Annotated in this window: 35 protein-coding genes and 1 pseudogene; 19 read left to right on the top strand and 17 right to left on the bottom strand. The window is 52.1% G+C overall.

Going from position 1 to position 40,930, the window contains the following annotated elements; translation table 11 throughout:
- Positions 1–242 precede the first annotated feature (242 nt).
- The 6 genes from AADEFJLK_RS00825 to AADEFJLK_RS00805 all read left to right on the top strand — a co-directional run bounded on the left by AADEFJLK_RS00825 (position 243) and on the right by AADEFJLK_RS00805 (position 5,767).
- Positions 243–659, top strand: coding sequence for a M67 family metallopeptidase (locus AADEFJLK_RS00825; protein ID WP_103972971.1), 417 nt, complete (start codon positions 243–245; stop codon positions 657–659).
- Between the two features lie 73 nt (positions 660–732).
- Positions 733–3,261, top strand: coding sequence for a DNA mismatch repair protein MutS (mutS, locus tag AADEFJLK_RS00820; protein WP_103972970.1), 2,529 nt, complete (start codon positions 733–735; stop codon positions 3,259–3,261).
- A 248-nt stretch (positions 3,262–3,509) separates the two neighbouring features.
- On the top strand, positions 3,510–4,277 hold the full coding sequence (locus tag AADEFJLK_RS00815; RefSeq protein WP_103972969.1) for an HNH endonuclease: 768 nt from the start codon (positions 3,510–3,512) through the stop codon (positions 4,275–4,277).
- A gap of 8 nt (positions 4,278–4,285) precedes the next feature.
- Entirely contained in the window at positions 4,286–4,597 is a 312-nt protein-coding gene (locus AADEFJLK_RS00810; protein ID WP_146054478.1) for a hypothetical protein, read from the top strand.
- 167 nt (positions 4,598–4,764) lie between these two features.
- Positions 4,765–4,896 carry a hypothetical protein gene (locus AADEFJLK_RS25800; RefSeq protein WP_282957347.1) on the top strand — a complete coding sequence of 44 codons (132 nt, stop codon included), beginning with the start codon at positions 4,765–4,767 and terminating at the stop codon, positions 4,894–4,896.
- Between the two features lie 256 nt (positions 4,897–5,152).
- Positions 5,153–5,767 carry a DedA family protein gene (locus AADEFJLK_RS00805; protein ID WP_103972967.1) on the top strand — a complete coding sequence of 205 codons (615 nt, stop codon included), beginning with the start codon at positions 5,153–5,155 and terminating at the stop codon, positions 5,765–5,767.
- A 259-nt stretch (positions 5,768–6,026) separates the two neighbouring features.
- Here the strand turns inward: AADEFJLK_RS00805 and AADEFJLK_RS00800 are convergent, their stop codons facing one another.
- From AADEFJLK_RS00800 to rpsB, 9 genes are all read right to left on the bottom strand, one after another.
- On the bottom strand, positions 6,027–6,749 hold the full coding sequence (locus tag AADEFJLK_RS00800; protein ID WP_103972966.1) for a disulfide isomerase DsbC N-terminal domain-containing protein: 723 nt from the start codon (positions 6,747–6,749) through the stop codon (positions 6,027–6,029).
- Positions 6,750–6,891: 142 nt separating this feature from the next.
- Positions 6,892–8,262, bottom strand: a complete 1,371-nt coding sequence (gene rseP / locus AADEFJLK_RS00795) for an RIP metalloprotease RseP (RefSeq protein ID WP_103972965.1) — start codon at positions 8,260–8,262, stop codon at positions 6,892–6,894.
- A complete protein-coding gene (gene ispC, locus AADEFJLK_RS00790) occupies positions 8,262–9,446 on the bottom strand; it encodes a 1-deoxy-D-xylulose-5-phosphate reductoisomerase (protein ID WP_088620762.1) in 1,185 nt (394 codons plus the stop codon). Before ispC ends, rseP begins: the two co-directional genes overlap by 1 nt.
- Entirely contained in the window at positions 9,443–10,315 is an 873-nt protein-coding gene (locus tag AADEFJLK_RS00785) for a phosphatidate cytidylyltransferase (protein ID WP_103972964.1), read from the bottom strand. Before AADEFJLK_RS00785 ends, ispC begins: the two co-directional genes overlap by 4 nt.
- A gap of 19 nt (positions 10,316–10,334) precedes the next feature.
- Positions 10,335–11,093, bottom strand: coding sequence for a polyprenyl diphosphate synthase (gene uppS, locus AADEFJLK_RS00780; protein ID WP_088620760.1), 759 nt, complete (start codon positions 11,091–11,093; stop codon positions 10,335–10,337).
- Positions 11,094–11,109: 16 nt separating this feature from the next.
- On the bottom strand, positions 11,110–11,667 hold the full coding sequence (gene frr / locus AADEFJLK_RS00775; RefSeq protein WP_088620759.1) for a ribosome recycling factor: 558 nt from the start codon (positions 11,665–11,667) through the stop codon (positions 11,110–11,112).
- A gap of 10 nt (positions 11,668–11,677) precedes the next feature.
- Entirely contained in the window at positions 11,678–12,391 is a 714-nt protein-coding gene (gene pyrH, locus AADEFJLK_RS00770) for a UMP kinase (RefSeq protein WP_088620758.1), read from the bottom strand.
- Positions 12,392–12,470: 79 nt separating this feature from the next.
- Positions 12,471–13,358 (bottom strand): translation elongation factor Ts, encoded by an 888-nt coding sequence (gene tsf, locus AADEFJLK_RS00765; RefSeq protein ID WP_198328318.1) that lies wholly within the window; start codon positions 13,356–13,358, stop codon positions 12,471–12,473.
- 124 nt (positions 13,359–13,482) lie between these two features.
- A complete protein-coding gene (rpsB, locus tag AADEFJLK_RS00760; protein WP_088620757.1) occupies positions 13,483–14,226 on the bottom strand; it encodes a 30S ribosomal protein S2 in 744 nt (247 codons plus the stop codon).
- Between the two features lie 263 nt (positions 14,227–14,489).
- Between rpsB and map the strand changes: the two genes are divergently transcribed.
- From map to AADEFJLK_RS00740, 4 genes are all read left to right on the top strand, one after another.
- Positions 14,490–15,254 carry a type I methionyl aminopeptidase gene (map, locus tag AADEFJLK_RS00755; RefSeq protein WP_088620756.1) on the top strand — a complete coding sequence of 255 codons (765 nt, stop codon included), beginning with the start codon at positions 14,490–14,492 and terminating at the stop codon, positions 15,252–15,254.
- Positions 15,251–17,896: a [protein-PII] uridylyltransferase gene (gene glnD / locus AADEFJLK_RS00750; protein WP_103972963.1), complete on the top strand. Its 2,646-nt coding sequence runs from the start codon at positions 15,251–15,253 to the stop codon at positions 17,894–17,896. Before map ends, glnD begins: the two co-directional genes overlap by 4 nt.
- Before the next feature lie 221 nt (positions 17,897–18,117).
- Positions 18,118–19,326, top strand: a complete 1,209-nt coding sequence (locus tag AADEFJLK_RS00745; protein WP_103972962.1) for a transposase — start codon at positions 18,118–18,120, stop codon at positions 19,324–19,326.
- A 308-nt stretch (positions 19,327–19,634) separates the two neighbouring features.
- Positions 19,635–20,639, top strand: coding sequence for a cytochrome-c peroxidase (locus AADEFJLK_RS00740; RefSeq protein WP_088620967.1), 1,005 nt, complete (start codon positions 19,635–19,637; stop codon positions 20,637–20,639).
- A 293-nt stretch (positions 20,640–20,932) separates the two neighbouring features.
- Here the strand turns inward: AADEFJLK_RS00740 and AADEFJLK_RS00735 are convergent, their stop codons facing one another.
- From AADEFJLK_RS00735 to AADEFJLK_RS00725, 3 genes are all read right to left on the bottom strand, one after another.
- On the bottom strand, positions 20,933–21,424 hold the full coding sequence (locus AADEFJLK_RS00735) for a hypothetical protein (protein ID WP_146054477.1): 492 nt from the start codon (positions 21,422–21,424) through the stop codon (positions 20,933–20,935).
- Between the two features lie 375 nt (positions 21,425–21,799).
- The gene (locus AADEFJLK_RS00730) at positions 21,800–22,363 is read right to left on the bottom strand and encodes an REP-associated tyrosine transposase (protein WP_088620970.1); all 564 of its coding nucleotides are present in this window, start codon (positions 22,361–22,363) and stop codon (positions 21,800–21,802) included.
- Between the two features lie 176 nt (positions 22,364–22,539).
- Positions 22,540–22,926: a DUF6979 family protein gene (locus AADEFJLK_RS00725; RefSeq protein WP_146054476.1), complete on the bottom strand. Its 387-nt coding sequence runs from the start codon at positions 22,924–22,926 to the stop codon at positions 22,540–22,542.
- A gap of 489 nt (positions 22,927–23,415) precedes the next feature.
- On the opposite strand from AADEFJLK_RS00725, the gene AADEFJLK_RS00715 reads away from it, so the two are divergent.
- Positions 23,416–24,819 carry a S1 family peptidase gene (locus AADEFJLK_RS00715; RefSeq protein ID WP_170064995.1) on the top strand — a complete coding sequence of 468 codons (1,404 nt, stop codon included), beginning with the start codon at positions 23,416–23,418 and terminating at the stop codon, positions 24,817–24,819.
- Positions 24,820–25,112: 293 nt separating this feature from the next.
- Here AADEFJLK_RS00715 and AADEFJLK_RS00710 read toward each other — a convergent pair whose 3' ends face one another.
- Positions 25,113–27,008 (bottom strand): bifunctional metallophosphatase/5'-nucleotidase, encoded by a 1,896-nt coding sequence (locus AADEFJLK_RS00710; protein ID WP_103973582.1) that lies wholly within the window; start codon positions 27,006–27,008, stop codon positions 25,113–25,115.
- Between the two features lie 597 nt (positions 27,009–27,605).
- On the opposite strand from AADEFJLK_RS00710, the gene AADEFJLK_RS00705 reads away from it, so the two are divergent.
- From AADEFJLK_RS00705 to AADEFJLK_RS26020, 3 genes and pseudogenes are all read left to right on the top strand, one after another.
- Entirely contained in the window at positions 27,606–28,391 is a 786-nt protein-coding gene (locus AADEFJLK_RS00705) for a restriction endonuclease (protein WP_103972958.1), read from the top strand.
- A gap of 293 nt (positions 28,392–28,684) precedes the next feature.
- Complete coding sequence (locus AADEFJLK_RS00700) at positions 28,685–31,696, top strand: caspase family protein (RefSeq protein WP_103972957.1); 3,012 nt, start codon at positions 28,685–28,687, stop codon at positions 31,694–31,696.
- A 183-nt stretch (positions 31,697–31,879) separates the two neighbouring features.
- Positions 31,880–32,011, top strand: a pseudogene (locus AADEFJLK_RS26020) (UPF0175 family protein); the annotation flags it as partial.
- Between the two features lie 133 nt (positions 32,012–32,144).
- Here AADEFJLK_RS26020 and AADEFJLK_RS00690 read toward each other — a convergent pair.
- From AADEFJLK_RS00690 to rpmB, 4 genes are all read right to left on the bottom strand, one after another.
- Complete coding sequence (locus AADEFJLK_RS00690; RefSeq protein ID WP_103972956.1) at positions 32,145–33,080, bottom strand: alpha-E domain-containing protein; 936 nt, start codon at positions 33,078–33,080, stop codon at positions 32,145–32,147.
- Positions 33,080–34,531, bottom strand: a complete 1,452-nt coding sequence (locus AADEFJLK_RS00685; protein ID WP_088620461.1) for a circularly permuted type 2 ATP-grasp protein — start codon at positions 34,529–34,531, stop codon at positions 33,080–33,082. Before AADEFJLK_RS00685 ends, AADEFJLK_RS00690 begins: the two co-directional genes overlap by 1 nt.
- A 396-nt stretch (positions 34,532–34,927) precedes the next feature.
- Positions 34,928–35,083: a 50S ribosomal protein L33 gene (gene rpmG, locus AADEFJLK_RS00675; RefSeq protein WP_019866713.1), complete on the bottom strand. Its 156-nt coding sequence runs from the start codon at positions 35,081–35,083 to the stop codon at positions 34,928–34,930.
- Between the two features lie 11 nt (positions 35,084–35,094).
- On the bottom strand, positions 35,095–35,331 hold the full coding sequence (rpmB, locus tag AADEFJLK_RS00670; protein WP_088620460.1) for a 50S ribosomal protein L28: 237 nt from the start codon (positions 35,329–35,331) through the stop codon (positions 35,095–35,097).
- A 117-nt stretch (positions 35,332–35,448) separates the two neighbouring features.
- Between rpmB and gshB the strand changes: the two genes are divergently transcribed.
- From gshB to AADEFJLK_RS00645, 5 genes are all read left to right on the top strand, one after another.
- A complete protein-coding gene (gene gshB, locus AADEFJLK_RS00665; protein WP_088620459.1) occupies positions 35,449–36,402 on the top strand; it encodes a glutathione synthase in 954 nt (317 codons plus the stop codon).
- A complete protein-coding gene (locus AADEFJLK_RS00660) occupies positions 36,395–37,273 on the top strand; it encodes an energy transducer TonB (protein WP_103972954.1) in 879 nt (292 codons plus the stop codon). Before gshB ends, AADEFJLK_RS00660 begins: the two co-directional genes overlap by 8 nt.
- Positions 37,274–37,719: 446 nt before the next feature.
- Positions 37,720–38,283 carry a YqgE/AlgH family protein gene (locus AADEFJLK_RS00655; protein ID WP_088620457.1) on the top strand — a complete coding sequence of 188 codons (564 nt, stop codon included), beginning with the start codon at positions 37,720–37,722 and terminating at the stop codon, positions 38,281–38,283.
- Positions 38,276–38,743, top strand: coding sequence for a Holliday junction resolvase RuvX (ruvX, locus tag AADEFJLK_RS00650; protein WP_103972953.1), 468 nt, complete (start codon positions 38,276–38,278; stop codon positions 38,741–38,743). The genes AADEFJLK_RS00655 and ruvX overlap by 8 nt, the downstream gene beginning before the upstream one ends.
- A gap of 206 nt (positions 38,744–38,949) precedes the next feature.
- Positions 38,950–40,302 (top strand): hypothetical protein, encoded by a 1,353-nt coding sequence (locus AADEFJLK_RS00645; RefSeq protein WP_103972952.1) that lies wholly within the window; start codon positions 38,950–38,952, stop codon positions 40,300–40,302.
- The last annotated feature ends 628 nt before the right edge of the window (positions 40,303–40,930 follow it).

The raw sequence follows: 40,930 nt of genomic DNA, 5'->3' as shown, positions 1-40,930 counted from the left end.
TTTTATTTCGTTTAATGAAAAAAGCCTTATTTAGATTCTCCCCACCCCATCCCTCCCCATCAGGGGAGGGGGACGGATTCCATTGCAACTTGTTGTTTTTACTTAATTAAAATACTAATCCAATATCTAGTGGCTAAGTTGCTTATTCTAATATTAAAAACTTGATGATCGAGTTACAGTCGATGTGTTGCGGTTGAAATGTTAAACTTTACCCCTTCTACTTTTCAGCCCTCCGTACACCCATGACCGAAGCCATCCAAATACCGCGCAAAATCGCCAACCAACTGCTGCATAACGCCCAACTTGCCCCAGAGCAAGAAGTCTGCGGCTTAGTGGGCGCTATCTCAGGCGTACCGACCCGGTGCTACCCCATCACCAACATTGCCGAGTTGCCTGAGCAACGGTTTTTACTCGACCCGGCGCAACAAATCGCCGCGTTCAGCACCATGCGCGGGCACGGCGAGAGCCTGTTCGCCATTTACCACTCCCACCCCCACGCCCCCGCCCTGCCCTCGGCGACGGATTTGGAACTGGCCGCCTACCCCGATGCCCTATATTTAATCATCTCCCTAGACACCAAAGGCATTTTGGAAATGCGCGGGTTTTATCTGCACGGACACAGCAGCCGCGAAGTGTCACTCGTACTGAGCGAAGCCTAAGCCCTACCAGCCCAACCCCATCCACCTTTGCCGTTATTTGTTAATGACTTCCAGCCCGACACCGCACACCCCCATGATGCAGCAATATTTCCGCATCAAGGCCGATTACCCCGACACCCTGCTGTTTTACCGCATGGGCGATTTTTACGAGCTGTTTTTTAACGATGCCAAAAAAGCCGCGCAATTGCTCAACATCACCCTGACCAGCCGGGGCAGTTCGGCGGGCGAACCTATCGCCATGGCGGGCATACCCTACCACGCGGCGGAAAACTACCTCGCCCGCCTGCTAAAACACGGCCTCTCGGTGGCGATTTGCGAACAAATCGGCGACCCCGCCACCAGTAAAGGCCCGGTCGAGCGCAAAGTGGTGCGCATCATCACCCCCGGCACCGTCACCGACGAAGCCTTGCTGGAAGACCGTAAGGACAACCTCTTAGTGGCGGTGTTCCAAAACCAACAAACCTACGGCATCGCCAGCCTGGACTTAAGCAACGGGCGGTTTATCCTGCAAGAACTGCACGGCGAAGACCAACTGCTGAGCGAAATCGCCCGACTAAACCCCGCCGAGCTGTTATTCGGCGAAGACTGGTCAGCCCCCGCCGCACTTAAACAGCGCAGCGGCTTATGCAAACGCCCGCCTTGGCATTTTGACACGGCCAGCGCCCGGCAATTGGTGCTTAGGCAATTTAACACCCTAGACCTGAAAGGCTACGGTTGCGACAACCTGCACACCGCCATTGCCGCCGCCGGGGCGTTATTGCAATACGTTAAGGACACCCAACAAAGCGCCTTACCGCATATCCAAGGCATCCGTGTCGAACAGACCGACGACTGCATCCTGCTCGATGCCGCCAGCCGCCGTAATTTGGAACTGGACAGCCACCCGACCGGACAACTGCAATACACCTTGTTCGGGGTGCTGGACAAAACCGCCACCGCCATGGGTGGCCGCTGCCTGCGCCGTTGGCTCAACCGCCCCTTGCGTGACCATGAGGTGCTGAAAAACCGCTATGCCTGTGTCGGCAGCCTACTCAACCACCAACATTACCAAACCGTACAAACCTTACTCAGACAAGTCGGCGATATTGAGCGCGTCAGCTCGCGGGTGGCCTTAAAATCGGCACGGCCCCGCGATTTGCTGGTACTGCGCAATACCTTAGCGGTGTTGCCCAACTTGCAACAGTGCCTAGCCGACAGCGATAACCCGCAAATCGCCCAGTTACGCGGCCACATCGGCGAACAACCCGCCTTATTGCACTTACTGCAAACCGCCCTGATCGACAACCCGCCCGTACTGATCCGCGACGGCGGCGTCTTGGCGGCGGGCTTTAACGCCGAATTGGACGAATTACGCGACCTGAGCCAAAACGCCGACCAATTTTTATTGGACATGGAAACGCGGGAGAAAGCCGCCACTGGCATCGCCAACCTCAAAGTCAACTACAACCGCGTCCAAGGCTATTACATCGAAATCGCCAACGCCCACAGCGCGAAAATCCCCGCCCATTACACCCGCAAACAAACCTTAAAAGGCGTGGAGCGTTATATCACCGAAGAACTGAAAGCCTTTGAAAATAAAGTCCTGAGTGCGCGTGACAAAGCCCTGGCCTGTGAAAAAGCCCTCTACGACGGCCTGCTGAGCACCATCGCCGAAGACCTCGTGCCGCTGCAACACTGCGCCGCCGCCTTAGCGGAACTGGACGTGCTGACCAACTTTGCCGAACGCGCCGACAGCCTCAACCTCGCCGAACCCGTACTGAGCGACAAGCCCGGCATCCGCATTACGGGCGGGCGGCATTTAGTGGTTGAGCAAGTCTCCGACATTCCCTTCATCGCCAATGATTTGGTTTTCTCCCCACAACGGCGGATGCTGGTCATCACCGGCCCCAATATGGGCGGTAAATCGACTTACATGCGCCAAGCCGCCTTAATCGTCCTCATCGCCCATATCGGCTGCTACGTCCCCGCCAAAGCCTTACACTGCGGCCCTGTGGACAAAATCTTTACCCGCATCGGTGCGTCCGACGACCTCTCCGGCGGCCGCTCGACCTTTATGGTGGAAATGTCAGAAACCGCCAACATCCTCCACAACGCCACCGCCAAAAGCTTGGTGCTGATGGATGAGATAGGCCGCGGCACCAGCACCTTCGACGGCCTGTCCTTAGCCTGGGCGTGCGCCGACTATCTGGCGAAAGAATGCAAAGCCTTCACCCTGTTCGCCACACATTATTTTGAACTCACCACCTTAGCGGAAGAGCAGAAAATCATCCACAACGTCCACCTGGATGCGATGGAGCATGACGACAGGATTATCTTTTTACACGCCGTCAAAGAAGGCGCAGCCAGCCAAAGCTACGGCCTACAAGTCGCCGCCCTAGCAGGCGTACCCCGACAAGTGATCGAAAAAGCCAAACACAAACTACAACACCTAGAAAACATGGCCTACCAAGAACAGCAAAAAGAAACCGGCACCAACCAACTGGACTTGTTCTCCGCCCCCGAATGCCACCCCGCAGTCACCCTGCTAGAAGAAGTCAAACCCGACGAACTCAGCCCCCGGCAGGCTTTAGATTGGCTGTATAAATTGAAAAGTTTGGTTTAAAAAGACGATTAATTAAATATTAATCAATAAGTTGAATGAAAATAGCCAGTAGGTCGGGCAAGCGGTTCTGCCCGACAACAGCCATTAGGCTTGTCGTACCTTTTGGCGCGAAATAAAGCCGTTAATAGGGATAAATTGAATCTGGTAGTTTTGAGAAATGTCAGGTAAAACCGTTTGCCCCATACTAATCAATGACCGTTCTTAAGTTATACGTTTATTATGTCGCATAATCAGCTTCGGACTCTATAATGGCAACTAAAAATAGCTGGACATACAATCAACTGCTAATCGCTTTCAATTTATATTGTCAAATGCCCTTTGGGAAAATGCACAAAAAAAATCCTGAAATTATTAAATATGCGGAAATTATTGATAGAACTCCGTCAGCATTAGCAATGAAATTAGTGAATATTGCTAGTATTGATCCTGCAATAATATCAACCGGACGTAGTGGACTAAAAGGAGCATCAACATTAGATAGAGCGATGTGGGAAGAAATGCAACTTGACAGGGATGCTTTTGCCAATAAAATGCAACAAGCTATAAATACTTTTGAAATACCGGAATTGTCTTTAGACATAGACGAACTATATGATGCCGCTGATTATACCGGAAGCAACAAAACCATCCAATCGACAAGCCGAGTTGGTCAAACTTTTTTCCGACGTTCAGTGCTGAGTGCTTACAATAACCGTTGCTGCATAACAGGACTTGCCAATACAAAACTATTGGTAGCCAGTCATATAGTGCCGTGGCGAATAGATGAAACAAATCGATTAAATCCTAGTAACGGGCTTTGTTTATCAATGCTACATGACAAAGCATTTGATATGGGCATTTTGACAATTGCTGAAAACATGACTATCAGCGTTTCAAAAAAATATACCAGCCATGACGATCTTTTTTTTAATTCTGCAATATTGGCTTACGAGGGTAAGCCAATTTTTTTACCCCAAAAGTTTAGCCCTCTTGCCGATTTTTTACGCTACCATCGGGAATGTATTTTCAAAAAGTAGAAGCCGTTATGAATGTCAAATTTGAATATCTTTATCGGGATGCAGGAAACTTTAAAAACTGGGGCGAGGTTATCTTTTCCAACCAATATAACCTAAAACCCGACAGACTTAATTTAATAGCGGAGAATCTCTTTATAGAAAGGCGTTACTTTCTTGCTAACAAAATAGACATACCAGACTTACATTTTAAGGAATATAATCCACAGCTTGACCATGATTGGCATGAATTTCATAATTTCTCTTTAACAGATGAAACACCCAATGATTTAAAGCATCGTAACATTGGAGAATTTATAGATTTACTTAAAAACAACACATAAGAATACTTTTTTACAGATATTTTTCTGACAATTAAGGAACGGGGAGCCAATTGCCAGCAAGACTAGCTGCTTACGCGTCATTAGGCCTAACCGCCAAACAACCCTTGCCAATAAACCGCTACCACCCTAAAATCGGCGCAGTTTAGGACACACAAAAAGGCCATCCCATGCCAACCTTCACCAACCACAACGATAACGGCAACACCGTCATCTGCCCAGCACCTGTTGACCGTGCAATGGCTGAAGACCATTGCACTCCGTTCGGTGCGGCCTCTCCAGTGGAGTGCAAAGGTCTTTAGCCTTTGCCGAGGGCTTTAAGCTCTCGCCTAACCCAACAAATCAGGTTGGCTTGCCTCTGTAGTACTTACTATCCATCCGCCTCAAAAACAAATAAACCCACTTCCCCGCCCTGTTAAATTGACAATCCCGCCGCTATCAGCGATTATCTTCGGGCTAAGCATTGCCATATAACAATCGCCCGGCTACAGGCGCTAAAGACAGCCGTCTACCTGCCTGTGCCGGCAAATAATTATTGATAATAAGAGGGGTTAAACCGTGGAGGAGCTATTAAATTTCGCACAGAGTTTTGGGGGCATGATGCCTTATGTGCTGGTGTTCGTGGTCTTGCTGGCCTGTGGTCTGGGGTTGCCGATTCCTGAAGACATCACCTTATTCGTAGCCGGAATGCTGGCCTATTACGGCAAGGTGAATGTTGTGGCGATGGTGATCGTCAGTATGGCGGGGGTGTTGATCGGCGACAGCAGCATTTTTCTCTTGGGTGCGAAATACGGGTCGGAAATCACCAAAAAACCTTTTTTCAGTAAGATTCTGACCCCCGAACGCTTGGATAATGTAAAGGAAAAGCTGCACCAGCACGGCAATAAGGTCATTTTTGTCTCACGCTTTATGCCCGGCCTGCGGGCACCGACTTTTTTCTGCGCCGGGTCGCTGCATTTGCCTTATAAAGTGTTTCTTTTATACGACGGTTTGGCGGCGTTAATCAGTGTGCCGCTGATTGTTTGGGTAGTCTACCATTTTGGCCATTTAGCCGACCAAGTTTACAACGCCATCCGCGATGTCGAACACCTGATCGTCTTTGCCGTAGTCGCCGCTATTGCCTTTATCGCCGGAAAATGGTATCTGCACCATAAAAAAGCCAGCCAACCATAAGGCCACACTAAAACGGCTAACATCCTTGACAAGCGATGTTAGCCGTTACGCTATACTGGAACGGCCAAGTTTTCGGCTTTTACAATTCACCGTAGGGTACGCTGTGCGTACCTTTTGCACTGATTTTATGATGGTTTTTTAAAGGTACGCATTTATGCCCCTGAGGGTACAGCGTACCCTACCAAAAAGCCGAAAACTTGACCATTTGAAGTGTATACCCTGAGCCTCGAAGCTTGCCCTGAGCGTAGCCGAAAGGGAGTTAGCGGGGCTTTTTCTCAATTTCCAAGGCTTGCACCAATTCTTTCGCAGGCAAGTAACCGGGGTAGACATTGCCTTTTTCGGTGATAATCATCGGGGTGCCTTTTACGTCAAAATCAGCGGCCAGCTGCATGTGTTCATCAACCGGATTTTCACAGGATTTGTTATCGATAGACTGGTCTTTCTTGGCGGCGGTTAACGCGGCGTTACGGTCTTTAGCGCACCAAACCGACACGGCTTTATTGTAAGACTCGGAGCCTTTGCCGGCACGGGGGAAGAACACATAGCGGATGGTAATGCCTTGCGCCATGTAAGAATCAATTTCCGAATGCAGCTTGCGGCAATAAGCGCAATCAATATCCGTAAAAATAGTGACGGTATATTTAGGGATTTTCGCCTTAAAGATAATCATCTTCGCTTCGCCAAGCTTATCTAAAGCGGCCAGACGGACAGCGCCTAATTTCTGTTCGGTCAAATCGGCGCGTGATTCGACATCAATCAAACGGCCTTGAAAAATATACTTGCCGTCTTCCGTGGCGTACAAAATATTTGCCCCCACCATAACCTCATAAATGCCTTTAATATCCGAAGGCCGGACAGAGTCCACGCGCACATCCGGCATAGATTTCGCCAACATTTGCTTAATGGCGGTTTCATCGGCATGGGCAACGGCTAAGCTTAACGCCGTCACCGATAACGCGGCAATCTTAAGTAGTTTTTTCATGGTTTTCTCGTGGGTTACAAATATAGAATGCTGTGGCTGTCCGACAGCAGTAACATGGATTTGTTCATATAGGCCTAAGATAAGCCTGCCTGCGGGGCAACATCCTACACGCCCCTTATTGTTAGCGGGTTTTTAAATCCGCTTAAAAAAACTTGCGCTGCATATCCAAAACCAACGCCAAAACCATCACCGCGAACAGCAGCAGCATACCGAGTTGCTGGAATGCCATTTGCACCCGTTCCGGCATGGGTCGGCCAAAAATGGCTTCCAAGGCAAAAAACAACAGATGGCCACCGTCCAATACCGGAATCGGCAATAAATTCAGCACACCTAAACTGACACTGATTAAGCCTAAAAATTTCAAAAACGGCACTAAACCGACCTCGGCGGATTTACCCGCATATTCGGCAATGCTCAGCGGGCCGCTTAAGTTTTTTACCGACGCTTTGCCGATGATGATCTTGCCGATCATTTTCAACGTGCCGCTGGCATTATAATAGGTGGTTTCAAAAGCAATCGGGATAGCTTCCCAAGGCGGCAACACATAATCGACGCTTATTTTTTTGCGCAACTCGTCAGGAAACAGCACCGAAGCGCCGATCTTGCCTTCTTTCTGCTGGCTTTGGGGATCCGTTACCACAGCGTTGGGAATAATCGTTATAGGCATGGCTACGCCATCACGCTCAATCATCAGGCTAATCGGGCTGCCCGGATGTTTTTTGACGATGCCGACCCATTGCAGCCAGTCATCTAGCGGTATCGCGTCGGCGCTGAGCAACACATCGCCCGTTTTTAAACCAGCGGCCAAGGCGGCGCTGTCCGGCAAAACTGTGCCGATAATAGGCTTGAGCTTTGGCGACCACGGCTTAAAGCCAAAATGCTGATAAAGCTTATCGGGGCTTTCGGCATCGCCTTCGGCCAACGTGATAACCCGCTCCCGTTGTTCATCCGCTGGATTTTTGACCGTGACCTGAATGCTCTGATCGCCGTCCATACCCGCCGCCATCAGCAAACCCATGGCTTCTGTCCAGGTCGGCGAGGTTTTGCCATTAACGGCAATAATTTCTTCACCGTCGGCAAAGCCCGCTTGCGCCGCCAAGGTACCTTGCTCGGCAACCCCGATAATCGGCCTAAAATCGGCCTCGCCGATCACCAGCACGCTCCAAAACAGCAATACCGCCAACACCAGGTTAAAAACCGGCCCGGCGGCGACAATAGCCGACCTCGCCCACAGGGCTTGGCGGTTAAAGGCAAACGGCAAATCCTTGGGGCTGACTTCGCCTTCGCGTTCGTCAACCATTTTGACATAGCCGCCCAAAGGTATCGCCGAAAAGGCATAACGGGTGTCGGTGGGGGATTTTTGGTACGACCAGAGAATTTTGCCAAAGCCGACCGAAAATATTAACACCTTTACGCCGACTTTACGCGCCACCCAAAAATGCCCAAACTCATGGATAGACACTAATAGCCCGATGGCGAGGAAAAAATAAAACAGCGTATGTAAGAAGGCCATTAACGGTCCAATTGGCTTAACACTTGGTTGGCGGCTACCCGCGCTTGCTGGTCTGCGTCCAAGACAATCTCCAGCGTGTCGGCTGGGCGGACGGTAAACGCCGCCATACTGCGTTCGATCACCTTAGCGATGTCGGTAAAGCGGATCTGCCCTTGCAGGAAGGCCTCGACGGCGATTTCGTTGGCGGCATTTAACACAGTCGGCATAATGCCGCCCGCATGGATGGCCTCGTAAGCCAAACGCAAGCAAGGGAAGCGTTGGAAGTCAGGGGCTTCAAAATCCATACGCCCGACCTTAAAGATGTCTAGCGGCTCAGCGCCGGAGTCAAAGCGTTCGGGGGCGGCAAGGGCATGGGCGATAGGGATGCGCATATCGGGGTTGCCCATTTGCGCCAGCACCGTGCCGTCGACATAATCGACCATCGAATGGATGACGCTTTGCGGATGGATAACGATTTGGATTTGCTCAGGCTGCATATTGAACAACAGGCAGGCTTCGATCATTTCCAAGCCTTTGTTCATCATGGTCGCCGAATCGACGGAGATTTTTTTGCCCATATCCCAATTAGGGTGGGCGACCGCTTGCGCGGGGGTGACATCGGGTAATTGTTCTAAAGGGGTTTGCCGGAACGGGCCGCCGGAGGCAGTCAATAAAATGCGCCGTACCAGCGGACTATGCTGACCGGCTTGATAAGCGGCGGGCATACATTGGAAAATGGCGTTATGCTCGCTGTCAATCGGCAGTAACTGCGCCCCGGCGGCGGTGACGGCCTGCATAAAAATGTCGCCGGACATGACTAAGGCTTCTTTGTTCGCCAGCAACACGGTTTTGCCCGCTTTGGCGGCGGCTAGGGAAGGCAACAGCCCCGCCGCGCCGACAATCGCCGCCATGACCGAATCGACAGCGGGCAAACTGGCGACTTGCTCCAAGGCTTTAGCCCCCGACAACACTTTAATGTCGGATACTATCGAGGCTTTAATTTTTTCCCGAAACGCCTGTACCCGCTTTTCATCCACCACCACCGCATAATCGGGGTGGTGCTCCAAGCATTGACTAAACAGCAGATCGGTATTGGTGTTGGCGGTTAAGGCTACGACCCGGTATAAATGCGGATGCCGTGCCACGACATCCAAGGTACTGACCCCAATAGAGCCGGTCGCGCCGAGTATGCAAATCCCTTTCATGATACGCTCCGATAAATCAGGAACACGCCTGCATAAAAGAACGGGGCGGCGGCGATAATGCTGTCTATCCGATCTAAGATACCGCCGTGGCCGGGTAATATCGAGCCACTGTCCTTAACGCCCCTTTGGCGTTTGACGACACTGAAAAACAAGTCGCCATAAATCGAAATCAGCACCGTCAAAGCCGACAGCAACACAAAGTCGGCAGAAATCATAATCGGGAACAGGTAAATCAGGCACAGGATAACGCCGCACAACGCCCCCGCCGCCAAAGCGCCGTACATGCCCTGAACCGTTTTGCCGGGGCTGATTTCAGGCGACAGCTTGACCGTGCCATATTTTTTGCCGACGAAATAGGCGGCGACATCGGCAGCCCAAATCAGCAATAAAAAATACATAGTCATTTCTGAGCCATAAAAAGACCGCAAGCGTGACAGGAACATCCATGTCGCCAACAGCACAAACCAACCGATAAAAACCTTGTAACGGGGTTTTAATTGCAACGCCAAGACACCGCCGGGGGCGTTGCGGATCATAATCATCATCAGCAGCCAAAACATCACGGGCGGAACCGCCAGCCAGTCCAACACCCCCGAATAGGTTCTGACTTCCGTCCAATCTAACAGGGTGGCCACCACTTCCAGCAGTTGTGTCCAAAAATGGATGCCTAACATCGGAACTATCATCATCACCAAAAACAACACGCGCTTAAGCAATGAGTTGATGCCAATCAAGTTGCCCCATTCCCAGCCGCCGATTAGGGCGATAATCGCCAACACGAGGGAGAAATAGTCAATCGGCAACAAAAAGACGGCGAGGGCAATCAAGGTTGCCAAGATAGATGCTGTGATAATTCGCTGTAATAACATGGGTAGGTCTTAAGATAAATTATAAGGTAACGGATCGGTTAGCTATCTGCTCGCCGGTATGGCCAAACCGGCGTTGCCGGCCCGTAAAGCTGACAACCGCCGCTTCCAGCGCTGCTTCGTCAAAATCAGGCCACAGCGTCGGGGTAAAATACATTTCCGTGTAAGCGAGTTGCCACAGCATAAAATTGCTCACCCGCTGCTCGCCGCCCGTACGGATAAACAAATCCGGTTCCGGCAACCCGGCGGTAGACAAATGCTGGTTCAGCAACTGCTCGGTAATCGCTTGCGGCGGCAATTCGCCCGCCGCCATTTTATCCAGCACTTGCTGGCAGGCCTGGCACATATCCCAGCGGCCACCGTAATTGGCGGCAATCACTAAGGTCAGGGCGGTATTGTTCTGGGTCTGCGTTTCGCCTTCGGCCATTTTTTTCTGCAAACTGTCAGAAAACTGGCTCCGGTCGCCGATAAAACGCAAACGGATATTGTTGCGGTCCAGCTTATTGATTTCACTTTGCAGCGTCGCCAAAAACAGGTTCATCAGCATGGACACCTCATCTTGCGGCCGCCGCCAATTTTCGCTGCTGAACGCAAATAGGCTCAACACCTCTATCTTATTTCTGGCGCAATACTCGACCATCTTCCTGACGGTCTTAACGCCTGCCTGATGACCGAACGCGCGGGGCATAAAACGCTTCTGCGCCCACCGCCCATTACCGTCCATAATAATGGCGATATGGCGGGGAGTCGCCGCCGAAAAGTTCAGGTCATCATTGGACATAACGTTAATCCCAGTCTTAAATGGACAATAAGTCAGCTTCTTTGGCTTCCAACAACTTCTCCACATCTTTGACAAACTGGTCGGTCAGCTTTTGGATTTTGTCCTCGCCTGAACGTGCCTCGTCTTCTGAAATCAACTTTTCTTTTAACGCTTTTTGAATGTCGGAATTGGCATCGCGGCGGATGTTGCGGATCGCCACGCGGCCATTTTCAGCTTCGTGCTTAACGACCTTGACCAAACTCCGGCGGCGCTCTTCCGTCAAAGACGGCAACGGCACCCGGATAACCATACCGTTAGTCGCCGGGTTAAGCCCCAAATCGGACTTTAAGATCGCCTTTTCAATCGCCTGCACCATGCCTTTTTCCCAAGGCGTGATAGTCAGGGTACGCGAATCTTCCACCGCGACATTGGCGACTTGGGAGATAGAGGACTCAGTGCCGTAATAAGACACCGTCACCTGGTCCAACAAACTCGGATGCGCACGGCCTGTGCGTATTTTAGAAAATTCATGTTTCAAAGCGTCGATGCTTTTACCCATACGGATAGAGGCATCTTTTTGAATATCATTAATCATTTTGTGTTCCTCATTGAATAAGTGAGCCGATGTCTTCGCCGGTCATCAGCCGCATAATAGCCCCCTGCTCAAAAATATTCATGACCCGCATCGGCATATTGTTTTCCTTACACAATACCAAAGCGGTGGTGTCCATAACATTTAAGCGTTGGTCCAGGGCTTCGTCATAACTTAAACGCGGGTAAAACGTCGCATCTTTAACTTTTTCAGGGTCGGCCGAATACACGCCTTTGACTTTCGTGGCCTTAATCATCAATTGCGCGTTGATTTCTATCGCCCTGAGGCTGGCGGCGGAATCGGTGGTGAAGAACGGATTACCCGTCCCGGCAGCAAAAATCACCACCCGGCCTTTTTCCAAATGCCGGACGGCACGGCGGCGGATATAATCTTCACAGACCTGATTAATCTTAAGCGCGGACATCACGCGTACCGGTTGCCCTAAATGCTCAATGGCATCCTGCATGGCTAAGGCATTGATGACGGTGGCAAGCATTCCCATCTGGTCGCCGGTGACGCGGTCCAGGCCTTGGGAGGCCTTTTCCGCACCGCGCAAGATGTTGCCGCCGCCGATCACCAAACCTACCTGAACACCGCAGTCACACAATTCTTTAATTTCGGTCGCCAGCCGCTGCACAATGTCGGCATCGATACTGCCGCCCACATCGCTCATTAAGGCTTCACCGCTTAATTTCAACAATATTCTTTGGCAAATCAGCTTGGTCATAGTTTTATCGGAGGTCGGCTTTTAAAGGGTTACGTCTAAGTGGCAAGCATTTTATCCCAAGTTGCTTGGGAGGCGGACATTAACTGCCGCGTACTTGCGCCATGACTTCTTCGGCAAAGTTTTCTTCTTTTTTCTCAATACCTTCGCCCACTTCAAAACGGCTGAAACGGATGACTTTATTGCCTTTAGAAGCTGCCAACTTACCGACGGTGATTTTATCGTCTTTAATGAACGGTTGGCCTAACAGGGTAACTTCGGCCAAGAATTTGCTGATCCGTCCGACCACCATTTTTTCGATAATTTCCGCAGGCTTGCCGCTTTCTGCCGCTTGCGCCATGAAAATTTCTTTTTCTTTGGCGATAGTTTCAGGCGACACTTGGTCTTCGGACACGCAAATGGGTTTGCTGGCGGCAATGTGCATGGCGACATCTTTACCTAACTCAGGGTCGGCAACCGCCAACTCAACGATTACGCCCATTTTGCTGCCGTGCAGATAGCAAGCGGTGCCGCCTTCTGAGGCGGTGAATTTTTCAAAACGTCTGACGGTGATGTTTTCGCCCAATTTGGCGATCAGGCCACGGCGCATTTCGTCGACAGTAACGCCATCTTCCAACGGCATCGCCAATAATTGTTCTTCGGTTTGAATATCGGCATTTAAGATACCGACCGTCACGTTTTTGACAAAGCTGACAAAATCGTCGGCTTTGGCAACAAAGTCGGTTTCGCAGTTAATGTCAACGATAGCGACAGTTTTGCCGTCGGGGCTGACTTGTACGCCAATGATGCCTTCGGCAGCGATACGGCCTGATTTTTTGTCGGCTTTCGCCAAACCGGCCTTACGCATGTTCTCAATCGCCAATTCCATGTCGCCTTCGGCTTCAACCAACGCTTTTTTACATTCCATCATGCCTGAACTGGTTCTCTCGCGTAGCTCTTTCACCATTGCTGCACTAATAGTAATACTCATTGCTCGTTTTCCTCGCCTGTTTTTTAAAAATAGTCTGTGTCACTATAAAAACGCCCCCGTTAAGGAGGCGTTGTCTAATCCAATCCCGGCCCTTACAGCATTTGCCGTAGGCCGGAAGCGGCCTTTATTCTGCTGCTGGCGCTTCTTCAACAAAGTCGTCGGCTTTGGCGGACAGGCCTAAAGTCGCCGCTTTGGCATCCAATACCGCCGCGCACACGCTTTCGCAATACAGCTTAACGGCGCGGATTGAATCGTCATTACCCGGAATGACATAATCCACTTTGTCAGGTGAGTTGTTGGAGTCAACCACACCGACCACAGGAATGCCCAATTTTCTGGCTTCGCTGATGGCATTTTTTTCGTAGCCGACATCCAAGATGAAAATCACATCAGGCACGCCTTTCATGTCTTTAATGCCGCCGAGGCTGCGTTCCAGCTTTTCCAGTTCGCGCTCCATACCCAAGGCTTCTTTTTTGCCGAAACGTTGGTACAAAGTGCCGTCCGCTTTCATCGCTTCCAGCTCTTTCAGGCGGTTAATTGATTTTTTGATGGTTTTAAAGTTGGTCATCATGCCGCCCAACCAACGATGGTTGACGTAAGGCATACCACAACGCGCCGCTTCTTCGGCGACCACTTTACGCGCGGCTTTTTTGGTGCCGACAAACAAAATAGTGCCTTTGTTAGCCGCCATTTGACCCAGATAGTTCATAGCGTCGTTAAATAAAGGAAGCGTTTTTTCCAAATCGATGATGTGGATTTTGTTACGCGAACCGAACAGGTAGTTAGCCATTTTGGGGTTCCAGTAACGGGTTTGGTGGCCAAAGTGGACACCCGCTTCGAGCATTTGACGCATAGATACTGCTGCCATTTATTTCTCCTAAAGATTAAAATTCGGGACACTTGTCCCGAGTGGGTTACGCCTCCACTTATCCCGTCTGGAAACCAGTCCGCACACGGCGGCCCGGCACCCTTCCAAACGTGACGATAAATGTGAGTATTGGTACAAAAATGAACTTATCTTTATACCATATAAAGCTTTTTACAACAAGCCAATCTCTGTTAAACTCTCCAGTTCCTTATACTTTTTGACCCTGAAATACTGCCGACAGCAGTAGCCATTGCTAATTGACTATGAGCATCATTATAAAAAACGCCAGTGAAATCGACAAAATGCGTGTGGCAGGCCGACTGGCCGCACAAGTCTTAGAAATGCTCGAACCTTTTGTCGTCCCCGGCATCACCACCAACGAGCTAGACCAAATTTGCTACGACTATATCGTCAATGTCCAAGAAGCCATTGCCGCGCCGCTGAATTACAAAGGCTTCCCCAAATCGATCTGCACCTCGATCAACCAGCAGGTTTGCCACGGCATCCCCAGCGACAAGAAACTTAAATCCGGCGATATTGTCAATATCGACATCACCGTCATTAAAGACGGCTATCACGGCGACACCAGCAAAATGTTTTGTGTCGGCGAGGTCAGCCCCCACGCCAAACGGCTGGTAAAAATCACCCAAGAATCCATGTACAAAGGCATTGAGCAAGTCAAGGCCGGGGCTACCCTGGGCGACATCGGCCATGCCATCCAAAAACATGCCGAAGGCAACCGTTATTCGGTAGTACGCGAATTCTGCGGGCACGGCATCGGCAAAAAATTCCATGAAGACCCGCAAGTCCTCCATTATGGCAAGGCGGGTAGCGGCGACGTGCTGGACGCGGGCATGATTATCACCATCGAGCCCATGATTAACCTGGGCAAACGCCATGTCAAAGTTTTAGCGGACGGTTGGACGGCGGTCACTAAAGACCATAGCTTATCTGCGCAATGGGAACATACCATACTGGTCACCCCGACCGGCTATGAAATCCTGACCTTACGCCAAGAAGAACGGTGAAGCCTTTGTATTCTGAACTCTTTGACCAGCCCGACCACCTGCAACAGTTTAAGCTTTTGCTGAAACACAACGAGGCGGAACTTAAACAAAAATTCGACCCGCACCAATCGGTGTCGGCGCTTATTAAAGAACGCTCGGACTTTATCGACAATCTGCTCAGCAGCGCGTGGCGGCATTTTCTCGGCATCAAAGCCGCCCGCTTCGCCCTCATCGCCGTCGGCGGCTACGGGCGGCGCGAACTGTTCCCCTATTCCGACATCGACATCTTAGTGATGCTCGACAACGGCGAAGAGGACGGCGACGACAGCGGCTACCAAGAAGATTTGGGCAACTTCTTCACCTTCCTCTGGGACATCAGCCTCAAACCCGGACAAAGCGTGCGCACCATTAGCGAATGCGTGGCCGAAGCCATTAAAAACCAGACGGTCATGACCAGCCTGACCGAAATCCGTCTGATTACCGGCAACCCTGACTTATTTGATGAACTGAAAGAACAGACCTCGCCCGACCATATCTGGCCTTCGGACCTGTTCTTTCAAGCCAAAATGGCCGAACAGGAGCAACGCTACGCCAAAGCCCATAACACCGCCTACAATCTGGAGCCGAACGTCAAAGAAGGCCCCGGCGGCTTGCGGGATATGCAGGTCATCGCGTGGGTGTTCAAGCGCCATTACCATTCTTCCACCCTGAAAGAGCTGATCAAATACAACTTCATGCCGGAGTCGGAATATAACGAGCTGATTGCCGCCCGCGAAGTGCTGTGGCGCATCCGTTATGCCCTGCACCTGCTCACGCAACGCGGCGAAGACCGCCTGATTTTCGACTACCAACGCGACCTCGCCCAACAATTCGGCTTTAGCGGCGCAGACCAGCAATACAACCAAGACGTTGAACGCTTCATGCAGTTTTATTTTAAAACCGTACAAGGCCTGGAGCGGCTGAACGAAATGCTTCTGCAACTGTTTAACGAGCGTTTCGTTTGTGGCGAAACCGGTTGCCGGCCCACCGACATCAGCGAGGACTTTGTCGCCATCAACGGCTATCTGGAAGCGGTCGATGAAGACGTGTTTACCCGCAACCCGCTCTTATTGCTGAAAATTTTCCTCATCCTCCAACAAAATACCAGCTTAAGCGGCATCCGCGCCACCACCATCCGCCTGATCCGCAAAAACCTGCACCTGATGGACGACGCGTTCCGCACCGACAAGGCCGCTAACCAGTTGTTCATCGAACTGTTGCGGCAACCGCGCGGCATCACCACCCAACTCAAACGCATGAACCGCTACGGTGTCCTGGCCGCCTACCTGCCCAGCTTCGCCAACATCGTCGCGCGGATGCAGTACGACCTGTTCCACATTTACACCGTCGATGAACACACCCTGTTCGTGATCCGCAACTTGCGCCGCTTCTCGATTGAAGCCCATTGCAACGAAATGCCGTTTTGCCACAAAGTTTTTTTACAAATCCAAAAACCCGAACTGCTCTACCTCGGCGGGCTGTTCCATGACATTGCCAAAGGCCGCAACGGCGACCACTCCACCATCGGCGAAGACATCGCCTACCAATTTTGCCTACAGCACGGGCTGTCCAACCACGACAGCAAACTGACCGCTTGGCTGGTACGCAACCACCTGATGATGTCCATGACCGCCCAACGCAAAGACATCAGCGACATCGATGTCATCCACGAATTCGCGCAATTGGTCGGCAGCATCGAATACCTTAACTACCTGTACCTGCTCACCGTCGCCGACATCCGCGCCACCAACCCGGAACTGTGGAACTCCTGGAAAGACGTGCTGCTCAAAGAGCTGTATAACAAAACCCATAGCGTCCTGCACAAAGGCCTGCAAAATCCGGTCACTCTCGCGGAACGGCTGGCGGAGAACAAAGCCGAAGCCAAAGACGAACTGCGCCAACTGGGCTTATGTGAAAGCGTCATTGACAAGACGTGGCACAACCTCAGCGACGATTACTTCTTACGTTACGCCACCGATGAAATTGTCTGGCATACCCGCGCCATCGCCTACGCCGACCCGGCCGACCTGCCGCTGGTGTTATTGGAGCCGCATACCCAACGCGGCAGCGCGGAAATATTCGTCTATACCGAAAACTGCGGGCCAATTTTTTCCCTGTGCACCGCCACCCTCGACCAACTGGGCCTGACCATCTTAGACGCACGGATCATGACCACGCTGAACGATTACACCCTCAATAGCTTCCAAGTGTTGGAACAGTCCGGCGAGCCTATCCAAGACCATTACCGCGAGGAACATATCCGCACCGCCCTGCAAACCAGCTTGCGCAAACAAGAAGTTAAAAAACACAAAAACCTACACCGCCAATCACGCCAGGCCCGCCATTTTCCGATTCCGACCCGCATCCAATTTTTAGACGACCCGCTAGGGCGGCATACCGTTATCGAACTGGTCACCACCGACCGCGCCGGCCTGCTGTCCCAAATCGGCCAAGCCTTCATCAAACAGCACATTAACCTGCACAGCGCCAAGATCACTACCATCGGCAGCCGCGCCGAGGATTTGTTTTACGTCACCGACCCACAAAACCAGCCGATTACCGACCCGGTACGGCAACAGCACATCTACAATGAAATGGCCGCGATGTTAGAAGCCGAGCATTAAACGCGATAAGGAACGTGCATGAAATAAATCTGTAGTAGAAGCGAAAGTACGGCAACCCCTCCCTCCTGATTTTCGCCTGTACGACGGGGAAGGCATAAGCTCCCTCCCCTGCGAAGGGGAGGGCTGGGGCTTACAAGTGTAGGTTTTTAAAAAGTGACGGGGCAAAGCGTTGAGAGTAAATTGATGAGTGTCATCAACATCCGTTTACCGAAGGTGCCGCCATGCCCCGCCATCCAGAACTATACCAATGGATCGACACGATTGCCATGCATTTTCCGTCCCTCAGCAAGCCACAGGCATTGGGCTTGGCGTTGTGGAGTTTTGGCATGGTCGTCGCGCGTTCATGCAGCCTGACCGCCGTGGCCGACGTGTTGTCGCCGCTGCTGGGGCAAAAGTACAACACGCTGCGTGAAAGGTTGCGTGACACCTATCGGGAAGCGGGCGCGAAATCGGGGCGGCGGCGTGCCGACCTTTGCGTCACCGAGTGTTGGGCGCCGTGGCTGGCCTGGGTATTGGACGGCTGGGCAGGCCGCCAGCTCGCCATCGCCATGGATGCGACGAGCCTGGGGGATCGGTTCACCGTGCTGGCCATCAGTGTCGTGTACCGTGGCTGTGCCGTGCCGATCGCCTGGAAGGTGCTGAAAGCCACGGAGAAACACGCCTGGAAACCGGAATGGCTGGCGTTGTTGGGGCGTTTCCGGGGACTGTTGCCGGAGGGCTGGACGGTCATCGTGCTGGCCGACCGGGGCTTATACGCGAAATGGCTGTTCGGGGCCATCGTGGAACTGAAATGGCATCCGTTCCTGCGCGTCAATGTCCAAGGTTCGTTCCGTCCCGAAGGCTGGTGCCGCTGGCATCCCTTTTGCAGTTTGGTGCCTGCGGAAGGCCGCCGTTGGCAGGGGCGCGGCACCGCGTTCAGCGGCAAAAAGACACAGTTGCCCTGCACGTTGTTGGGCTGTTGGGGCGAAGGGCACAACGGCCCGTGGCTGGTGCTGACCGATCTGGCGCCCGAATGCGCCGACGCCTGCTGGTACGGTTTGAGGGCATGGATAGAACAGGGCTTCAAGCACAGCAAGCGGGGCGGTTGGCAATGGCAACATACGCGCATGGATGATCCGGCGCGGGCGGAGCGGCTGTGGATGGCCATTGCCATCGCCACCTGGTGGCTGCTTTCCGTCGGTGGCGAAGCCGAGGCCGGAGCCGACACGCCGTTGGACATCAAGGAACCATCAGTGCCGGGTGCGGCACGGCGACAAGGGAAGCGCTGGCGGATGGTCGGCATTTTCCAACACGGTTGGTCTTTGATTGTCGCCGCCTTGCTGAACCACCAACTCCTGCCCGTCAAACCGGGGCGGCCTGAGGCATGGCCCGGTTTGACGGAAATCAACGGCGTGACTTTGGCTATTTACGCAGAAGGGGGTGGAGGGTAAGAAAACCTACACTTGTAAGGAGGGCTGGGGTGGGGTTTAACACGCTGAGGTGCAATGGAACCGCCTACTTAATTTTATGTACGATCCTAATCGGGTTTAACGCCTTATTTGCCTATGCCCTCAAAACGTAATGTGAGCCAAAGCTAAAGCAAATCGCCTGTAACCGTAATTTGATTGTACCTAACCCGGTTAATATTTTACAATCCAAGCAGGTATAATACGTTTCATGGGCCATTTATACCTTGTTTTACCGCAAGGGCTGGTTAATGGCCCTTTCACCAACCATAAAAATAATATTTGGAGGATACATGTTTAAAATTCGCTTATTGGTTTCCGCACTCGCCCTGGCAGGTTCGCTGTCAGTCGCCAACGCTTGGGAAACCCTGCCGACCGAAGCCCCCGCCCCTGCCGACAACCCCACTACCCCAGAAAAAGTCGAATTGGGCAAAATGCTCTACCACGACCCGCGCCTGTCCTCAACCGGCACCGTGTCCTGCTCGTCTTGCCATAACACCATGCTAGGCGGCGAAGACAACCGCCCCAACTCTATGGGTGTCCACGGCCAAACCGGTGGCCGCAGCGCCCCGACCGTCTGGAACTCCGCGTTTAACAGCGTCCAATTCTGGGATGGCCGCGCCCCCAGTCTAGAAGCCCAAGCCGCCGGCCCCGTTACCAACCCCATCGAAATGGGCATGAAAAGCTGGGATGATGTCGTCGCCCGCCTGAAAGCCATCGAAGGCTACGACAAAGCTTTTGAACAAGCCTTCGGTAAAGATGCCATCTCTAAAGATAACGCCACCAAAGCCATTGCCGCTTACGAACGTACCTTAATCACCCCTAACAGCCCTTACGACCAATACGTCAACGGCAACAAAGCCGCCCTGACCACCCAACAAGTCAGCGGCATGACCAAAATGGAAGAACTCGGCTGTACCGGTTGCCATAGCGGCCCGGCCTTAAACGGCGGCGGCGCGTTCCAACGCTTCCCGGTCATCGGCAACGATTATTTTGAAGCCCAATACCACTTCAAAAAAGACCAAGGCTTAGCCGAAGTGACCAAAAACGAAGCCGACGCGCATTTGTTTAAAGTGCCCACCTTACGCAACATCGCCTTGACCGCCCCGTATTTCCATAACGGCTCGGTTAAAACCCTAGAGCAAGCTGTCACCGTCATGGCAAAAGTCCAATTAGGCAAAGACCTGTCTAAAGACGATGTCGCCGACATCACCGCGTTCCTGAACGCCCTGACTGGCGAATTCCCAAAACAAACCATGCCACAACTGCCCGGCACACCTGGTAAAACCTTTAACTAAGAAACGCGTACAAAATAAAAATCCGTTGTAGAGACGAAGAGCCGTTCCCTGAGCGAAGCCGAAGGGAGCGGCTCTTCGGCTTCGCCCAAAGACTTAGAGCCGGGACCCCGTGCAATAGAACGCCTACTTAATTTCATGCACGTTTCTAAGGTCACGACAAGCTCCCAATGCAGACCCTTATGCCCAAGGTTACGGTAAAGGGCTACCTCTTGATGGCCTACAACGAAGCCGCTTACCTGTGACAAAAAAACCAACTTCGCCAGCGGAACGGCGGGCAGCCTTTGACCGACTTGTTAGGCGTTAAATTGCGCATAGGACTCTTGCCATTGACCAGTTATAAGATTGAATTCTCTTGATGAATCATGATGTGCGATGGTAGCAACCAAAGGGAAATTCTTTCCTCCCGCCTTAGTCCAGCAGGAATAGAACCAGGCAATAAATTCGAGGGTTGCAATATTCCAAGGGTCAAGCTCTGGATCTTTCGCGGCAAACTCTTCTTCAATTTCCTGTGGATACACATACTCAACTTCCAAAATATTTGGATCAATTGGGGATGGGTACTTTGCCACTCCGTTTTCATACAAAAAGCACTCGGTATTTGTACGATCCATGAAGAAAACACGCGCGGGAAATTGGGATGTAAAACCATCGCTAAATATTTCGAATGCCAGTGCATAGACTTCTTTTGGGTACTTATACTGTACCAACTTTTGCAACGCCCCGACCAACGGGACTTCTAGCCTTGAAAGGTACTCCCTGACCATTGTAGTGAACGAATTCCCCAAAGCTTATCCCCTTTTGGTTGACTCCTAACGTAATGCAGTAACATGTAGGGTACGCTGCGCGTACCTTTTAAGAAATTTGATAAACCCCGTCCATATTGAAATCCGTAGTTTAACTTAAGGACGTTGCCAGTTAATCCGTTCGTGGTGAACCCTTCGACAAGCTCCAGCCTGGGGACAGGCGAACGGTTAATCCTCGGCCACCCATTGAAACTACGGCTTTCAAAATGGGCGAGGTATATTAGGTAAATATACTGTGAACGGCCAGCTTTCGGCTTTTACAATTCACCGTAGGGTACGCTGTGCGTACCTTTAAAAAATCCTCATAAAAATCAGTGCAAAAGGTACGCATTTATGCCCCTGAGAGTACAGCGTACCCTACTCCATTGCGGTGGTATCCAAATCATCAAATACCGATGTGTCAAAATTTCCACCACCCCAATCGGTATCATAAACGCCTTGTTTTACATAACGATGGAAAGTTGAATAAGGCCAATCTTGCACACGTTCGACATAACCGTGTTTCACCGGATTGTAATGCACATAATCAAAATGTCGGGCGTAGTCGTTTTCATCGCGAAGGGCGTGTTCCCAGAAACGGCGTTGCCATACGCCGCGCCGCCGTTGTTTTAACCGTGATGAGCTACATGCTTGTTCGTGTCCTTCCACCGCCAACCATGCCTTGGTAAATTCCTTTTTGATGAAGCCCCACCGCGCCGAATAGCGGGTGTCACCTTCGGGTAATGTCCATATTGCATGACAATGTTCGTCCAGCAAAACCAAAGCATCCAAACGAAATGGCCAATTCCGGCGGCAATCGCGTAATGCCGTACCCAAAAACATGCGGGCAGTTTCGGCGCGAAATATCGGCGCACGACGTTCAGTCACCACCGTGAAAAAAAACGAACCGCCCGGCACATAAGCCCGCCGATAATCAGACATAAGCAAAAATCACTCAAATGTAGGGTACGCTGCGCGTACCATTTAGCCGAATATCCCAAAGACGGACAAAAATGCGGTTATCTATCCACGAATACTAAAAAGAGCGTTGATTTGTAACAACACCCTATTGCCGGAAAAAGGTACGCACAGCGTACCCTACAACAGCCCAACATAAATTATCGTTTAATCAAACCTTCAGACCATAACGTGATGACAACATCCATTTGCGAATTTTCTTTTATATCCTTGCCTTCAATTGCTAGCATCCAAAGCTTATTTTCATCTGCCACAAGTTCAGGGTTTGTTTTTAAGTGCCCTACTGCGTTGAGTGCATATTTCTTGTTTTTTACTGAACCCGTATAACTTCCCGCAACAATCCCTTGAACAAGGCCAGCCTCACATAAAGCAAGAAAAGTGGATTTTGGACAATTCTTATCTTGGGAGGATTTTGAATCTTGAAAGTCCTTCAATATAACTTTTTCCCAAGCGGAACGAGGGTTTTTATCCAGCCCTTCTGCGACTAACATTACAGCATGTTTAGCCGCTATTCCGTATTTACCCATTATCCTCTCCTTAATGCGCAACGTAATGCAGACAGCCTAAATAATGCAAGATATTGCGTCATCCGTTTGCCCATAGTTATTTTAAAAACATATAGCTCTTTTCTTTTATAAACTTAGCGAAATTTAGCACATCCTATAATTTACGCAATACCCGTCAGATAATTTACCTGTCCAGAAACCTAAACTGTTAAACCAAGTCAAGGGAATAGTTTTAGACACCTGTATTCTGATCTCCGCACTGATTACCGCCGATACACCGCCTGATAAACTTTTCCAAGCATGAAAGAAGAAACGTTTCGGGTTTTGTTTACAGCCGAATGGCAGCCCAATTACTACGCGATTATACGCTTGCTATCCACACCCTAATCCGCCCCCCGCCCCGTTAAGCCTTGTCACATAACTGTCTAAAGGCAATGCCATAATGTTAAGGCTGATACGTCGGGCCTTAAACGCCCGCCGCCTTTAACCCCGATGATGGAATTCCCGCTAATGGCTTTTACCCTGAATAAACCCGCGCCCCGATACCTTGCCTTAGTGGCCGGCCTGCTGTTGGCCGCACCCGGCTTTGCCGACCCCAGCCCTGCCGAGGCGGTTATCCAAGACCTGGTCACCCGCGCCCAAGCCGCAATGGCTAGCGGCCACCCCCAACAGGCCGCCGAGCTTTATGATAAAGCCGCCGGGTTTGGCGAGTCGGCGGCCGCAGAAATCGGTATGGTGCGGGCGTATTTGCAAGCCGGGGAGTTTAGAAAAACCATCGCCTTCGCCAATCTGGTCGCCGCCGAACACCCCGATGTCAACGACACCGCCGCGTTGCTGGCCTATTTGGAAGACCGCGAAGGCCAAACTGTCCCGGCCTTGGCGAAAATCAACGCCGCGTTACAAAACCATCCGCATGATGCCGCGTTAATGGGGGCATATAGTGAAATCCTCATTGACCGGATGGCTATCCCGCAAGCACTAAAAGAACTGGATGCTTGGATCGCCAAAAACCCGCCGCACGGCGATATTTATCGGCTCCGCGCCCGTGCGGCTTTGGCGGCGGGCGATACCGAAGCCGTCGCGGTTTGGCGGCTCAAAGCCGCGCTGGCTTACGAGGCCAACGGCGAGCTTGACGCGGCCAAACCGTTGCGGGCGTGGTTAGCCCGCTTGCCCGGTGCGACACCGCCGGACACCGCCAGCCCAACGCCGCCAGCCGCCACTACCTCACGCTGGCCCGCACCTTATTTTGCCGCCTTGCCGCTGACCACCAACGCGGTAACATCCGGTAACGGCTTTGTCGTCGATCAAGGGCGGCGGGTCGTAACCAATGCCAGTTTAGTCGCCAATGGGGCTAAGGACATCTGGGTGCGCAATGGCTTGGGCGAAGTCCGCGCCGCCCAAGTTGAGAAAGTTTTGCCTGAGCAAGGCTTGGCCTTGCTGCGCTTACCCCAAGCTTACCCGAAAGTGTGGAGCCTGCCCGGCTTAATGCCCATGCCGAAGCAACTGAAATTTTGCTTTGTGTTCGGTTATCCGGTCACCGACGGTGTGGAGGCGGGCTACCCGCTGGTAGCCCCCAGTGTCGTGGTCAGGCCTGAGGTCGGTGTGGGCGGGTTGATGCAGATGAGCGGCTCACTAGGGGGGGCGGACAATAGCGGCAGCCCGGTGTTCGACCCGTCCGGCCAGTTAATCGGCATGACGCTAGGCCCGCACGAGCCACTCAAAGGCATCACCGACCGCGACAGCCTATTAGGCAAGGGTGCTTTTGCTGTCCGCGCCGAAGCCTTGCGGGCGTTAGTGCCGAAAACCGCACAAGCCCGCCCTAAGCGGGGCAAAGCCCACACGGTTAACCCGTCGGTTGAAGAGTTATACGAAAAATTGCAGCCCGCCGTGGTGCAGGTTGTGGTGGCTAACTGAGCGGCCAAAAAAAAGCCGCACCCGAAGGTGCGGCTTTCTTAAGGAACGTGCATGAAATAAAATCTGTTGATCAGGCGAAAGTACGGCAACCCCCTCTCTCCTGAGCGAAGCCGAAGGGCTCCCCTTGGCAGGGGGAGGGGCATTTTTCCCTTGATTTTCGCTTGTATAACAGGGATGTCATTTGCTCCCTCCCCTGCCAAGGGGAGGGCTGGGGTGGGGTTTAACACGCAGAGATGCAATGGAACGCCTACCTATTATGCACGCTCTTAAGGCATCCCTAACAAAAATAACGCTTAAGGCAGTTTAACGATACGCGGTGTGTGCAAACTGGCCGCGCTTGGATCATAAGCAGGGTTAGGGGCTTTAAACTGCGCCAAATAAGCCGCCGTCGTATCAATATCTTGCGCGCCGCCCAAACGGCTAGTGCCTAATTTGAATACCGCGAAAGCGTCGCCGCCTGTCGCCATAAAGCTGTTAACCGTTACCCGGTAAGTTTGGCTAGGGTTCAGTACCACACCCGCACTGACGATTTGGTCGACATTGCTGACCGTGCCGAAGCTGTCATACGTCGTCAGGCTCACGTCTTGGATTTTGCTACAGCTTGCGCCCGTCGCGCTCCAAGAAAATTTGAAGCCATTCGATGGCTGCAAAATCCGTTGTTGGATTTGGCCGTTGACACCGCTAGGCAGAACACAGTTGCTGCCTGGGAACTGCATTTCCAGCGCGTCTTTCAATTGCTGGGCAGTAACCGTCATAGTCACCATATTGTTGCCGAACGGCTGTACCGTAAAAGCATCGCCATACGTCAGGTTATAAGGGTAGACTGCCGGAATGGCTTTGTTGGCATAATCGGCACGCACACCGCCTGCATTAGTGAAAGCGATGACTGCACCGCCAAATTTAACAGGCGATGTTGCCGCCAACATACTGTCAGCGATCAAATTTCCGGCCGGTTTTTCACCTGTACCGCCATTGGCGGTATCACTGTTCAACACAGGCGCGGCGATAGTGGCCACGACTTGGTTGGCAATCGGTGAGATGTTAGTCGCGTAAGCATCGACAACACTTTTGATAGTCGCATTGGGGGTAATGGCAACATTGCTGCGGTCAACTACCGTGTTGCTGAACGACGCGCCGATCACATCACGGCTTTTGGTATCGACCGTCAAATCAATCGCCGTCAGCACCCGGCCATAGTTTCCGCCTTGGGTAACAGGAATGCTACGGCCTACGCTGTTCGGCAATTGGCAAGTGTAACCGGTATGGGTATGGCCAGAGACGACCAAATCGACCGCGTCATCCAAACCTTTGACAATACTGCGCAAAGGTTCCAAAGCGGTGGCATCTGCCGTACCGTTAGAAGCCAACGAACAATCGTTGATGTAGTTAGGGCCGGTTGAACCTTGGAAACCGCCTTGGTGGATCAAGACGACAATACTTTCCACACCTTTGGCGCGTAATTCAGGAATCAGCGCGTTAACGGTTTGTATTTCGTCTTTAAAGGTCAGGCCAGCCACACCTGTCGGGGTGACAATGCTCGGCGTGTCTTTCAAGGTCATACCGATAAAGGCCACTTTCACTTTGCCCGTCAGTTTGTTTAATGGCGCGTCAAACGATTTAATGCCATAAGCCGGGAACAAGGTTTTTCCTGAAGGCCGGGTAACGTTGGCGGACAAATATTTAAATTTAGCGCCTTCAAACGGATAGGCGACCGGCACAGGAGTAGCTGTTGACGTAGCACCCAAACAAGTGTCCACACCCACTACGCCCTTAGGATAACAGCCGCCATGTTGTTTGCGCAGGACTTCCGTTTGGCCATAATCAAACTCATGGTTGCCCACGGCATTAAATTCCAAACCCAACAGGTTCATGGTTTCAATGGCCGGTTCGTCATGGAAAGCGCCGGAAATCAGCGGGCTGGCACCCGTCAAATCGCCTGCCGAAACCACGATGTTATTAGGATAACCGATTTTCAAAGACTCGACATATCCCGCCAAATAGTCAACCCCGCCGGACGGTTTGGAAATTAACGCCGTACCCGACCCGCCCGGCTGAATGCTGAAGTTACCCGGCGATTGCAAGTTACCGTGAAAATCGTTAAAAGCGATAATCCGCACCGTGGTAGACGTAGCGGCAAACGCGCCAGTAGAGGCGGCGGCTAACGCACAACCCAAGACTAATTTTTTCATTTTAAACAACATCGATAAACCCCTTTGATAGTAGATGGATTAACCTGATACTAGGCTTCACGTTATACTGCGCACCCCCAGCCAGACTAAAAACATTGAAAAATATAGGGGCAAACCCTGTCGTCATGATTTTTCAATCGCTTGGCGGTTAACGTTTTAGCCCTGCTCAAGGTAGCAGCTAGCCTAGTGTACCCAAGCAAAATGACAGTATTACGAAAGCGCCAGTTAATGGGGATGATCTATCGGCGTTACCATCCGGCGTAAGGCGGGCAATGGGGTGGGCGGGGCTTGCCATACTTTCGCCCCGACAACAGCTTTTATTTCATGCACGTTCCTAACGCGGTTGTCATCAAAGATCAATTAGCGTGGCTATCGCCGCCCAATTTGGCGCTTAAATCGATAAGCTACGCTTAAAAAATCACCAACCCAGCACATAATCCGACGGCTTTTCATAGCCGTCATCCTATCCCCCGCGCTTGCTTTAAAACCTTTATAATAGGGGTTTAACCCGTATTCACCACAGACGACCCGACATTGCTCACGCCGTTTTTTTGTGGGCTTATCGCCATTCCCATTACCCTAACAAACATCACTATCATGTGGAGCCTAATCATTACTTGTTTCGTTGTTATCGCCGTCATAGACGTATTGGTGAAAGGGGTTAAAAAAGCCGCTAAACCGACGCGGCGCAACACGGCAAAGCGCAAAGCAAGGCCGCAACGGACAGCCACCGCCAAATCTAGTGACCATCAGGCGTTAAAAAAAGCCTTTACGCCTAACGCCCACACTAACGCCCCAGCACCCACCCCACACCGCAAAGAGGTGGCCATCCACTGGACAACAACCTTTTTACGCGCCTTAGAATGGAAGCGTTACGAAGAAATTTGCATGGAATACCTGAGAATCAAAAACTGCATGGCGGAAGTCACCTGCATAGGCGCAGACGGCGGCATTGATATACGCATCAAAAACCCAGAAGGCAAGGTGTTTGCGGTGGCGCAGTGCAAAGCTTGGAGCAGACCCATCGGGGTCAACCTGATCCGCGAGCTCTACGGGGTAATGGCGGCCGAGAAAGTCAAACACGGGATTTTTCTGACCACCTCCGAATACACCTCAGCCGCGCTGGCCTTTGCCAAAGGCAAAAACCTGCTGTTAATCGACAGCGACGAACTCATCGCCCTAATCAATGGCTTAGACGACACCAACAAAAAACGCCTTGGCGACATCGCCACCCAAGGCGATTACACCACCCCGACGTGCGTAAGATGCGATACCAAAATGGTCAGGCGCACCGCTAAAACCGGCAAAAATGCCGGCAATGAATTTTGGGGCTGCGTCAACTACCCCAAGTGCCGAATGATAATGAACATCAAACGGGAATAAGCTTGGCTTTTTGAAGGTGTTACACATCGGGGGGGATAAGTAACCGCCCATTAATCAGTTAAGCTTTTTATCCCTGCCGCCCTCTGAGCGAACGCTCCCTAAGCGCAGCCGAAAGGCCGTTCCCTGAGCGTAGCCGAAGGGAATGCCAAGATTACCCGCTAGCCCATGCCGCCACCTATTAAGGGCCACTATAGCCCCTTGCCACCACAGGTGTTTTATGATAAAAACCCCAAGTATTACCCCGCCCCACCGTCACGCGGGCTTGCCAACTTCCTAACCACCCGGTGCCCGCCATGTCCGCCGCACACCTCCGCCTTGCCTTATCGGTTTTGTTTTATTTATTGCTCTTCACTAGCTTAAGTAACCCAACCACCGCCAGCCCCTCCCGCCCAATTGCCGACACCCCCTTCTTACGCCTAGAAACTGGGATGCACACCGCACCTATTAGCCGAATCGCCATAGATGCCCAAGAGCGTTATTTGGTCACCGCTTCCTATGATAAAACCGCACGGGTGTGGGATTTGCACAGCGGGGCTTTGTTACAAATCCTACGCCCACCCATAGGCGAAGGCGATGAAGGCAAGTTATACGCGGCGGCGATGTCGCCGGACGGAACGGAGGTGGCGGTCGGCGGTTTTACCGGGCGTGCTGATTCTCCTGAACACATTTATTTATTTGACCGTGCCAGTGGCCGCTTACAACGGCATATTGCCGCATTACCTAGTCGCGTTAACCATCTTGCCTATTCCCCTGACGGCAAGTTTTTGGCGGCGGGCTTAAAAGGCTCAAACGGCATCCGCGTTTATGACACGACCAATTTACAGGAAGTCGCCGCCGATAAGGCCTATAGCGATGACAGTTATTGGCTGGACTTTGACCACCAAGGCCGCTTGGTTAGCAGCAGCGATGATGGCTTTGTCCGGCTGTATAGCCCGCAGTTCCAATTACTGCATAAGCAAAAATTAACCGATGGCAAAGAGCCGTTTGCGGCGCGCTTCTCGCCCGACGGCCACCAGATTGCTGTAGGCTTTGCCGATAGCACCAAGGTGAACGTACTGTCCGCCGACGATCTGCATCTGGCCTACGCACCCGACACCCAAGGCGTGGATAATGATGATTTAAGTAAAGTCGCTTGGTCAACGGACGGACAAACCTTGTATGCGGGCGGACGCTATGATGATGGCTCTGGCATAAGCCCTTTGCTCAGTTGGCCGCAAGCCGGACACGGGGCGGCTCAGCGCGTGGCCTTAACCAACAGTACGGTGATGGACTTTTTACCCTTGCGTGACCGGAGCTTAGTGTATGGCACAGCCGACCCGACTTGGGGGCTATTAGACGGCAACCACAAGCTACTGGAAAAAACCGCCCTGATTACCGATTACCGGAGCGCTGACCCAATAAATAGCTTGCACTTAAACCCCACCGCTTCGGTGCTACGCTTTACGGCCAACGGCATCCCGCGCCTCTTCGATATCAATCAGCAAGCGTACCGTCCCAAAAATGGCACGGATAGCTTATTTGCCACCAAAACCACTACTTCAGCTTATCGCATCACCAACTGGGAAGACTACTTAACGCCACTGTTTAACCGCCAGCCGATTGAATTAAAACCCAACGAAATATCCCGCAGCCTCGCCATCAGTGCCGATGACGGACATTTTTTATTAGGCACAGACTGGCGGTTACGCTATTTTGACCAACAAGGCCGCCCGCAATGGCAGGCAGCCACACCCGAAGTAGCCTGGGCGGTCAACCTCAGCCCTGACGGCCGCTTCGCCGTCGCAGCCTTTGGCGACGGCACAATACGCTGGTTCAGTACCCAAGACGGCACAGAACAACTGGCCTTTTTCCCCCACGCCGACGGCCAGCGCTGGGTGTTATGGACACCCGAAGGCTTTTACGCCGCCAGCCCAGGCGCCGAGGAACTGGTCGGCTACCACCTGAACCAAGGCGACGATAAGGAAGGCCTCTTCATCCGCGCCCAACAACTGGGCAAACGCTTTTACCGCCCCGATTTAATCAGCCAACGCCTCAACGGCAACGAACAAGCCATCCAAACCGCCTTACGCGAGATCGGCGACATCCGCCAGGTCCTCGCCCAAGGCTTGCCACCGCAACTGACTTTACTGTCCGCTGCCGACAGCCACCAAACCAGCCCCGACTACACAGTAGAATTCCAAATCACCGACCAAGGCGGCGGTATCGGCAACATTATCTACAAAATCAACGGCGCGGTGCAAGAGGGCCATCCGGTCGGCAGTGCCGGACAAACCGCCTTAAAACGCCAATTCACCTTAGCCAGCGGCGTTAACCGCGTCGAAATCATCGCCTACGATGCCGCCAACAAAGTCGCTTCCAGCACCCTCAGCACCGCCGTGCAAATCGACCAGCCGCAACTGCCCGTGACCTTACACGTCTTGGCTTTAGGCATCAGCGACTACCGCGACCGCGCCTTAAAACTGACTTATGCGGATAAAGACGCGCAAGCGATAACCGCCGCCTTGCAACAGCATGGCCAAGGTGCATTCGACAAACTCAACATCCTGCCGCCCTTACTAAACCGCGACGCGACCCTCGCCAACCTGCAAGCCGCGTTTAAAACCCTAGCCGCCAGCGTCCAGCCGCAAGACGTGTTCATCCTCTATCTGGCTGGCCACGGCCAAGCCGTAGACGGCAATTATCACTTTGCCCCCTGGGAAACCGTCATCACCAACGCCGACTCCCTGCGCACAGGCAGCCTGGACGAACAAGGCTTGCGCGACCTCTTGGCACAAATTGCCGCCACCAAAACCCTGGTGCTGTTAGACACCTATAGCGCCAGTCCTTCGACCCTACAAGGCATCGGGCAAAAAACCGCCATCAGCCGCTTAATGCGGGCGACCGGACGCGCGGTGTTAGCGCTAACTGCCGACGATAAAATGGCCTTAGAAGGTTACGGCCAGCACGGGGTATTCACTTACGCGCTCTTAGAAGGCTTAAAAAACGCCGACCATAACGCCGACGCGCAAATCGACATTGGCGAGCTAGCTGGCTATATCGAAGCCAAAGTGCCGGAGATCACCTTAAAACAATGGGGGTATGAACAATTTCCGATGCAGGATTTACAAGGCCTGTCTTTTATTATCGGCAACAACACCCCGACCGCCCTACCCAGCCCATTACCGGCACCTCAGCCAGACTTCTGGCCCCACCTAACGCCCCTCGCAAAACTCGCCGTTATCGCCAGCTTTATCGCCCTCTTAGTGGTGATAGGCCGGATACGCCATAAACAGCCCGCCAAATCCCCGATCAAACCGCCGCTGTAATCGATTCCGGTAATGCAATAAGCGCGTATTGCATTAACGGATAGGCCACATCGGGAGGAGTGCAATGGTCTTTAGCCATGGCACTCCACGAACCATGACCCTAGATTACCCACATTAATTATTAATGGGCATCCATTTGAACGCGGAAGATTATGAAAAATCATCTGAAAAAAACAAGCCGCTATCCGCTTGTTTAAAGAAGGCAAGCTGTCATCTGGTGCTACCGCCAAATGGTTGGGCATCAGCCGGGTGGCGTTTTTACGGATGGCTTTTGAGGCGGGAGCTATTTTGTTGGTGGGCAGCAGGGAGGATTTACGGCAGGAAATAATACAGACAAACGCCAAAAGCTACGGGTTTCGGAGCGCGGGCATCTTGCCCGCGCTCCAAAGAGGAAACCTTGCCAGCACAGAGCCGCCCTCACCCGTAAAAGCAACCCAAGGCCTTAGCCCTAATCCTCCATCCGGGCAAACCAATTATCGGCAATATTGCCATGCAGCCCACCGAGCTTATTCTGCAAATCATCCAAAATGGCGCGCAGTTGCAGTTGCGTGGCTTCACGGGTATCTATCGCTTGGACATAGTTTTCCATCTCGACGACCCGTTGGGGCAGCGCGTCGCTGTTGGGCAGTTGGGCGATGCTTTCGGAGATTTCCACCAGACAGCGGGCGACCGAGCGCGGCAGGTTTTTGTCCAGCAGCAGATAGTTGAGCACATCATCGCCTTTAACACGGCTACGGACGTGCTGGCGGTACATTAACAGGGCATTGAGGGCGGTCAGGATGTTCATCCATAAAATCGTCTCATACTGGCGCAATTCGTCGCTGCGCGAGTCGGCCAACAACAGCGAGGCCAAATCTAAGATACGGCTGGTCATGTCGGCGCGCTCTAGGTTTCTGCCTAAGCGGATAAAGCGGTAAGGGTGGTTGTGGCTCATATAGCCGGACAACAGGCCGCTAAAACGTTGGCAACCCTCAATGATCTTCTTTAAAAACAACACCCGGCTGCGGCGGTTGGCGACAATCTCCAATTCGCTTTTGCTGCACAGATACATTTCGTTGACCTGCTCCCACGCCTCATCCGGCAACAGCTCGCGGGTAGTGCGGATATTCTCCCGCGCCGCACTCAGGGAAGCAAACAACGAACTGGAATAACTGTCATCGGCGAGCATAAAACGGATCACATTACGCTCGTTGGCGGATTTGTATTTCTCGTAAAACTCCTTTTCCGAGCCGTTGATGCGCAACAGTTGCTGCCAACCCATTTCCACCCCTTTGGGCAAATCCATGAGCAGGTTCATATATACACTGACCAATTTGGCGGTGTTTTCGGTGCGCTCCATGTAACGCGCCAGCCAATACAGGCGTTCTGCTGAACGAGATAACATTAGTTGCCCTCCATATTGATGATCCAAGTGTCTTTACTGCCGCCGCCTTGCGAGGAGTTGACCACTAACGAGCCTTTGCGCAAGGCGACGCGGGTCAGGCCGCCCGCCGTGACAAAGGTGTTTTCGCCTTGCAGGATAAATGGGCGCAAATCGATATGGCGCGGCTCCAACTTGCCTTTACATAAAGTCGGCGCAGTGGAGATCGCCAAGGTTGGCTGGCCGATATAATTGCGCGGGTCGGCTTGGATAACCTTGCGGAAGGCCTCAACTTCTTTGGCGGTAGAATGGGGGCCGACCAACATGCCGTAGCCGCCGGATTCGTTGGCGGGTTTTACCACCAGTTCGGCCAGATGATCCATAACATAATCGTAATGTTCTTTATTGCTGCACAAATAAGTCGGCACGTTCGGCAAGATCGGCTCTTCGTTCAAATAGTAACGGATCATTTCCGGCACATAAGCATAAACGACCTTATCGTCGGCGACCCCTGCCCCAGGGGCGTTGGCCAAGGCGACATTACCCGCTTGCCATGCCCGCATCAGCCCAGGCACACCTAAAGTAGAATCTTTGCGGAACACTTCGGGGTCAAGGAAATCGTCGTCAATGCGCCGATAAATCACATCGACCTTTTCCAGCCCCTCAATGGTGCGCATATAAACGCAATTGTCGTCTTTTACCACCAAATCGTTGCCTTCGACCAATTGCGCACCCATTTGTTGCGCCAGATAAGCATGTTCAAAATAGGCGGAGTTATAAATGCCCGGAGTCAGCACGACAATCAGCGGCTTGTCGGTGTCGGCGAAGGCTATCGAAGCCAGCATGTCTTGCAGTTGTGTGGGGTAATCGTCTATCGGGAGAATATCAATGCCTTGCAGCAGTTCGGGGAAGACCCGCTTGGTGATGACGCGGTTTTCCAGCATGTACGACACGCCTGACGGCACCCGCAGGTTGTCTTCCAAAACGTACATGATGCCGTCTTTATTACGCACCAAGTCAGTGCCGCAGATATTCGCCCAAACATTATGGCGCGGCTTCATGCCGACGCATTCTTTACGGAAGTTTTTCGAACTGTTGATGGTTTCGCTAGGGATTTTGCCGTCTTTGATGAACTGTTGCTCACCATAAACATCGCTGATAAAACAGTTAAGGGCGGTCAGACGTTGCTTAAGGCCCTGTTCAATAACCCGCCATTCCCTGGCATCCATAATGCGCGGGATGATGTCAAAAGGCCAAGCCCGGTCAATATTACCTTCGTCGCTATAGACCGTAAACGTAATGCCCATTTCCATAATCGCCAGTTCCGCCGCGATCTTGCGCTTATCTATATCGGTTTTTTTCAGCGAGTTTAGATATTGGCATAAGCTGTGGCTAACCGGACGCGGCTGGAATTCGGAATACATGAGTTCGTCGTAAGCGTTCTCGGTGGTGTAGTTTTCCCAGATCGATTTCATAGCTTTTTAATAGTTATTAATTTTTACATTAAACGAAGCATGAAGTATGCCACCCTTTTTGGGCTATCTCCGTATCGGCCGCAAAACCAGCGCGGCCTTAGCAAAATAGTACCGCCAATGACTCAGTTATATCCAGTAAAAATAACACGGGTCGGCACAATGCCCACAGAAACGGACAAAGCGGTTAACGCAGGGGCGCATTTTTACCGACAGCAGGAAGACCTATAATGCACCAATTTAGTTCAAACACCAGCGGACGACCTAAAACAATGCAAGATGCCCTAGGCATTGTGGGGCAAGCCCAAAGGCGGGGGGAGGAAAAGGGGTGGGTACGCCACCTGACTAACCACATCGGGACTGTGGTTAGCGCAAGCAACGGGCAAGCAACCAAAACGTTTATTTGATTTTGGCTTCTTTGTACATGACGTGTTTACGGACGACTGGATCAAATTTTTTGATCTCCATCTTTTCGGGCATGGTCTTTTTATTTTTAGTGGTGGTATAAAAATGGCCGGTGCCTTCGGTAGAAATTAATTTAATTTTATCGCGCATGGTTTATCCTCTTAAGCGTTGATGCCGTTTTTACGCAAATCCGCCAATACAGCGTCAATGCCTTTTTTGTCGATGATACGCATACCTTTAGCGGAGACGCGCAGGCGCACCCAACGGTTTTCGGTTTCTACCCAAAATCTGTGGTGATGCAGATTTGGCAGAAAACGTCTTTTGGTTTTGTTGTTGGCGTGTGATACGTTATTGCCGACCATCGGCTTTTTTCCTGTAACTTGGCATATTCTGGTCATAGTTTACCTCTAGGTGTGCCTTAATGCTAAATAGCCGAGCTTTATACCAAAATTTCTTTGCAAGGTAAACTGCAATCTATAAAATAAGCGCCATCCGCGCTCACTAAGGAACCGCCCATGGCTATAAAACTGGGTATGGTGATGGATTCCATCAGCCATATCAACATCAAAAAAGACACCAGTTTCGCACTGCTGCTGGAAGCCCAAGCGCGGGGCTGGGAACTGCATTACATGGAACTGAACGACCTGTACCTGCGCAACGGCAGGCCTTACGCCAGAACCCGCACGCTCAGCGTCCAACGCGACCCTAAGCAATGGTACGGCTTTAGCCAAGAGCAGGACATCCCGCTGGAGACGCTGGACACCATCCTGATGCGCAAAGATCCGCCCTTCGACCAAGAGTACATTTACGCGACCTACCTGCTGGAACGCGCCGAAGATTTGGGCGTTTATGTGGTCAACAAACCGCAGTCCTTGCGCGATGCCAACGAGAAATTATACACCGCCTGGTTTGCCCATTGCTGCGCCGACACCTTAGTGACCCGCGAACCGGACAGAATCCGTGCCTTTTTGCACGAACACGGCGATATTATCCTCAAACCCTTGGACGGCATGGGCGGCGCGTCGATATTCCATCTGCGTGAGAACGACCCTAATTTCAGCGTCATTACCGAAATTATGACACAATACCGCCGTTGCTATGTCATGGCGCAAAAATACTTGCCCGCCATTAAAGACGGCGACAAACGTATCTTAATGGTCAACGGCGAGCCTGTGCCGTACTGCCTGGCACGTATCCCGGCACAAGGCGAAACCCGTGGCAACCTCGCCGCAGGCGGCCACGGCGAAGGCCGGCCTTTAAGCGAACAAGATTTATGGATCGCCCGGCAAGTAGGACCGACTTTACGCGAAAAAGGCCTGATTTTTGTCGGTCTGGATGTGATCGGCGACTGCCTGACCGAAATTAATGTCACCAGCCCGACCTGCGTACAGGAACTTGACCGCCAATTTAACCTCAATATTGCCGGATTGCTGATGGACCACATTGCCGCGACTTTGCAACATGGCTAAAAAATCGGCCGATTTTAAGCCCGTATCGGTCATGCCGCACAATGACTCGCTGCTGCTCGCCTTGTTTGTGGCGGCCATCCTGCATGTGCTGGTCATTTTGGGGGTCAATTTCACCGCCCCCACAACCGAAAAGTTTAACCGTGCCATCGACATCACTTTGGTCAACACACCCGCAAAAAAACCGCCCCCTGAGGCGAAATTTTTGGCGCCGGACAACCAGGTCGGCGCGGGGGAAACCGTGCAACGGGCGGCGCCGCCGCAACAGCATTTGCCCAGCGAAGGCGAAAGCGAGAAAAAGATTATAAAAAAAGCCGCCGTGGTGGAAAATAAGCCTAAGGCGGTAGAAAAAGTGCTGGTGCAACCGAAAGCCGCGCAAAAAGTCACCACCCAAACCAAGGCCGATGAGGGCGACAACGACACGCCCAGCCCGCGTCTGGATATGGAGACCTTACGCAGCCAAATGGCGCAGCTCGGCACGGAAGTCCGCCTCAGCCAGCAAAGTTCGGACAACAACAAAACCAAGCGCGTCAGCCAAGTCAGCACCCATCAGTTTTTGGCGGCGCAATACCAAAAAGATTGGGAAAATAAAGTCGAGCGTATCGGCAATATGAATTACCCTGAAGTCGCCGCCCGCAAAAATTTTTCCGGGCGTTTGACCATGGATGTCGGGGTCAGGGCTGACGGCAGCATCCAAAGCATTGTCATCACCCGCTCGTCAGGGCATCCGTCTTTGGACGAAGCGGCGAAAAACATTGTCAAAATGAGCGCCCCGTTTGCCCCGTTCCCGACCGAGCTGCTCAAGGAAGCGAACGTGCTGGTGATTACCCGCGTCTGGCAGTTCTCCGACCAATCGGGGCTGAGTGCGCATTAGGGCGGGTCGGAGAACGGGCTTTTAAGAAGATGCCTATCTTTTAACATTCGTGAATTCAACCCCACCCCAGCCCTCCCCTTGGCAGGGGAGGAGGCAAATGGCTTCCCCGTCATACAGGCGAAAATCAGGGGGAAAATGCCCCTCCCCCTGACAAGGGGGCGCTCAGGAGGGAGGGGGTTTAACACGCAGAGATGCAATGGAACGCCTCCTTATATTTTATGCACGTTCCTTAGGGCTATTAAACACTTGTTATCGATAGCCCCGAACCCCATATAGAAGCCAAAAACCAAAGAAAGTTACCGCAAGCCCAGCCCGACCGGACTTGCCATGAAGCGATTAGCCTTGTACTTAAGGCACTTCTGCCCCGCAGGACTGCCGATTTCCAGGGGTGCCTAGGGTAATGCCCCAAGCCGCCTATACCGCCCACCATTGCCGATTTTAAGCGTATGAACGAACCTACTTACCTCAATAACCAATTCATCATCGCCATGCCCGGCTTGGCGGACCCGATTTTTTTCCACACCGTCACCTTCCTGTGCCAACACAACAAAGACGGTGCCCTAGGTATCGTCATCAACCGTTGCACCGACATGAAACTGGGCGACATCTTCAAACAGATGAACATCCCCTTCACCTCGCTGGTGGCGGCCGAATCCCCGGTGTTTGCCGGCGGCCCCGTGCAGCAGGAGCGCGGCTTCGTCCTGCACACGGCGGGCGGCGACTGGCACGCCAGCCTGCCCATCTCCGACGACATCGCCCTGACCACCTCCCGCGATGTGTTGGAGGCGATTGCCGTCGGCAAAGGCCCCGAACACTACCTGGTCGCCTTAGGCTATGCGGGCTGGGGCGAAGGCCAACTGGAAAAAGAAATGGTCGCCAACGCCTGGCTGAACACGCCTTACGGCCAGCAAGTGCTGTTCGACACCCCCATCGACCTGCGCTGGAGCGCGGCGGCCGGGCAAATCGGCATCGACATCAACAAACTGACGACAATGGCAGGCCATGGCTAACCGTGACCCCCTCGCCGCCAACATCAGTAACGACACCTACCTGGGCTTTGATTTCGGCAACAAGAAAATCGGCACGGCGGTCGGGCAAGTCACCACGCGCAGTGCCAGCTCGCTACAGACCTTGCGCTCGCCCAACGAAACCCCCGACTGGCAAGCCATCGGCAAGCTGATTGCCGAATGGCAACCGGCCGGGCTGGTGGTCGGTATCTCCCGCAAAGCCGACGGCACCGACAACCCCATCACGCCGCGCATGTTAAAATTCTGCCGCCAACTGCAAGGCCGCTTCAACCTGCCCGTCTACCAACAAGACGAAGCCCTGTCCACCTACGAAGCCAAACAGCTATTGTTCGACGAAGTCAACGTCAACGCCACCAAACTCTGGGCCGTACAAGACCAACTCGCCGCGCAATTGATTTTGCAGAGTTGGTTGAATGATTTTAAAAACACCGGGATAGATTAAACGTAGGCCGGATTTGCCTAACTTAAGGCCGTGATTTCTCACAACACACTATGGGCCTTTAGGTTTTGCCGTCAGTTTCCCCGCTAAACGCCTCGCCTTCTTAGCACACCATGAGGTAGTTTTGGCAAACAGCCTTAACTACTTGCGATTTTTTTTGATCCATGGCATCTTAAACGGATTCCCATTGGCTTGAACAAAAATCCCAGATGAACAGCCTAGCGAAAAATGCCCTATTACTGACCATCGTTACGCTAAGTTTTACCTATCAAAGCCATGCGAAAAAAACCAGCTTGGAGCAGCGCTTGTTAAGCGTCGTGGGCAAAAACGCCGTGCGCTGCGGGGTGTTTCACTTTAACGACAGGAAATCTGGATACTTGAGCGGTGCGGTAGCGGCCAAAGCCATCCGGTGTATGACTATTGCCTACCAACATAGCCAAGGGTTTTATCTGTCTGATGAAGGGTCGGGTATCGATTCTTATGTGGCGAGAGGCATCTTAGGCACACCTAACCGCAGCGGCATTTATCGCTTTGATTACGACAGCTCGCCCAGTGGCGGCGGATTTTCTGGGCATGATGCGTTTGGCATGGCATCCTGCCATAAAAACGCTGTCCCCGGCAAAATTGATCCTGAAGCGGATTGCGGAATAACGTTAAAAGCCCCGCCGCCTGAGCCTGTCAAAATTAAAATCAAAAGCAAACCAACCCGATGTGAATTTACTCAGCTTAAGCTGCCTGATGATTTTGCTGTGTTGGCCGTATCTGGCGGACGCTCTCACGAAACAGGTTTTCAAATTGACCAAAGCGGCTATCAAGCGTTACAAATTGAAGTTTTGGCCAACCGACCCGACAAGCCCTTAGTCTTAATCTTAGGACAGTACGAACCGACCATTTGGAACATCCATTGGACGCAAGGGACGCATATCATTGCCGTAGTTGCAGGCGGTCTTCATCGGCAAGCCGTGGCCGGATTGCCGCGCGGTATCCCGATGCTTAATTCGACAATAGAAAACGAGGGCGGGTGTAAAGACTTCAACTTATGGGAGCCAGAAGCCTTTAACCCCTTATCCCGCCGTTTGTTTGGCCGTCCTGTAGAAAAAGTGTATCTTGCCGAAAATGGCAACGTCTTGGTAGGCGGGCCCTTATCACCGGATATAAAAGTATTATCCTCATCGGCCACTCCGCCGAAATCTTTTTTCGATAAGAATGCCCCTCTTGCAGGGGAGGCAGGTTTGGAGGATGGCATCAAAAAAGGCCTGCTCAGAAAAGCGACTGAAGAAGATGCCAGGGCTTGGTTTGCGCAAGTCGCTGAGCGTGCACCCAGCGATGTACCGCCGATTGCAGGCCAAGAGACTACACCAAAAGTCCCTGGCATCTATGAAGGCACTTATGTGGTCTTGAAGCCGTTTGTTTTTCCTGCCGCTTTATTCGGGGGGCATTCGGCAACTTTTTTTATACCCCGTGGTGTCCCAATGCCCAACGGCGACCCCGGCCACTCGACAATCTATGATTTTAATACCTTCGCTGCGAGACAGGAGTCGAGTAGTCCCCAGAAGCGATAGTGCCTGAGTTTTCACGAAGCGAAGCGGAAGTGAAAATGCAGGCTATACGAAATCGCGTCGAGTCATTGGAGAGCATGTGAGCCACCCCTTGTTGGGTGGCGAGCGAGTGACCAGGACGGCTGGGGCAGCCGAAGGCATAAGCGGTCGCGTGATTTTTGCTGATTGACCGGCAAGGATGCCGAAGCAATCTTTCGCAAAAATAGCGACTCCCCTTAAAGTGCGTTGGTGTGTTGTGCGATAGGCCTTAGAAGCATAACCTCCCGCTAAGGGTGTTAGGGTCTATAAAACTCGATCATCCAGTTTTTAATATTCGGATAAATAGCTCAGCTACCGGATATTGAAAAGTTTAACAAATTAATTTAAAACAACAAGTTGCAATGGAATCCGTCCCCCTCCCCTGATGGGGAGGGATGGGGTGGGGAGAATCTAAATAAGGCTTTTTTCATTAATCAGACAGAAAGCAGTCTGATTAAAATCTCTAAGCCATAAGTATAAGCCATTGATTTTATTCTCCCCACCCCAACCCTCCCCATCAGGGGAGGGAGCAGTCTTACCCTATACATTTGTGTTTTTAACAAATTCCCTACCCTATTCAGGGCGGGTTTTATGAAAAACTTGATGATCGAGT

Source organism: Methylovulum psychrotolerans (genome assembly GCF_002923755.1).
Lineage (GTDB): Bacteria > Pseudomonadota > Gammaproteobacteria > Methylococcales > Methylomonadaceae > Methylovulum > Methylovulum psychrotolerans.
This window is presented reverse-complemented; position numbering and strand designations above follow the sequence as displayed.

Bases quoted from the DNA above. Each gene is read 5' to 3' on its own strand.
- AADEFJLK_RS00825 (WP_103972971.1), top strand. From the start codon at position 243: ATGACCGAAGCCATCCAAATACCGCGCAAAATCGCCAACCAACTGCTG.
- mutS (WP_103972970.1), top strand. From the start codon at position 733: ATGATGCAGCAATATTTCCGCATCAAGGCCGATTACCCCGACACCCTG.
- AADEFJLK_RS00815 (WP_103972969.1), top strand. From the start codon at position 3,510: ATGGCAACTAAAAATAGCTGGACATACAATCAACTGCTAATCGCTTTC.
- AADEFJLK_RS00810 (WP_146054478.1), top strand. From the start codon at position 4,286: ATGAATGTCAAATTTGAATATCTTTATCGGGATGCAGGAAACTTTAAA.
- AADEFJLK_RS25800 (WP_282957347.1), top strand. From the start codon at position 4,765: ATGCCAACCTTCACCAACCACAACGATAACGGCAACACCGTCATCTGC.
- AADEFJLK_RS00800 (WP_103972966.1), bottom strand. From the start codon at position 6,749: ATGAAAAAACTACTTAAGATTGCCGCGTTATCGGTGACGGCGTTAAGC.
- rseP (WP_103972965.1), bottom strand. From the start codon at position 8,262: ATGGCCTTCTTACATACGCTGTTTTATTTTTTCCTCGCCATCGGGCTA.
- ispC (WP_088620762.1), bottom strand. From the start codon at position 9,446: ATGAAAGGGATTTGCATACTCGGCGCGACCGGCTCTATTGGGGTCAGT.
- AADEFJLK_RS00785 (WP_103972964.1), bottom strand. From the start codon at position 10,315: ATGTTATTACAGCGAATTATCACAGCATCTATCTTGGCAACCTTGATT.
- uppS (WP_088620760.1), bottom strand. From the start codon at position 11,093: ATGTCCAATGATGACCTGAACTTTTCGGCGGCGACTCCCCGCCATATC.
- frr (WP_088620759.1), bottom strand. From the start codon at position 11,667: ATGATTAATGATATTCAAAAAGATGCCTCTATCCGTATGGGTAAAAGC.
- pyrH (WP_088620758.1), bottom strand. From the start codon at position 12,391: ATGACCAAGCTGATTTGCCAAAGAATATTGTTGAAATTAAGCGGTGAA.
- tsf (WP_198328318.1), bottom strand. From the start codon at position 13,358: ATGAGTATTACTATTAGTGCAGCAATGGTGAAAGAGCTACGCGAGAGA.
- rpsB (WP_088620757.1), bottom strand. From the start codon at position 14,226: ATGGCAGCAGTATCTATGCGTCAAATGCTCGAAGCGGGTGTCCACTTT.
- map (WP_088620756.1), top strand. From the start codon at position 14,490: ATGAGCATCATTATAAAAAACGCCAGTGAAATCGACAAAATGCGTGTG.
- AADEFJLK_RS00745 (WP_103972962.1), top strand. From the start codon at position 18,118: ATGCCCCGCCATCCAGAACTATACCAATGGATCGACACGATTGCCATG.
- AADEFJLK_RS00740 (WP_088620967.1), top strand. From the start codon at position 19,635: ATGTTTAAAATTCGCTTATTGGTTTCCGCACTCGCCCTGGCAGGTTCG.
- AADEFJLK_RS00730 (WP_088620970.1), bottom strand. From the start codon at position 22,363: ATGTCTGATTATCGGCGGGCTTATGTGCCGGGCGGTTCGTTTTTTTTC.
- AADEFJLK_RS00725 (WP_146054476.1), bottom strand. From the start codon at position 22,926: ATGGGTAAATACGGAATAGCGGCTAAACATGCTGTAATGTTAGTCGCA.
- AADEFJLK_RS00715 (WP_170064995.1), top strand. From the start codon at position 23,416: ATGGCTTTTACCCTGAATAAACCCGCGCCCCGATACCTTGCCTTAGTG.
- AADEFJLK_RS00710 (WP_103973582.1), bottom strand. From the start codon at position 27,008: ATGAAAAAATTAGTCTTGGGTTGTGCGTTAGCCGCCGCCTCTACTGGC.
- AADEFJLK_RS00705 (WP_103972958.1), top strand. From the start codon at position 27,606: ATGTGGAGCCTAATCATTACTTGTTTCGTTGTTATCGCCGTCATAGAC.
- AADEFJLK_RS00700 (WP_103972957.1), top strand. From the start codon at position 28,685: ATGTCCGCCGCACACCTCCGCCTTGCCTTATCGGTTTTGTTTTATTTA.
- AADEFJLK_RS00690 (WP_103972956.1), bottom strand. From the start codon at position 33,080: ATGTTATCTCGTTCAGCAGAACGCCTGTATTGGCTGGCGCGTTACATG.
- AADEFJLK_RS00685 (WP_088620461.1), bottom strand. From the start codon at position 34,531: ATGAAATCGATCTGGGAAAACTACACCACCGAGAACGCTTACGACGAA.
- rpmG (WP_019866713.1), bottom strand. From the start codon at position 35,083: ATGCGCGATAAAATTAAATTAATTTCTACCGAAGGCACCGGCCATTTT.
- rpmB (WP_088620460.1), bottom strand. From the start codon at position 35,331: ATGACCAGAATATGCCAAGTTACAGGAAAAAAGCCGATGGTCGGCAAT.
- gshB (WP_088620459.1), top strand. From the start codon at position 35,449: ATGGCTATAAAACTGGGTATGGTGATGGATTCCATCAGCCATATCAAC.
- AADEFJLK_RS00660 (WP_103972954.1), top strand. From the start codon at position 36,395: ATGGCTAAAAAATCGGCCGATTTTAAGCCCGTATCGGTCATGCCGCAC.
- AADEFJLK_RS00655 (WP_088620457.1), top strand. From the start codon at position 37,720: ATGAACGAACCTACTTACCTCAATAACCAATTCATCATCGCCATGCCC.
- ruvX (WP_103972953.1), top strand. From the start codon at position 38,276: ATGGCTAACCGTGACCCCCTCGCCGCCAACATCAGTAACGACACCTAC.
- AADEFJLK_RS00645 (WP_103972952.1), top strand. From the start codon at position 38,950: ATGAACAGCCTAGCGAAAAATGCCCTATTACTGACCATCGTTACGCTA.